Raw genomic sequence first — 57,671 nt, 5'->3', positions numbered from 1 at the left:
AACTTGTGCTCCTAAACTATGTGTAATTATGTGGTATTGTTTTGTGTCAATTTTAGATACTATTTTTCTTAAAGCATACCCAGTTTGTTTGGCATTTTGTTGAGCTTCCTTTTCATAAAGTTTTAGAATTTCTTTTAAAGGACTTTTTTCTTCTCCAAAAAAGGAATCAAACATTCCGTCCCAATAAATTTCTAGAAATTTGGTTTTGGTTGTGTCTTTTTGAACATTCAAAATACCTTTTTTTAAATACGCATAATCTTCTATGGAAGTTGTGCTTCTGGTTCTTTTTACAAATGATTTTCTAAACCCATGAATTAAAATAAAAAGGCTCGAATTTTCTTGAAATTTATTGATTTTTCTAATGTTTTTTACTGCGATAGAATCTTGAAAAACGCTAAAATTTTCATCAGAATATGTAATAAATTCTAAATTGTATTTTTTAGAAATTGCTAAAAATCTAGCAGGATTTTGTTTGTAAAATTCTTTTAAAGAAGATTTATGGGCAATTAAATCAGTTTTTTTAATAATATCATTAGAATAGATGTCGCCATTTTTATCAAAAAAAAGTCCAAATTCATTTTCTAAAGGTTGGTAATAGATTGCCTTTTCGCCATAAAGAACATGTTTGTTTTTTTGTGAAGCTAAATTTGTAGTGATAAAAAAAGTAAATAGTATTAAAATATTTTTAAGCATCATTATTTTAAAAGTCGTAAATTTTTACAAAGATACGTAGTAGAAAACACTTATTTTATTAGTATTATTATGTTTACAAAAGTTTGTTAAAGTATTATTGAAAACGAGTTTTAAAAGCATATTTTTTTTATATTTAAAATCTAATAAAAGTGAAGATGAGTTTAGAAAATTACAAAGTTTCTAAAAGTATAAAATTGAAAGATTTAAATACTAAAGAAGTGATTGCTACTGCAGAAAAAAAGCTAAAAAAAATAAGAAAAAAGCTGAGTAAAATTCAAGATACTATGTATGCAGAAGGTAAATATAGTATGTTAATTTGTTTGCAAGGAATGGACACTTCTGGTAAAGATAGCTTAATTAGAGAGGTTTTTAAGAATGTAAATGCACGTGGAGTAGAAGTACACAGTTTTAAAGTACCAACTGAGTTAGAATTAAAGCACGATTTTTTATGGCGACATTATATTGCATTGCCAGCAAAAGGAAAAATAGGTGTTTTTAACAGAACACACTATGAAAATGTTTTGGTAACAAGAGTTCATCCTAACTATATTTTTGGAGAAAATTTGCCAAATGTTAACAGTTTAGAAGATTTGAATGATGGTTTTTATCATGATAGAATGGACCGAATTAATCAATTTGAAAAACACCTTACAGAAAGTGGAACTATTGTTTTAAAATTCTTTTTAAATTTGTCTAAAGACGAACAAAAAAACAGATTATTAAGAAGATTGAATTTACCAGAAAAGAATTGGAAATTTTCTGCAGGCGATTTAAAAGAACGCAAATTGTGGGATAAATATCAATTTTGTTATGAAGATTTATTAAACAGAACTTCTAAAGAAAATGCACCTTGGTTTGTAATTCCTGCAGATGATAAACCTACAGCAAGATTTATTTTAGCAGCTATTGTATTAAAAGAATTAGAAAAATATAATTTTAAAGAACCTACACTTCCTGCAAAAATTCAGGATCAAGTAGAAGAATTTAAAGCACAGTTAAATAACGAATAAACTAAAAACTGTTCAAGATTTTGAATTTTGAATTCAAAGTTGAGCACAATCTAAAATATTAAATTTTGAATTTAAAACTAGAAAAACCCATCGTATTTTTTGATTTAGAAACGACAGGTGTTAATATTGCCACTGATAGAATTGTAGAAATTGCCATTTTAAAAGTTTTTCCTAACGGAAATAAAGAAAGCAAAACGTGGTTGGTAAATCCTGAAATGGAAATTCCTCAAGGCTCAATTGATGTTCATGGAATTACGAATGAAAAAGTAGCATCAGAACCCACTTTTAAAGAATTAGCACCCAAAGTAAATGAAATGATTGGCGATGCTGATTTGGCAGGTTTTAACTCCAATCGTTTTGATATTCCTTTGTTAGCAGAAGAGTTAATGAGAGCAGGTATTGATTTTGATATGAAAAATAGAAAAGCAATTGATGTGCAAGTTATTTTTCATAAAAAAGAACAAAGAACTTTAAGTGCTGGGTATCAATTTTATTGTGGTAAAGAGTTAGAAGGAGCTCATGGAGCAGAAGCAGACACCAATGCAACCTATGAAATTTTATTAGCTCAGGTAGATAAATATGAAGATATAGGCAATTCTGTAGCAGATTTAAGTGCGTATTCTACACATGGAGAAAGAGCCGATTTTGCAGGTTTTATTTTGATGAATGATAAAAACCAAGAAATTTTTTCTTTCGGAAAATATAGAGGTAGAACTGTAGAGGAAGTGTTTAAAGAAAACCCAGGTTATAATAATTGGATGCAAAATGCAGATTTTCCTTTGTATACAAAAAAGGTATTGAGAGAAATAAAAGAAAGAATGTCTGCACCAAAAAATGTACTTTCTGATGAAGAAAAGTTACAAGCTTTGCAACAGAAGTTTAATTTGAGGTAGTTGAGATAATTAGTATTTTAGATTTCTAGATAATTAGATTTTTTCATTTTGAAAAAATATATTAAATAATCTAAGAATCTAAAGTGCCAACAATCTAAAAATCTAGAAAAATATGTTTACAGAATATAAAAATTTACCCAATAATTCTCGTGTTTGGATTTACCAATCTGATAGAGAATTTACAGCAAAAGAAATAGCATTTATTTCTGAAAAAGCAGTTGATTTTATCAATCAATGGACGCGTCATGGAGACGATTTAAAAGGATCTTTTACTATAAAATACAATCAGTTTTTGGTGTTGGCAGTTGATGAAAGTTTTAACAATGTTTCTGGCTGTTCTATTGATAGTTCTGTTCGTTTTATTAAAGAATTAGAAAATGAATTGCAATTAGATTTAATGAATAAATTGAACGTTACTTTTAAAGATAACGAGAATGTTAATTTAGTAAAATTATCTGATTTTCAGAGGTTTGCTAAAGAGCAGAAAGTAACTTCAGAAACTATTGTTTTTAATAATATGGTAAATACTAAAGCAGATTTTGAAAACAATTGGGAAATTGCTGCAAAAGATAGTTGGCACAAACGTTTTTTGGTATAACTATTGTTTTTAGTTAAAAGGAATTCGTTTTTAAACAAGTTGCGTTAGGGATTGAAATGGCATCCTTTTTTGCTGTTTTTTCAGCAAAAAAGATACAATGGAAAGCCCGTTAAAACGCCCAAATAAATACACTAGAAATTTAGAATGAAAAATAAGTTACCCCTAATCTTTTTAATATGTTTTGTGTTTAATTTTACAGCACAAAGTGTAGATCCTTTAAGAACAGAAGATGCAGTTGCACAAACTAATTGGGTTGAGCACGTTTTAAAAAACATGACTTTAGATGAAAAAATTGGTCAGCTTTTTATGGTGCAAGCATACTCTAATAAAGATAAAAATCACGAGGATTTTATTACAGAAATGATTACAAAATATCATGTTGGTAATTTAATTTTTATGCAAGGAACTCCGCAAAAACAAGCTGTATTAAATAACAAATATCAAGCAGCTTCTAAAGTGCCTTTGTTAGTTGGTTTTGACGGAGAATGGGGTTTAGATATGCGATTAAAAAACACCTATAAGTTTCCTTGGAACATGACTTTAGGTGCCATTAAAAACGATTCTTTACTTACAGAATTTGGATCGCATTTAGGAAAACATTGCAAACGATTGGGGATTCATATAAATTTTGCACCTGTTGTAGATATTAATACAAATCCAGAGAATCCTATTATTGGGAATCGTTCTTTTGGTGAGAATAAAGAAAACGTAACTCAAAAAGCAATTGCATTTACAAAGGGAATGCAACGTGAAGGCGTTTTGGCAAATGCAAAACATTTTCCTGGTCATGGAGATACAGCAACAGACTCTCATCATACCTTACCTGTTTTAAATTTTGATATGAATCGTTTAGATTCTATTGAGTTATACCCTTACAGAAGTGTTTTTGATGCAGGTATTACAAGTGTAATGACAGCTCATTTAAGCATACCAAGCTTAGAACCTGATGCAAGTTTGCCAACTTCTTTGTCTAAAAATGTAGTAACTAATTTACTACAACAAAAATTAGGTTTTTTAGGATTGGTAATTACCGATGGTTTAAATATGAAAGGAGCTGCAAATTATGCAACTTCTGCAGAAATAAATTTAGCCGCTATTTTAGCAGGGAATGATTTGTTGTTAATACCACAAGATGTGCCTGCAACTATTAAAGCAATTAAAAATGCAATTGCCTTAAAAACCTTATCAGAAGAACGTATTAATTTATCTGTAAGAAAAATATTAAAAGCAAAATATTGGGCAGGTTTGTATAAGTATCAGCCTGTAGTTATTCATAACATTCAGCAAGATTTAAATACAGTAGCAGATGAATTGCTGCATAGAGAATTGGTTAAAAACTCTTTAACGGTTGTTAAAAATAATAACAATAACATCCCTGTAACCAATCTAGAAAAAAAGAAAATTGGCTATGTAGAATTAGGCGACGATTCTGGTAATAATTTTGTTGAAATGTTACAGAATTACGCAAAAGTAGATGTAATTTCTGATCAAAGTTTAAACGCTCTTCTTAGAAAATTAAAGCCTTATAATTTGGTAATTGTTGGTTTTCATAAATCGAATAAAAACCCTTGGAAAAGTTATAAATTTACTGACAAACAATTGGTTTGGCTTCAAGAAATTGCAAGACAAAATAATATAATTTTAGATGTTTTTGCAAGTCCTTACAGTTTGTTACAAGTAAAAACATTTGCAAATATAGAGGGTGTTATTGTTTCTTATCAAAATAGCAAAATTGCACAAGAACTCTCTGCACAACTTATTTTTGGTGCTTTTGAAGCAAAAGGAAAATTACCTGTTTCCATTCATAAAACGTTTTGTGAAGGAGAGGGTTTAAGCACTTATAAACTTAGTCGATTTGAGTATACCATACCAGAAGATGTAAAACTATCTTCTAAAAAGTTAGAGAAGATAGATTCTTTAGCAAACATTATTTTAAAGAAAAAAATGGCTCCAGGATTCCAAATTTTAGTGGCTAGAAAGGGGAAAGTTGTTTTGAATAAAAGTTATGGGTATCATACAGACAAAAAGATTAGAAAAGTAAAAAATTCTGATGTGTATGATTTGGCTTCTTTAACCAAAATACTAGCTTCTTTACCTTTAATAATGAAAGCAGAAGAAGAACACAGAATATCTTTAGATGAAAAGCTAGGAGATATGTTGCCAAGTTTTAAAAACACCAATAAAGCAGGGATTTCTGTTACAGAAATACTATCTCATTATGCAAAATTAAAAGCATGGATTCCTTTTTATTTAGCCACTCAAGATAGTGCAACACAAAAAAACTTACCCACTTTTTACAGTAAAACACAGTCAGAAAAATATGCCATTAAAGTGGCTAAAAATTTATACATCAAACAAAATTATAAAGATAGTATCTATAAATATATAAGAAATGCAGATCAAAGAGAAAAAGAAGGGTATAGATATAGCGATTTAGGCTATTATCTTTTTAAACAAGCTTTAGAAGATACTTATCATAAACCTTTAAATACTTTGGTAGATGAAGAGTTTTACCAATCTTTAGGAGCTAATAGAACAAGTTATTTACCGCTTCAAAAATTTGCCAAAAAAGAAATTATACCTACTGAAAAAGACACCTATTATAGAAATCAATTAATACAAGGTTATGTACATGATATGGGTGCAGCAATGTTAGGTGGAGTAGGAGGTCATGCAGGTTTGTTTGCCAATGCCAATGATGTTGCAAAAATTATGCAGATGTATTTGCAAAAAGGATATTATGGAGGAAAACGCTATTTAAAACCAGAAACGTTCGATAAATTTAACCATCGTTATTTTTCAGATAAAAAAGTACGTAGAGGTTTAGGGTTTGATAAACCCCAGTTAAATCCTAAAATTAAAGCCACTTGTGGTTGTGTTTCTGATGAAAGTTTTGGACATTCTGGTTTTACAGGCACCTATACTTGGGCAGATCCTAAAAGCGAAATTGTATATGTATTTTTATCAAACAGAGTTTATCCTACCATGGAAAATAAAAGTTTAATAAAAAGTAATATGCGTACAGAAATTCAGCAAGTTATACAAGATGCTATTTTAAATTAGTAGCTATTTCCAGCTTTCACTACTCGCTTTTTTTGCCTGAAAAAGGCAAAAAAGAGCTCAAATAGTTAGCTTGTCTTGAGCGAAGTCGAAAGATTCGATCTGGACTAAGATTGTTTGCCAACTTTTGATGTTAAGAAGTTTTTGTTTTAGTATTTGTTGGAAGCAAAGTTTGTTGAAACTTGACTATTTTGTTCTTCTTTTATGCGAAATTCTATCTGTTTTCCTAATATTGTAAAACGTGTTTGTACAAGATTAGTTGCGTGACTTAGCAATAAAGTTAATAAATAATTACTGACAAAGAAAATCAGCGAGGATTTTCGTAAGTGAGCTAAAAGCAAGCAATAAATTATATATGGTGTTGTAGGTAGTTATTTAATCCTTTCCTTAAATAATTCATATCTATTTAATGGTGCTAAATCGTCTTTTATTAAAATTTTACTATTCATAGTTTCTTTATATTTTTCAATTATTTGCACATAATTTTTGTGAGATAAATATTTAGCAGTAATGGTTTCGAGAATTAGAGAACTAATCCAAACAATGTTTTGTAATGATTTATGAAATTTTTCGGCATCTTCATCTGGTATACTTGAAAATATAAATGTGTCAGCATTTTCATAATTCGCTCTTATTCTTAAACGATAAAGACAGTCATAAATTGAAGTTGGTGGCGTGTTTCCAATAATAATTTTTTTCTGTTGTGGCGAAATTCGTTTTTTACTATTTTCCTTTTTCCATTCGCTGTATTTTCTTTCCAATTCTTTTTTTCTTGTAGTTTTTAGAAATTTAGAAAAATTGTCAATTGGGTTTTCTTTCGCCTTGTTTGATAATTGATGGTTATTCGTAAAATCAGAGTTTTTATTAATAAATAAATTATCATCAGGATTCTTTTCACACAATAAGCTCCAAGGTGAGGGAAACAAATCTCTTCGTTTGTCAAGTTCTTGAGAAAAGTGTTTTAATGTTGTTCTGTGCTTTGGATTAACTTCTTGTTTTTGACTTATTAAATATGCTCTTATTTGTAAATAACAAGAATAATAAGTATAAACTTGTGCCCAATGAAGAGAAAATCCTGCAAATTCAGTTGTCAACGTTAACTGGTTCATTTGAAATTCAGTATACCAAGCATTTCGTAAAATTTTAGAAATCTTTTTTATATCTAAATCTTTTTTTGTTTGAATTTTTTTAAATGCTCTATTCGCTGTTATCTGGTCAAGGAATGAATCTATTTCCTCAACACTATTTTCAACACATTCAGAAATTGATTTTAAATAACTGAAATATGTATCAAACACGACTTGTTCTTTGTCGTCAAAACGATTAGTAAATTGATTTGTATTGAGCATTTTTTTTAATTACCTACAACTTGTTACATCCACAACTCCCCTCAATTCTTAAAAGCAAACTCAATAATATTAGCCCCCATTTTCAAAGCTTTTTCTCTCACACTTTTAGGGTTATTATGGATGATTTGATCTTCCCAACCATCACTTAAATCGGTTTCATAATCGTAAAAAAGAATTAATCTACCCTCGTAAAATAAACCAAAACCTTGGGCTGCTTTTTTATCATGCTCATGAATTTTCGGAATTCCTTCAGGGAATTTAAACGTCTGATTATAAATTGGATGATTTGTTGGAATTTCTTTCAATTCTAAATCAGGAAACACTTTTTTCAACTCTTTTCTAATAAATTTATCTAAACCATAATTGTCAGAAATGTGTAAAAATCCGCCAGAAATTAAATAGTTTCTAAGGTTGTTTGCTTCATCATCAGAAAAAAGCACATTTCCATGACCTGTCATAAATAAAACAGGATAGTTAAAAATATCTTCACTATCAACCATCACACTTTGTGGGTTTTTAGAAATATTGGTTTGAATATTTTCGTTAGCAAAAGCCACTAAATTAGGCACAGCAGTTGGATTTGCATACCAATCTCCACCACCATTATATTTTAAAATAGCAATTTCTTGTGCGTTTATAGAAAGTGAAAGTATAAAAAGTAATAAGCAGATTTTTTTCATAAAAGTAAGAGTTTCGATACCATTTCTATGAAAAATAGAAATCACTCGAACTGACATTTTGTTATTTGTAAGCAAGATAGTAAAAACCTACTGATTTATAAAAGAAACAATATTTACAGCAACCAAACCAGCAGTTTCAGTTCTTAATCTACTTTCACCTAAAGAAATAGGAATCATGTTTTTTTCTAAACATTTTTTTATTTCTTCCGAAGAAAAATCACCTTCAGGACCAATTAAAAGGGTTGTTTTTTGAGCTGGTTTTACAACAGATTGTAGCAGATTTTTATTTGCTTGTGGTTCACAATGTGCAATACAAGCTTGTCCTTCAAAATCTTGATTGATAAAGTCTTTTAGTTTAATTGGGGCATTTAGTTTTGGCAAGGTAAATTTTAAAGACTGCTTCATTGCAGATTGAATAATTTTTTCAAAACGTTCTAATTTTACAATTCTACGTTCAGAATTACTACAAATAATGGGTGTAATTTCATCAATACCAATTTCTGTGGCTTTTTCTAAAAACCATTCAATTCTGTCGTTTAATTTTGTAGGTGCAATGGCAATATGAAGGTAATACTGCCAAGGTTTTGGTTTTTCTTCATATTTAATAACTTCTGCTAGACACTTTTTATCATTGGCAAAACTAATTTTTACATCAAATAAAAAACCCTTTCCGTTTGTAATTTTAAGAACATCGTTTTCTTTTTTACGTAAAACACGCACAATATGTTTACTCTCAATTTTATCAAAAGTAATTTGTTTGGTTTCTGTAGAAATTTCTGAATTGTAGAATAGTTGCACGTAAGGTTTAAAATTTAAAGTTTAAGATTCAAAGTTAGTTAGAAATAATGATTTTAGTCTTTAGTTTCAAAGTTTCAAAGTTTTTCTTGATTCAAAGGCACTGCTAACTGAAACTGCCTACTAAATATTCTTCCTATAAGTCCTACGTCTTTTATGAGTAACAGGATCAAAATTTTCCCATAATTTATTAATGGCAACATTGTCTTCTAGTTCAGGCGTTCTTATGCAATTATCTATGCCTAAAGGAGCAAAAGTTTTGGTATATTGATCAAAAATAATAGCATGTACCCCTTTGTTTTGATAGTCTGGATGCACACCAATCAAGTAAAAAGTTACGTCTTTAGCGTGTTTTCTTGCTTTTAATAAATGGAACAATCCAAAAGGAAATAGTTTTCCTTTTGCTTTTTGCAAGGCTTCAGAAAAAGAAGGCATTACAATGGCAAAAGCAACTAATTTATTGTCTTTATCAACCACAAATTTTATATATTCTGGGTTGATAAACGAAATGTATTTTTTCTTAAAGAAGGCTATTTGAGCATCAGAAATAGGCACAAATGTAGATAGTTTAGAATAGGCTGCATCAAAAACTTCAAACATCTCATCTACATAAGGCATAATGTCTTTTGTTTTTGTAAAATCTAGTGCTTTTAGTTTTAAGCGTTTTTTTAAGATATTACTAATTCTATCAAAATAAACACCATCAACATTTTTAAATTTAAACTTATTTTCTAAATATTCTTTTTCTTTGGTAAAGCCTAATTGCTCTAAATGCTCTTTGTAATAAGGATGATTGTACCAAGTAATCATGGTACCAATATGATCAAAACCTTCTACTAAAACACCCGTTTTGTCTAAGTTGTTAAAACCAATTGGTCCCTCAATATATTCAAGTTTGTTTTCTATGCCAATTTCTTTTACTTTTTCTAGTAAAATTTTACTCACTTCAATATCATCAATCACATCAAACCAACCAAAACGCATTTTTTTAATTTGTTGTTTTTCAACTTCAAACCAATTGATAATGGCAATAACTCTCCCAACAATTTCTCCATTTTTAATGGCTACAAAAAACTGAGCATCCGCATTTTCAAAAACAGGATTTTTTGTTGGGTCAAAATTATCAATTTCATCTTTTATAATAGGAGGAACCCAGTATTTATTGTTCTTATATAAAGAAAAAGGAAACATAACAAATTGTTTCATTTCCTTTTTTGAAGCTACTTTTTTTAGTGTTATCATGTAACTAAAATTAAAAATTCTGCTTGTTTTGTATATTACTTTCTTCGAAATAGATTCATAAGACGATTTAAAAAACTATTCTCTTTCTTGTAGTATGCATCCATTGCACTGTCTTTTCCTTTATATTTTTGTCCCTTTTGTTTTTTCTCTTTAGATTTTGAGTATCCATCGTCATGTTTATCAATTCTGTAAGATACACCAAAGCCTAGAACAAATCCAGGGTTTATGCCTTCTAAAATAAATCTTGCAGAAGTATTAATTTGAAAATCTTTACTAAAAAGATACGCCAAACCAGCACCTATATTTGCATTGTTTTGATGTTCTTGAAAAATGCCTTGATGCTCTAAAAAGCCAGACCATCTAGAACCAAAATTTTGAGTAGCTGTAATAATATATGAAATTTCCTCAAAATTAGTTCCTATTCTGTCATAAAAAACATTTGAAATCACATTAAAATCTCTAGATAAATTCTGTTGTAATAAAATACCAGCTTTTGGAGATAAACCTCCTTGTACATAAACTTCATTTACAAAACCGGTGTTTAAACCACCATAAATAGCAATAGAAGGCAGCAATCTTTTTTTATCAAAAGCATTTCGTCTTTTCCAACTTCTAACTTCTTTACTTTTATCTGTATAAGTGGGTTGATATAATAAGTATTTTGCCCCTAAAGAAAACTTGCTAACTCCAGAAGCAGATTGTTCAGATTTAAAAACGTTATCAAATGCAAATTGATCTCTTTGATAGATAAGTTGCCCATTAAATTCTAATTTTTCACGAAGAAAACTCGTTCTAAAAAGAAGGTCTGCTCCATAAGATTGTGGGTTAGAAAAAGTAGTTTTTGTATCTGTATTTCTTAGAAAAAAATTACTTTCAACTTGGTAAACACCCAAACCAACTGCATAAGGACTCTCAGATAAACCAGGTTTGTTAGAGTTGATGACATCTGTATATTGAGCTTGTATTGCCGTTATTTTTAGTAAAAAAAAGACAAAAAGTAGTTTTAAAAAAAAGGGTTTCATAAATTAAAAGACATTTTAAAAGTAATAACTGTCAATAAACACAAACATAGGTTAAAAATGCTGTTTTTAAAAAGCAAATGACACTTTTTTGAGTTTGTGAAACTTTTATAGTTTGTAAACGTTAAAATTGTGTTCAAATTGTTATTTTTGACTCATTTTACAGACAAAATTATGTTAGCAGGACTATTTAAAACATTACTTTATATTTTAATTTTTTACTATTCTTTTAAGTTTTTAGCGAAATTGTTTGCTCCCTTTTTAATGAAAAAAGCAGCAGAAACAATTAAAAAGAAAGCTGAACAACAATATGGAGGAGGACCACAACCAAAAAATACGGTTCCAGAAGGAGAAACAGTCATTGATAAAAAACCAAGAAACCAACAACAAAGTAAAAATTCTGTTGGCGAATATGTAGATTTTGAAGAATTAGAGTAACCTATTATTCTCAAAAAAATATTAAATTAGTATTTACAATATTAAAAATCAGTCATTTGAAAATTTCTAATAAAGTTATTCCTTATCTAATTGCAATCGCAATTTTTGCTTTAGCAGCGATTACTTATTTTTATCCTGTTTTAAAAGGGCAAAAATTAAACCAATCAGATATTACGCAATTTAGAGGTAGTGTTAAAGAAATTGCAGATTTTAGAGCAGCTAAAAAGACTGAACCTTATTGGACAGGGAGTTCTTTTAGTGGAATGCCAGCTTACCAAGTGAGTGCTTATTATCCGAATGATTTTGTAAGATCACTAGATAAATTATTACGTTTTTTACCAAGACCTGCAGATTATACCTTCTTATACTTTTTAAGCTTTTTTGTTTTGATGATGGCTTTAAAAGTCAATTGGAGATTGGCAATTTTAGGGTCTTTAGCCTTTGGTTTTTCTACCTATTTGATTATAATTTTTGGAGCAGGTCATAATGCAAAAGCTCATGCAATTGCTTATATGCCATTGGTTTTAGCAGGAGTTTTATGGGTTTTTCAAAAAAGATATTTGTTAGGTTTTTTAGTTACAGGAGTCGCCATGGCTTTAGAAATTTATACAAACCATCCTCAAATGACTTATTATTTAGGGTTTTGTTTGTTAATTTTAGGAATTGTTGAATTCATCCATGCTATTAAACAAAAAATAGTACCAACTTTTATTAAACAAGCTGTTGTAATTATTGCTGCTATATTGTTAGGAATAGGTGCCAATGCCTCTCGTTTAATGGCAATGAAAGAGTATGCAGAGTATAGCACCAGAGGAAAATCTGAATTAACCATCAATGTTGATGGAAGTAGCAAACAAGCAACTCAAGGATTAGACAAAGCCTATATTACAGAATATAGTTATGCAAAATTAGAGACGTTTAATTTGTTTATTCCACGTTTTATGGGTGGAGGAACTGTTGAGAAATTGGGAGAAAGTTCTAACTTTTATCAAACTATAGCAGCCAAAGCAGGTAAAAAAGCAGCCAAAGAATATGCAGAACAAGTACTCACTTATTGGGGAGATCAAAATATTGTAGAAGCACCAGCTTACATTGGTGCTGTTGTTTTCTTTCTGTTTTTCTTAGGATTTTTCTTAGTAAAAGGTCGTTTAAAACAATGGTTAGTTGCTGCAACTGTATTTTCAATATTAATGAGTTGGGGTAGAAATTTTGAGGTTTTAACTAACTTTTTTATTGATTATTTTCCTTTATATAATAAATTTAGAGCAGTTTCATCCATACAAGTTATTGCAGAATTGTGTGTGCCAATTTTAGCAATTTTAGGTGTAAAGGAGTTCTTTTCGTCAACTATTTCTTCGGATGAAAAAATACAAGCATTAAAAAAAGCAGTGTATGTTTTTGCAGGATTGATGATTGTTGGCTTTTTGTTAGCACATAGTTTTTCTACTTTTCAAGGATTAAGAGATGAACAATACAGTCAATTACCAGGTTTAATAGATGCTTTAATTGCTGATAGAAAATCGATGTTATTGATGGATGTTTTACGTTCTTTAGCGTTTACTGTTTTTTCTGCGGTTGTTTTATGGATGTTCTTAAAAAACAAATTAAGACAGGGTTTTGCAATTATGATATTGCTTGTTTTTGTTTTGGTTGATTTAATTTCTGTGGATAAAAAATATGTAAATAAAAACGATTTTAAAGCGGCAAGAAAAATAGAAAAGCCTTTTGTTGCCTCAAAAGCTGATCAATATATACTTCAAGATAAAAGCCATTTTAGAGTTGGTAATTTTTCTGTAAATCCTATGAGCGATGGTAGTACATCTTATTTTCATCAATCTATTGGTGGGTATCATGCAGCAAAAATGATGCGTTATCAAGAATTATTTGATTTTCAAATAGCCAAAAATAATAGGCAGGTTATCAACATGCTAAACACAAAGTATTTTATCATTCCCACTGAAAGTGGAGAAAAACAAGCACAATTAAATACAGAAGCAAATGGAAATGCTTGGTTTGTAAAAGAGTTAATTGCTGTACAAAATGCGAATCAGGAAATGCAAATGTTAGATTCTTTGGATACAAAAAATCAAGCTGTTTTTGATAATTTTAAGTATGGTAGTAGGTTTAAAGTAAGTGGTATTCCAAAATTCCAAAAAGATTCTACTGCAACTATCAAACTAATAAAGTATGATGTTACAACGTTAACTTATCAATCTAAAACCCAAAAAGAACAGTTTGCAGTTTTTTCTGAAATTTATTATAAAGATGGCTGGAATGCATACATTGATGGAACTTTAACGCCACATTTTAGAGTCAATTATGTTTTACGAGGAATGATTGTTCCTGCAGGAGAACATAAAATTGAATTTAAGTTTGAGCCAAAAGTAATTCAGCAAGGAAAAATAATTTCTTTAACTTCTTATGGATTATTATTCTTAATTGCAGTTGGCTGGTTTTTTTATGAAAAGAAGCAACTGAAAGAATGAAAATAGGAATGATTTTAGACGCTCCATTTCCACCAGATCCAAGGGTAGAAAATGAAGCCGTTTCTTTGGTAAAAGCAGGACATGAAGTTTTTCTATTCTGTTTAAAATATGGAAATGAAAAATCGTCTGAAAACATCAACGGAATTCAAGTTAAAAGATATGCATCCAATAAATTGGAATATAAATTATCTGCTTTAGCATACACAGTTCCTTTTTATACTTTTTTGATGCAAAAGAAGATGCATCAATTTATAAAAGAAACAAAAATACAAGCCTTACATATTCATGATATTAGAATAGCACAAGCTGTTTATAATGCAAATAAAAAATTTAGCTTACCTGTAGTTTTAGATTTGCATGATAATATGCCAGAAGTGATGAAGTTGTATCCTCATTTGCAGAAATTCCCTGGAAAGTATATGATTTCGCCATTAAAATGGAAACAAAAAGAAAAGGAGTTTATTGAAAAAGCGGACAAAGTAATTTCAGTTTCTCCAGAATTTTTAGAGAATTTAGTAGTAAGAATTCCTGCTGTAAAAGACAAATTAGTACTTGTGCCTAATACAATTAGAGCCTCTTTTTATACAGATTATAAGGTTGATGAAACGATTGTAAATAGATATAAAGGTAATTTTGTGCTTTTGTATTTGGGCGATACACATGTAAGAAGAGGTTTGCAAACTGCTATTGAATCTCTTGTTTTTTTAAAGGATAAAATTACAAATATTAAATTGGTAATTGTTGGTAAGAATACTACAGATGTTATTTTAAAACAACAAGTTGCCCACTTAAAATTAGAAAAGTACGTTGCTTTTGAAGGTTGGCAAAATGTATCTTTATTTCAGTCTTATATTTTAGCAAGCGAAATTTGTATTTCGCCATTGCATAGAAATTTACAACATGATGTAGCTTATGCTAATAAAATTTTTCAATATATGAGTTTAGGAAAACCACTTTTAGTAAGTGATGCAACTGCTCAAAAAAGGTTGGTTGAAAAAAATAATACAGGTTTGATTCATTTAGATAGAAATGTTAAAGATTTTTCAGAGAAAGTTCTAACACTATATAGAGACAAGGATTTAAGGCACCAATTAGGCGAAAACGGAAAACAGTTTATAGAAAATGAGTTTTCTTGGGAACAAACGTCTAAAAAATTAATCGATTTATACGATAACTTATCATTTTGAAAGTTTTAATAATTACATATTATTGGCCTCCTGCAGGAGGATCTGGAGTACAACGTTGGTTAAAATTTGTAAAATATTTACAAGATTTTGGCATAGAACCTATTGTGTATACTGTTGATAATGTCAATTACCCCAAAGAAGACACAACGTTACATAATGAAATTCCAAAAAACATTCAAGTTTTAAAACAGCCTATTTGGGAACCAACCCACTTGTTATTTTGGAAAAAAAAGAAACAAAAAACAGGTATTTCAAATGTTGCAAAAAATGGTTTGATGTCTTTTATTCGTGGAAACTTCTTTATTCCAGATCCAAAAATATTTTGGGTACAACCTTCTGTAAAATATCTTCAAAAATATATTTCAGAAAACAAAATTGATAGCATAATTTCTACAGGTCCACCTCACAGCATACATTTAATTGCACAAAAATTACATCAGCAAAACAATATAAAATGGATTGCAGATTTTAGAGATCCTTGGTCAGATTTGTACTATCATAAAGACTTTAAGCAATTACCTTTTGCAAAAAAGAAGAATTTAAAATTAGAAGCCGCTGTTTTAAAAAATGCAGATTGTGTCCTTACAGTGAGTAATTCATTAAAAACTGCATTTGCTAAAACAGCAAATAGAGTAGAAGTAGTTACCAATGGTTTTGATGATGAGGTTTTAGCTGAAAATGAGGTTGATTTAGATGCTAAATTTACAATTTCTTACATTGGTTTGTTGCCTAAACAGAGCAATCCTAAAATGTTTTTTAAAGTTTTAAAAGAGCTTTGTGAACTAAATATAGATTTTAAAAAAGATTTACAACTCAATTTTATTGGAGATATTTCTGAGGATGTAAAAACAGAAATACATAATAATCAACTAATAGATAATACTTGTTTTGTTGGTTATGTGCATCATCAAAAAGCTATTGAATATCAAAAAAAAGCACAGGTTTTGTTGTTGTTAATTCCGAATATTAAAAAATCTAAAGGAATTTTAACAGGAAAATTATTTGAGTATTTACAAGCAAAAAGACCCATTTTAGCAATTGGTCCAGAAAAAGGAGATTTATCAGAAATTTTAGAAAGCACAAATACAGGAGTAGTAATTGGTTTTGATAATGAAGACAAATTAGCATTAGAAATCAAAAAATTGTATCAGCAATATAAAAAAGGATCTTTAGCAGTAGCTTCTAAAAATTTAGAGCAATATCATAGAAAAGAGTTGACTAAAAAGTTAGCTTCTGTAATTAAAAGTTTACATTCGTAATATGGGAATTGTACTAAAACAATCTTTTAGAAATACGATTATTATTTATGCTGCTTTTTTAATTGGCGGTATCAATACAATTATTTTTTACCCAAGAATTTTAGAGTCTGAGTTTTATGGTATGGTTACTTTTTTGTTATCTGCCTCTAATTTAATTATGCCTTTAACAGCATTTGGAATTCAATATACAATTGTTAAGTTTTTTTCTTCTTATAAAACCAAACAAGAAAAAGATACATTTTTATCTTCAGTATTATTTTTACCTCTTATAATAGCTTTGCCTTTAGGTTTTCTGTGGGATTATGCTCATTTATGGATTATGAGTAAAGTTACAGAAGAAAATCAAATGATAGAAAATTACACCTTTTCTATTTACATAATTGCAGTTGCTTGTGCTTATTTTGAGCTTTTTTATTCTTGGACAAAAGTGCAATTAAATACTGTTTTTGGTAATATTTTAAAAGAACTTTGGAATAGAGTAGTGGTTATGATTCTTTTATTAGCTGTTTTTTTTGCTTTTATAACCAAAGAAGAATTTATCTTTTACTTAACCATAGCTTATGTATTAAGAGTATTTGTAATGATGTTTTATGCTTTTTATGTCTATTTACCAAAATTTCAGTTTAAGCTACCTAACAATACATCAGAAATTATAAAATATTCGTTATACATTATTTTAGCAGGTAGTGCTGGAGCAATTTTATTAGATATTGATAAAATTATGATACCAGGAAAAGACACTATAGAAAAAGCAGCCTACTATTCTGTGGCTGTTTTTATAGGTAGTTTTATAGAAGCACCAAGTAGAGCAATGACTCAGATTTTACAACCTTTAACTTCTAAATCTTTAAATGAGTTTGACCATAAAGAAGTAGAGAGTTTGTATAAAAAAAGTTCTATCAATCTTTTTTTGGTTGGTGGTTTGTTTTATGTGTTGGTTAATTGTGGTGTTACAGAACTTTTTAAAATAATGCCAGATAAAGGTTATGCAGGAGGAGAATGGGTAGTTTTTATGATTTCTACAGCCAAATTGTATACCATGTTTTTAGGCAGTAATGGTGCTATTATTAACAATTCTAAGTTTTATAAAATAGCATTACCAATTGCAATTGGTATGTCTGTTGGCGTTTATTTTTTAAATGACTTGTTCTATTTTAACTTAGGTATTGGTACAGATGGTTTGGCATTATCTACTCTAATTATTATAGTGGTATTTAATACTTTTAAGTTATGGTTTGTTCATCGTAAGTTTTCTATAACTCCATTTACCCCAAAATCTTTAAAAATGTTTACAATTATTATTATAATGATGGGCGTTTTTAATTTTTGGGATTTTCCAATCGATGATATTTACTTTTGGAAATTTCCAATTCATCCAATTATCAATATTGGCTTAAAAAGTATTTTAATAACTGTAGTGTATCTGTTTTTAATTTTTAAATTAAATATATCTACAGAGTTAGATAATTTACTTAAAAAATACTACAGATAGCAATCTATGAAATCTGTAAGCATGTGAAATAATAATGCAAAACAGAGTATTCTTGTTTTCTTAAAAAATACCCCAACAACATAAAAACCAATTGCTATATAAGAATGTAGTGGATGAAAGTTGATACTGCATCTGTTTTTATCAAAAATAGGATTTGCTAAAAGGTGGTCTAAATCTACCAACATAGAGCCAATAAATATTACATAAACAATTTTCCAATTATTTTTAAAGAAAATATAAGCAATAAAAAATGGAGCTATAAAATGCAATCCATAATGTATAAAGAATCCTAAAGTCATAAGTAACTTATGGCATTTGGTCCTTCCATAAAAAGTAAGTCTAAAATTGATAAATTAGGAATAAACCCATGTTTATCATCAAACATTTGAATGTACTTTTCTACTAATTTTTTAGGTTGATTTTTTACGTTAGACAATTCTCTAAAATCTTTTTCAGTGCTTTCTACTACATATTCTTCAGTTTTAGAATATTGTTGAGATATTTGTAAAGCATCAGAAATAAATAAAAACGTATCAATATTTACATCTTGTAAAAATGTATATTTTTTGTTGAAGATTGGTAATAAATCGTCTTCATAAAATTCATAAAAAGGAGAAGTTCTATATGCTGTTTGTAAAGATTTTAAATGATGATCTTGCCAAAGAGCATCATTATCTACCAATAAATCTTTGGTTTTTTTACGTTGATTATTTCCTTTGTTTTTATCTATTACAGGAATATTTAGTAATTGTTTTCCGTTAGAATTATAAATGTAACATCTATTTCTATAACTCTGTTTCTGAAAATTATCTTCCATTTCAAAAACTATGGAATCAGATTTTATAATTTCAGAATATTCAGAAATTGGTCCAAAGTAGGAAGGAATAAATAATGACATTTTTCTAAGTATTCAGTTTACAGTCCTAGTATTAAGTCTCAGTTTAAAGTTTGTTGTTACTGCAAACTGCTACTGAAAACTGAATACTATTTCTTAGATTTCTTTCTTCTTTTAAAAAAACTAAATCCAATATACAATGCTATCAAACCAAAAACTAAATATCTGTATGAAACAGGTTTTCCATTTCCATGAACAGTTGTAAAGAGTCTTTCCCATCGAATAGATTTTAAAAACGAAGCTCCATTTTTATCCCAACTAAACCAAACTAAAACTGGTTTTCCTAAAACATGATCAAAAGGAACATAACCCCAATAACGAGCGTCTAAAGAGTTGTGTCTGTTATCTCCAATTAAATAAAAATAATCTTGTTTAAACGTATAAGAATTTGCTTTTTCTCCGTTGATAAAAATATTTTCTCCAACAACTTGCAAATCGTTATTCTCATAGTTTTTTATAATTTGCTCATAAAAAGGCAATGATTTTGTATCTATTTTTACTGTTGCTCCAGCTTCAGGAATGTAGATAGGTCCAAAATTATCTTGACTCCAACCCAAACTTTCTATGTGAGGAAAAATAGCAGTATCTGCACCATAATTTACTTTATTTACAGAAACAGTAAGAGGGTATTTTTTTAATTCTTCAACTTCATCATCTGTTAAATTGATATTAATTTTGTTATCAACAGACACCATTTTTAATTTTCTAGCAAAATTAGGATTGATACCTCCAGCAACTTCTGTGTACAAAGAATCAGATCCTATTTTAGATAAGAATCCGTTTTCTTTTATGGCAGTTTGTACTTTTTCATTATTCCAATATTCACTTAAAATTTTGTAAACATTGGTTCTTTCTTTATCAATTAAAAATTTAGGATAGGTGTTTTGATCTATAGGTTTTTTAGATTCATACGTGTAATAAAACTGTATTTTACCTCTTTCTGGTAAGACATTCTTTTTTCCGTTGATGTAAAAACGACCATTTCTCATTTCTAAAGAATCACCTGCAATACCCACACAACGTTTTACGTAATTGGTTTTTTTATCTACAGGTTTATAAGTAAATTTTCCAGAAGTATCTCCCCACATTGTAGCTAATGTATCTGCAGGCCAATTAAAACAAACAATATCGTTGTTTTTAATTTTTTGTAAACCCGGTAAACGTGTGTAAGGTAGTTGTGGTTTTTTTAAATAAGACGCTTTAGAAGTAAAAGGGATAGAATCATGCACCATTGGAGCAGCAACTACTGTTGATGGAACTCTTGCTCCGTAATGAAATTTACTTACAAAAAGATAATCACCAACCAATAAAGATTTTTCTAAAGAAGAAGTTGGTATGGTAAAAGGCTGCATAAAATAGGTGTGTACTAAAGTTGCAGCAATAATTGCAAATGTTATAGAGCTAATCCATTCTCCTAATTCAGAACGTGGTTTTAAACTTCTATTTGCATTGTATGTTGCATTTGTTGCATAGTTGATATAAAAAATATATAATCCTAAAGTTATAATTACTAAAAAAGAATCTAATTTTTTGTAAAACCCAAAAGTTCTAATCGTTTCTATCCAAATAACAGGGAACATTAAAAGGTTTACAACGGGTATAAATAATAAAATAATCCACCATTTTGGGCGGTTTATAATTTGCATTAAAACAACTCCGTTATAAATTGGTATGGCTGCTTCCCAAACTTTTCTACCTGCTTTTACATAGAGTTTCCAAGTTCCTAAAAAGTGAAGTACCTGAATTACTAGAAAAAAGAGAAACCATTGTGTAAATGTCATAATTTTATACTTTATGCTTCTTTAACAAGAAGAGTTTATTTTTTTGTTATGCTAAAATGGAAATTTTTTTAGTTGTATTAATTAAGATTTAATACATCTTTCATAGAGAAAACACCTTTTTTTCCAATAATCCATTCTGCAGCAACCACTGCACCTAGAGCAAAACCTTTTCTGTTGTGAGCTGTATGTTTAATTTCTATAGAATCTACTTCAGAGTCGTACCAAACTGTATGTGTACCAGGAACTTCTGGTATTCTTTTAGCTACAATTGGTATGTTTTCTTCGGATGTTTTTTCGTCTAATTCCCAATTGTTTTTGTTAGAGTTTTCTATAATTCCTTCTGCCAATGTAATAGCTGTTCCACTTGGCGCATCTAATTTTTTGGTATGATGAATTTCTTCCATAGAAATGTTATAGTCTTTTAAAGAACTCATCATTTTTGCCAACTGTTTGTTTAGCTCAAAGAAAATATTTACTCCTAAACTATAATTAGATGCATATATAAAAGCACTATTTTTTTCTTTACAAAGAGCAACAGCATCGTCATATTTATCTAACCAACCTGTAGTTCCACAAATTACAGGAACATTGTTATTTATACAGTTGGTAATATTGTTAAAAGCAGAAGTTGGTACACTAAAATCTATGGCAACATCTGCTAAAGTAATATCTATAATATCACCTACATCTTTTCTAATTACAATTTCGTGTCCACGAGATAAAGCAATTTTTTCAATTTCTTTACCCATTCTTCCATATCCTAATAATGCAATTTTCATCTTAAAAATTATATTTAATTGTTAAACCTACTTTAGGAGCTTCCACATAAATTGGATCGTTAATAAAGGTGGGTTTAAATGTTAAGTTATCATCTGTATTAAATTGAAGTAAATGTGCATTTACACTAGCTTCTACAATCTGTAAAACATATAAAACTACTGTGGTTAGTAAAGACATATCTCTGTTTTCCTTTAATTGCTCTTGAGCCCTTTCTAAAGTTTGTTCAGAAAGTATTTCTTGCCCATCAACTGTAAATTCATCAGGTAAATTATTCTTTCTTAGTTTATATGCTGCTCTAAACCTATTATAATCTTTACTATTAATTGAATAGTAATAAAGGCTGGTTGCCAATGCACCCCAAACTATAGGCGTTTTCCAATATTTTTTATTGTAAACTTGTCCCATTCCAGGAAAAATAGCGGAGTAAAAAGCAGCTCTAGAAGGAGCTAAAGGATCATAAATACCCCCTTTTTCAATTTTAATATCTCCTTTAATTTTAATATCTTTTATATTTATAGAATCTTTCTGAGCAAATATAGTTGCAGAAAAAAATGCACAGAAAAAGACAAGTATAATTTTGTTGAAAAACACTTATTTTAATAAGTTTTTTATTCGGTTTAAATCTTCTTCAGAATTGAAAGGAATAGAGATTTTTCCTTTACCATTAGAATTTACACTAACACTAACTTTGTGGCCAAAATATTCGCTAATATCTTTTACACTTTCTTTTATAAAACTCGGTACCTGTTTTTTCTTAGGTTTTACAATTGCACCTGTTTTTAAGTTTTTTACAAAGTCTTCTGTTTGTCTTACAGATAATTTGTCGCGTAATATTTTTTCATAAATCGCTAGTTGATCCTCAGTATTTTCAACATTAATCATTGCACGACCATGTCCCATAGAAATAAAACCATCTCTCATACCAGTTTGTAAAATAGGGTCTAATTTTAACAAACGTAAATAATTAGTTACAGTAGATCTTTTTTTACCAACTCTAATACTTAATTCTTCTTGTGTCAATTTAATTTCATCAATTAAACGTTGGTAAGAAAGTGCCACTTCAATGGGGTCTAAGTTTTTACGCTGAATATTTTCTACCAATGCCATTTCTAGCATTTCTTGGTCGTTGGCAAGTCTAATATAAGCTGGTGCTGTTTTGTTTCCTATTAATTTTGAGGCTCTAAACCGTCTTTCACCAGAAACCAATTGAAATTTATTACCTTCTAACTTTCTAACTGTAATTGGCTGAATTACACCTAGTTCTTTAATAGAACCAGCTAATTCTTTTAAGGCTTCTTCATCAAAATAAGTTCTTGGTTGGTAAGGGTTTACTTCAATTAAATCTAAATCTAACTCAATAATATTTCCAACAAGCTTGTCTGCATTTTTATCAGTTGCAGAAATTACGCTCGAAGATTCTTTTAACAAAGCAGAAAGTCCTCGTCCTAAAGCTTGTTTTTTTGTTGCTTTTGCCATTTTACGAATTCTTTTTTAATAATTCTTGGGCTAAATTAATGTAATTTACTGCACCTTTACTAGTTGCATCATAAGCTATAATACTTTCTCCATAACTTGGTGCTTCTCCTAAACGTGTATTTCTTCTTATAATTGTTTCAAAAACCATCGAAGCAAAATGTTTTCTAACTTCATCAACTACTTGGTTAGATAGTCTTAATCTAGAATCAAACATTGTTAACAGTAAACCTTCAATTTCTAAATCTGGGTTATGAATATTTTGAACACTTTTAACAGTATTTAATAACTTGCCTAATCCTTCTAAAGCAAAATATTCACATTGAATAGGTATAATTACAGCATCTGCTGCTACTAAAGAATTTAAAGTAATTAAACCTAAAGAAGGAGCACAGTCAATTAATATAAAATCATAATCATCTTTAATATCTATCAAAGATTTTTTTAACATATATTCTCTATCTTCCTTGTCTACCAACTCTATTTCGATGGCAACTAAATCAATATGAGCAGGAATTAAATCTACATTAGGTGATCCTGTTTTTACGATAGCATCTTTGGCAGAAACTGAATGTTCTAAAACTTCGTATGTACCAATTTCTACAGTTTCTACATCAATACCTAAACCAGAGGAAGCATTTGCTTGAGGATCTGCATCAATTAATAATACTTTTTTTTCTAGAACGCCTAAAGAAGCCGCTAAATTTATGGTTGTAGTGGTTTTACCAACCCCTCCTTTTTGATTTGCAATAGCAATTATTTTCCCCATTAGAAACAGATAATTTTAACTGTAAATTTACAAATATTTATGAATTTAGGAAATGAAAGATGTTAACAAAAATATAAAAAGTTAATTTACTTAATATCAGAATTTTATAAATATTCTTTTGACTCTTTTAAACAAGTTTGATAAAATAAAAAAAAGCTTATTTTTTAGGTATGTTTTTTAATATTTCTACTAAAAAGGTCCAAAATTTCTGAGTAGATTTAATAGAAGCTCTTTCATCTGGAGAGTGTGCTCCTTTGATGGTTGGGCCAAAAGAAACCATGTCCATTTTAGGATAATTTTGACCTAAAATTCCACATTCTAAACCTGCGTGGCAAGCTGCAACGTTTGCTTTTTCGCCGTGTAAATTTTGATATAAGTTAGATACTACTTCCAAAATTTCTGAATTTATATTCGGTTGCCAACCAGGATATTCTCCTGATATTTCAACTTCAAAACCTGCTAATTCAAATGCAGATTTTAATGAGTTTCCTAAATCATATTTGTTGCTTTCTGATGATGAACGCGTTAAACAACCAATTTTTATATGTCCTTCTTTTACAATAACACGTGCAATATTGTTAGAGGTTTCTACCAAATCAGTAATAGTAGCACTCATTCTATACACACCATTTAAAGCAGCATACATAGATTTTAAAAAACCTTCTTGAACACCTAATTCCATAAACTTTTTTGGTAAACCTACTTCTTGAATATCAATAATTAAATTAGGTTCTAATGTTAAGAACTCTAATTTTATATTGTTTATAAGTAGGTTTGTTTCTAAATAAAAAGCTTCTTCAGATATTGTATCAATTGTAATCAAAGCAGTGCTTTCTCGTGGAATTGCATTGCGTAAACTACCACCATTTATTTCAGAAATTCGCAAACCAAAATTTGTAAAACCGTCATATAATAAACGATTCATAATTTTGTTGGCATTTCCTAACCCTTTATGAATATCCATTCCAGAATGTCCGCCATTTAAACCTTTAACTGTAATAGAAAAAGCGGTAGAGTTTGTAGAAACACTTTCTTCTGCATAGTTTCTGGTTGCAGTTATGTCAATGCCTCCTGCACAACCCATGCCTATTTCATCATCTTCTTCAGTGTCTAAATTTAAAAGAATCTCTCCTTTTAAAATACCAGCTTCTAAACCCATGGCACCAGTCATGCCAGTTTCTTCATCAATGGTAAAAAGAGCTTCAATAGTTGGGTGTTGAAGATCTGTAGAAGATAAAACGGACATAATTGCAGCAACTCCTAAACCATTATCTGCCCCAAGAGTTGTACCACTTGCAGTTACCCAATCTCCATCAATCAACATTTTGATTCCTTCTTTGTCAAAGTCAAAAATAGTGTCTGAGTTTTTTTGATGAACCATATCTAAATGGCTCTGTAAAACTACTGTTTTTCTATCTTCAAATCCTTTTGTAGCAGGTTTTGTAATGATAACGTTGCCAACCTTATCAACTATAGTTGTAAAGTTTAATTTTTTACCAAAATCAACCATAAATTGAATTACACGTTCTTCTTTTTTAGAAGGACGAGGAATTGCATTTAAATCTGCAAAGTGATTCCAAACAATTTTAGGAGCTAAATTTCTGACTGCTTCGTTCATTTTATCAATTTTTAGTACCTTAATTTAGCTAATTTCCACTACAATTTCTTGTAGTTTTTTCCTCACTTTTGCTTGGTCTTTCATGTAACAATCTTCAGCTCTAAAACCAACAGGTAAAACTAAAACAGATTTTAAATTTTGTGATTTTAAATTCAGAATTTCATTATATTTTTCAGGCATAAAACCTTCCATTGGGCAAGCATCAATTTTTTCTACTGCACAAACAGTCATTAAATTACCTAAGGCAATATATGCTTGGTTTTTATTCCATAAAGCCAATTCTTCCTGCGTTTTTTTATCAACATCTGCAGTTAAAAAATCTTTAAAAGGTTTGATGACTTCATCTGGAGTATTTCTTAATTTTTGCACTAAATCAAAATAATTTGTTACTTCTTCTTTTGTGTAATTATCTGTAATACAAATAACTAAAACATGAGAAGCTTCTAGTATTTGATTTTGATTAAAAGAATGAGGAACTAATTTTTTTTGGATTTCTTTATTTTGAATCACAACCAATTTAATGGGTTGTAACCCATAAGAAGTTGCTGTTAGGTTAAAAGCTTCTTTTAAAGTATTTATTTGCTTTTCTGAAAGTTGTTTTTTTGAATCAAATTTTTTAACGGCATATCGCCATTTTAAGCTATCTATAATGTTCATTTATCTTAATTATATTGCAAAAATAAGATATTAAAGTTGATGAGTATAATTAGGACTATTATAAATATTGATAAAGTTATAAATGTTTTTTGTACCTTGAAAACAAAAAAGCTATGAATGAAGATTTTCTTCATTATGTATGGAAGTACCAGTTATTTTCTATTCATAATTTAAAAACGACTCATAAAGAATCGATTACAATTTTAAAACCTGGGACACATAATCACAATGCTGGGCCTGATTTTTTAAATACTCAATTAAAGATTAATGATCAACTTTGGGTTGGGAATTTAGAAATTCATTTAAAATCTTCTGATTGGTATGCTCACAACCATGAAATTGATGAAAATTATGATGCTGTAATTTTACATGTTGTTTGGGAAGATGATGCTAGTATTTTTATGAAGAATAACAAACCTTTGCCTGTTTTAGTTTTAAAGGATTTTGTGCTAAAATCTGCTTTAAATAATTACACAAATTTATTTGCTTCCAAACAAGTTTGGATTCCCTGTGAAACTGAAATTGGTTCTATTGATAATTTTACATTCGAAAATTGGAAAGAACGTTTGTTTTTTGAAAGATTAGAGCAAAAATCTGATGCAATGAATGCTCTTTTAGGCGTCAATAATAATGATTTTGAAGCTGTTTTGTTTCAGGTATTAGCTAAGAATTTTGGTTTAAAAGTAAATGGAGAAGCTTTTTTAGATTTGGCATGCTCTTTTGATTTTTTGATTTTAAGAAAAGTAAGTTTCAATGAGCAACAATTAGCTGCTTTGTTATTTGGTCAGGCAGGTTTTTTAGAGGAAACAATTGAAAACGAATATCATCAAAAATTAAAGTTAGAATATCAATATTTAAAACATAAGTACAACTTGCATCCCATTGCAAATGGGCAATTTTCTTTTTTTAGAATGCGACCACCAAATTTTCCAACCATTAGAATTGCACAATTGGTTGGGTTGTATCATTTACATCAAAACTTATTTTCTAAAATATTAAAAATAGAAACGTTAAAAGGTTTTTATGAATTGTTTGAAGTTACAATAAATCCGTTTTGGAAAACGCATTATACATTTGATAAAACTTCTAAAGCATCCCCTAAAAAATTAACCAAATCATTTGTAGATTTATTATTAATCAACACGATTATTCCTTTAAAATTTTTATACAAAAAGAGTAGGAGTGAAGTAAATGAAATTGAGTTTTTAGAAATTATTCAAAAAATAAAACCAGAAAAAAATAGTATTATTTCTAAGTTTGATGAAATTAAAATTACTTCTAAAAATGCCTATGAAACACAAGCCTTGTTAGAGCTTAAAAACAATTATTGTGCTAAGAAATTGTGTTTGCAGTGTGCAGTTGGAGTAAGGTTATTAGGAAGAAAATAGTTTTGTGAAGTAGTTTCTTTGAATTTGAAAACGTGTTTGTATAAGATTAGTTGCGTGTTTTAAGCACTAAATTTAGCAAATAAAAACTACATTTAAAGCTTGCGAAAAATTTATTAAGTACTTAATATTCAAGAAATTAACTATACACTGTGTGTGTTGTAGCTAGTTATTTTTAATATTCGTTTATTATTACTTTATCTCCATTAGCATCGGAATCAATTTCGTATGCGTAAGATTCAGTAGTCCATCCTAAACCAGTCGTGTATATTACAAAAAGTCTATTGTCTTTGGTTTTGAATTCTGACCATTCAAGTATTGATTTTTCATCAAAATCACAAGGCCAAGACAATGATGGAAAGAAGTATGAATCTTCGTTCAGCCAATATTTTAAATGAACATCTTTTACTTTTTTAAATGCTTCATCAGAATCAATCTTGTTTTCATTGTGAAGCTTGTTTACCACTAATTTTTCTTTATGAAACTCTTTAATTCGACTAACATTGTTTTGACTTTCCAAAATTTGAATATGATTTTTTGGTTCAATCACTTTAATTTCCTTTTCCTCCTTAAAAATTCTAATATCTAAAAGAGAGTAATAAATTATTGCATTATCTTGACGTTTGTTGTCAAATCCATTAGCATCAATTTGAAAACTAAACAATGAGAGAAGGTTTTTAATAAAATCTGTATCTGATTTGAATTTGTTTTTCTGATATTTCTTTGGTAAAGTTTCTCTGAATGAGTTTACTTTATCATTTAGTTTGTCATTAATTGAAGGGTTTTTGTCAGACCATAAAAATGTTTTGTCGTCAAGATTGAATGTCCCTAGAATTTTTGGTTTTACAATTACTTCATATCCATTTTCCTCAACGATATACTTGACTTCTCCTTTAGTTTGGTCAAACAAATACTCGTTTGTAGGTTGCATATTCCAAACTATTCTTTGATACATATTTCTTAAACTCATATCAGAGTTTGCTTCTGAAAATCTTGTTTCCAAGTCGGTTTGACCTTTAGAAAAGAATGAAAACATAATTAATATTATTGTTAAGGTTGATTTTTGCATTTCGCTTAATTAGCTAAAACTCCTTTTAATACAAACTAGGATATTCCTCAGGATTTCCTTCATGCATTATTTCATAAATTTTTTCAAAAATATCTTCAGCAGAAGGTTTAGAAAAATAATCTCCATCGGTTCCATAAGCAGTTCTGTGTGCTTTTGCAGTTAGGGTAGCAGGTTTGCTATCTAAATATAAATACCCATCTTGATTTTCTAAAATTTCTTGTAGAATATAGGCAGAAGCTCCTCCAGGAACATCTTCATCAATAATTAATAACTTGTTTGTTTTTTCTAGGCTTTTTACACAATCGTGGTTTAAATCAAAAGGCAATAAACTTTGTGCATCTATAATTTCTATATCAATGCCAACTTGTTGTAATTCAATCGCTACAGCTTCCACAATTCTTAAAGTAGAACCATAAGAAACAACGGTTATATCTGTACCTTCTTTAATGGTTTCTACAATACCAATTGGTGTTTTGTAGTCACCTAAATTAGTAGGCAATTCTTCTTTTAAACGATAGCCGTTTAAAGATTCTATAACCAAAGCAGTATCATCACCTTCTAGCAACGTATTATAGAATCCTGCAGCTTGGGTCATGTTTCTAGGTACTAAAACGTAAATTCCTCTAATGTTGTTGATAATTCCTCCCATTGGAGAACCTGCATGCCAAATACCTTCTAGTCTGTGGCCTCGAGTTCTTATAATTAAAGGTGCTTTTTGTTTGCCAAAAGTTCTGTAATGCAATGTTGCTAAATCATCACTCATAATTTGCAAAGCATAAAGTAAATAATCTAAATACTGAATTTCTGCAATGGGTCTTAAACCACGCAAAGCCAAACCAATGCCTTGCCCAATAATGGTTGCTTCTCTAATACCAGTATCTGCAACTCTAATATCGCCATATTTTTCTTGAAGCCCCTCTAAACCTTGGTTTACATCACCAATTAAACCAGCATCTTCTCCAAAAATTACTACTTCTGGGTATTTTTTTAGCAATGCATCAAAATTATCTCTCATAATAATTCTGGCATCTACTAAAGTTTTGTTTTTAGCATACGCAGGTTTTTTTTCAGAAATAGCTATGGCATTAAATTCAGATTCGCTGTGTAATCTTGATGAAAACTTTTCATGTCCATCAACAATAAAACCCTTTACATAATTTTGGAGTACTATTTTTTCTGCAAAATTTTCGTCTCTAATATAACGAAGTACTTTTCTAGCAGTAGATAAAATATCTTTTCTTGTTGGCTCTACAATAGCCATTAAATCATTTTTATACTTATTAATAAAAGTGCTATTTTTACTTTTATCGGCAACTTTGTCTAGTAAGTTGCAAAGGTTGTTAACTTCTAATTTTAGTTCACTAATAAAAGTATTCCAAGCATTTCTTTTAGCACTTACAACTTCTTTTTTTGCTGCTTTTTCTAAAATGATAATTTCTTCTTCAGAATCTACAAAACGTAAAATTTCTCCAGATTCAGTTTCTAGTTCAAAATCTAGAATCCAGTTTCGCATTTTCTTAATACAATCGTACTCTTTTTCCCAAGCTAATCTTTCTTTAGATTTATATCTTTCATGAGAGCCAGAGGTAGAGTGTCCTTGAGGTTGAGTTAATTCTTTTACGTGAATTAAAACAGGAATATGATGTTCTCTTGCAATATTACCAGCTTTGTTATATACATCAACAAGTTGCACATAATCCCAGCCATTCACTTTAAAAATTTCTATACCATCTTGGTTATCATCTTTTTGAAAACCCTTTAAAACTTCAGAAATATCTTCTTTTGTAGTTTGATGTTTTGCATGTACAGAAATACCATATTCATCATCCCAAATACTTGTAACCATTGGTACTTGTAAAACGCCAGCAGCATTTATAGTTTCAAAAAACACACCTTCACTAGTACTTGCATTACCAATGGTACCCCAAGCTACTTCGTTTCCATTTACAGAAAAGTTAGTTTGATGTTGCATACTTTTTTCGGTTCTATAAATTTTTGATGCTTGTGCTAAGCCCAATAAACGTGGCATTTGAGCAGCAGTAGGAGAAATATCTGAGCTAGAGTTGTATTGTTTTGTTAAGTCTTTCCAAGTGCCATCTTCATGTAAACTGTGTGTTGTAAAATGCCCACCCATTTGTCTACCTGCAGACATGGGTTCTTCTTTAATATCTGTGTGAGCATACAAGCCAGCAAAAAATTGTTGAGGAGTTAGTTCTCCAAGAGCCATCATAAAAGTTTGGTCTCTGTAATAACCAGATCTAAAATCACCTATTCTAAAAGCTTTTGCCATGGCCAATTGTGGCACTTCTTTTCCGTCTCCAAAAATCCCAAATTTTGCCTTACCAGTCAAAACTTCTCTTCTACCTAATAAGCTACATTCTCTACTAATTTTAGCAATTCTATAATCATTTAAAACTTCTGTTTTAAAATCTTCAAAAGAAAGTTTTTGGGTACTTTTAGTAGGTGTTTCCTTTAGCATTGGTAGTGGTTTTAGACGTGTGCAAAGGTAGTTTTTTTAGTTGATATTTAAAAATCGATTTATTTTTTGAGGATTTCTCAACTTTCGAAAGATTTTTACTGATTTAATCAAGTAAATCTATAAAAAACCCCGTTTAAAAAAATTGTAAACAGCTCCAATATCTGCTGTTAAAGTAAAACGTATTTTTTCTGGATATGCGTTTTGAGCAATTTCCCAACCATTGTTTGAGTACATAGGAAAATATACTTCGAAAATTTCATGCACAAAGTTAAAACGGATGCCGTTTTCGTAAGCAAAATAAACGGGTGCGTTTCTGTTTTTTAAAAATGCAACACTATTATAGAATTCTACCCAACGCCATAAACCAATGCTAGAGTTGTTAGAAACCATAAATTGGTTTGCAAACCTTGTAGGAAGTACAGATTTAAAACCTCCTTCTGTAATAATAAATTGTTGCCTAAAAAAACCAGTACTTTCAGATCTTCCTAAATAATTTAATTGAAATAAGTAATCATTACTAATATCTAATCCAAAACTAAAATAATCATCTTGTGTTTGGTTGTGTAAAAATACACCAGCAAATAGCCTAAAATCTAATTGAGTATCTGAACTTGTTAAAGATCTAAATCGAAGATCTAAAGCAGCTTTAGAAAAATTTTGAGCAAATTCTGTACTAAAATTATATCTAAATTCTTTAATGATATCAGGGTTTGAATAATTGTAACTTAAACTAAGAACACTATAATTATCCCTTTCTGATTTAGGTTCATTTAAAGCAATTTCTTTATCGATATGTATTAATTTTGCTCTTAAAGATTCTGTTGTTGCGTCTCTTAACGATTTTCTTTTAAATGTTACATTAACATAAGGAACAAGCGATTTATAAGATAGGTTAGGGGCATAATCAGAAGTGCCACCAGATATACCATAAGCAATGTTATAGATTTTAGTTTTTTCGAAAAACTGATTGTATTTAAAAGAAAAATTACCAATTAAAGATTGACTTTTAGTTGCATAAGAAGGTAAAATTTTAAATTCAAAATTCCTTTTTATTAAAGGTTTGTTGTTTAATTTTAGTCCTAAAATTAACCCATTATAAAAATTATAACTAGCCTCTGGCTGATAAAACAATTGATTATAATTTGGATCTGTTACATCCTGTAAGAAAGTAAACTTAAACGGTTTGTTAAATATTTTTTTATTAATTTTTTGCCAGTTATCTAGTGTATTTAATTCTGGGTAAAGATTTTCATAGTTTAAAACAAAGTTGTCATAATTTTCTTTTTTAAATTTTACCGTTTTTGAACTGTCAATATCAGATACCCATTTTTTTAGCTTAATTTCTTTGTCTTTTATAGCATAAACAGCAACAGGTGTAGTGATGTTTCGTTTATTTTTTATAGTAACTGCAAAACTATCTTTTTCTATTTTTATCTGTTCAATGGTATGATCTATTTTTTTATTTGTTTTTATAAAATCATTAAAAAACCAATCTAATTTTTTAGGTGTTTTTGAAACAAGTAAATCATTAAATTTAGTGCTAGAAATAATTTTTAATTGGTTTTGCTGATAAAACTCTTTTATTGTTTGGTTAACAACGCTATCACCTAAATATCCTTTTAAAAATCGAAAACCTAAGCCAGCTTTGTATTTGCTAACAATTTTTCTATTAAAATTAGATAAAGAATCTGCAGAAGTGTTTAATGCTTGGTCTAAAAAATTACGTGCTGTAAATTGATACACAAAAGGATACTTGTCATTAAAACTTAATTTAGAGAAATTAAAAGTTTTTACAAACCAGTAATTAGAAACTTTACCTAAAAGTTTAATTTCTGGGTAAAATTCTTCTATATATTCAATCATTAAATAATTTTGAATACCATCTATTAACCAATAATCTTTTCTTTTATTAATAAGAATTGTATTTTCTAGATATCTTTTGGTTAATGCTTTAAACATGGCAATATCCCATTTAAAAGTATCAGAAAACGGACGTAAAAAATTAGGTAATTGATTTAAGCCATAAATGGGATTTTTACTTTGTGTGGCCTTATCAATGTATATTTCTAAATGCGGATATTTACCTAAGTATTTTTTGATAAATAAAAGTTCTCTATTTAAAATACTTCTTGTTAGATTGTCATCTATTTCATCAGAAAAAACATCGGTATAAACAGTAATTGATTCTGTTTTAAAAGTTTTTAATTTTTTTGATTTATTGATGCCTAAAATAATATCGGTTTTGTTTTTTCCAACTAAATAATAACTAATTTTATTTTGTTTGATGGTTTCATATTGATATAAGTTAGATTCAACAACAAACTCTTTAGGTACATCAATTTCAATTTTAAAGTCTGTACCTTTTTCATATAAATCATCTAAACTTAAGTTGCTCATTAATTGCCAACCATTATCATAAATAGCAGGTGTTATATACCAGTTTCTAAGATGATATCCTGTTTTTGTTTTGCCATAATTTGTAAAACGATTACTAGGTGTTTTTACAACATAAGTTACAGAAATATTAATTTTTGAATTTGGTTTTAGAGGCTTTTTTAATTGAATTTCTAAAATATCTGACTGATCTTTTAACTCACTAAAAGTTACGTTTTCAAAATTTACAGAAAGGCTTTTTATAGTTGATGCCCCTAAATCTTTTTCTTTTGCATAATACAAATCTTTTCTAAAATCTTTTATAAATCTCTTAGATAAAGGTGTTTTACGATCTCTGTAAGCATTTGCCCAATTATGAAGATAAATATTGGTTAAAATAGCATTTGACGTGTTGTGAAAAATAATTTCTTGTTGAATTTTTAATTCATCTTTCTCAATATCTATACTCGCTTTTATGTTGATAGCATTCTGTTGTGCAAACATAAAGGTAGAAGCTAAAAAACAGCATAGTAATATGTAATAATGATTTTTCAATTAAATTTCAATAATTTTAAAAGGTGCTATATGATTGCTGATTTTAGTAATTAAACTGTTTTAATAGATAAAAAAAAGGATTTATTTTTAAAAATTTGGTTTCATTTGATATTTAGCATAAAACTTATTTAAATGCTCTAATGCTTCATCAGCAGTGTCTACCAATCTAAAAAGGTTTAAATCTTTTTCACTGATGTTTCCTTCTTCTAATAATGTGTTTTTAATCCAATCTAATAAACCTCCCCAGAATTTTTTACCCACTAAAACAATTGGGAAACGACCAATTTTATGCGTTTGAATTAAAGTGATTGCTTCAAAAAGTTCATCCATAGTACCAAAACCTCCAGGCATTACAACAAAGCCTTGAGAGTATTTTACAAACATTACTTTTCTAACAAAAAAGTAATCGAAATCTAAACTTTTTCCTGGATCAATCCAAGGGTTGTCATGTTGTTCAAAAGGCAAATCAATATTTAAACCTACAGAGGTTCCTTTTCCTCTATTTGCACCTTTATTACCAGCTTCCATAATTCCTGGTCCACCTCCAGTAATTACACCATAACCATTTTGTGTTAATTTAAAAGCTACCTCTTCTGCTAATTTGTAATATGGATGATCTGGTTTTGTTCTTGCCGATCCAAAAATAGAAACACAAGGGCCAATTTTACTTAGACGTTCATAACCCTCTACAAACTCTGCCATTATTTTAAAAATTGCCCAAGAATCGTTTGTTTTAATCTCGTTCCAAGTTTTTGGTTGTAGTTTTTCTTTTATTTTTCTGTCGTTATTTGTCATATTTTAGGTGTTTTTAAAACTGTTTTTTAATGATTTGCAATAATTCGATTCTTACTCTAAATTGTTATTAAGATTAAAACCATAGAAAAAGTCATGGATTCATTAATTTTTTCTTTTTTTAAGGTAACTAATAGTACCATTTTTTTGTGAAAATTATATCTTAATAGAATGTATATTTTATTCGTGAATTTGTGGTAAAAATAATTCTAAATTTAAAAGTAAAGTTTTCTTCATATTACAATTTTACTTTAATTCTTTCTTTAAAAATTTAGCAGTATAGCTCGTTTTATGTTTTGCTATTTGTTCTGGAGTTCCTTTGCATAAAATTTTCCCTCCGTTTTTTCCACCTTCCATTCCTACATCAATAATATAATCTGCCAATTTTACAACGTCTAAATTATGTTCAATAATTAAAACAGTATTTCCTTTGTCGGCAAGTTTGTTTAAAACTTCCATTAAAACTCTAATATCTTCAAAATGCAAACCAGTTGTGGGTTCATCTAAAATATAAAAGGTGTTACCAGTATCTCTTTTAGATAATTCTGAAGCTAATTTTATACGTTGAGCTTCTCCGCCAGAAAGTGTAGTAGATTGTTGCCCAAGTGTAATATATCCTAAACCAACATCTTTAATTGTTTTTAATTTTCTATGGATTTTAGGGATGCTTTCAAAAAAGTTGGTCGCATCTTCAATTGTCATATTTAAAACATCAGAAATAGATTTTCCTTTGTATCTAATTTCTAATGTTTCTCTATTAAAACGTTTTCCTTGGCACGTTTCACATTCTACATGTACATCTGGTAAAAAGTTCATTTCTATTACTCTAACACCACCTCCTTGGCAAGTTTCACAACGACCTCCTTTTACATTAAAAGAAAACCGACCAGGTTTGTAACCTCTAATTGCAGCTTCTGGTGTTTTAGCAAACAAACTTCTTACCTCTCCAAAAGTACCTGTATAAGTTGCAGGATTAGAACGTGGAGTTCTACCAATAGGAGATTGATCGATGTCTATCACTTTGTCTATGTGCTCTAAACCTTCAATTTTTTTATAGGGCATTGGTTTTTTTACACCTCTATATATATGAGCGTTTAAAATTGGGTACAACGTTTCGTTTATTAAAGTAGATTTTCCACTTCCTGAAACTCCTGTAACGCAAATCATTTTTCCTAAAGGAAATTCTACGGATACATTTTTTAAATTATTACCAGTTGCACCTTTTAGCTTGATAAATTTTCCATTTCCTTCTCTACGTTTTTTAGGAACTTCAATTTCTTTTCTACCTGTTAAATAATCAGATGTTAATGTTTTTTGTTTTTTAAGTTCTTTAAAAGTTCCAGAACTTACAATTTCTCCTCCATGTTTTCCTGCTCCTGGTCCAATATCGAAGACAAAATCTGCATGTTCCATCATGTCTTTATCATGTTCAACTACTAAAACAGAGTTGCCAATATCTCTTAATTTTACTAAAGAATCTATTAACTTTTGATTGTCTCTTTGGTGTAAACCAATACTTGGTTCATCTAAAATGTATAAAACACCCACTAATTGTGATCCAATTTGTGTTGCCAAACGAATTCTTTGTGCTTCACCACCAGAAAGTGATTTTGAGGTTCTGTCTAATGCCAAATAATCTAACCCAACATCTAATAAAAACTGAATTCTAGTTTTAATTTCTTTTAAAATTTCACTGGCAATTGTCAATTGTTTTTCTGATAAATTTTCTTCAATAGTTAAAAACCATTTTGCCAATTCAGTCACATCCATTTGTGCTAAATCGCTAATGTTTTTATCAATAATTTTAAAATGAAGTGCTTCTTTTTTTAACCTTTTTCCAGCACAAGTTCCGCAAGAAACTTCATCCATAAAACCTTTTGCCCATCGTTTTATAGAGGTGCTTTCTGCATTTGTATATTGATTTTCTATGAAAGATATAATACCTTCAAAATCAATTTTATAATTTCTAGTAACACCAACCGTTTTAGACTCAATTTTAAAAGATTCATTACCACCATTTAAAATAATGTCTAAAGCTTCTTTAGGAATTTCTTTGATAGTATCTGTTAATTTGAATTTGTAACGTTCTGCAATATTTTGAATTTGTTTAAAAATCCAACTACTTTTTTGTTCGCCTAAAGGAATAATTCCACCTTTTTGTATAGAAATGTTATCATCTGGAATTACTTTTTTAAGGTTAATTTCATTGGTAATACCTAAACCATTGCATGTATCACAAGCACCTTTTGGCGAGTTAAAAGAAAAGTTATTTGGTTCTGGATTTGGATATGCAATTCCACTTGTTGGGCACATCAATTCTCTACTAAAATATCTAGGATTATTATCATCAATATCAATAACCATCATAATATTATTTCCAGAATACAAAGCTGTTTTTATAGTTTCTTCTAAGCGTTTTTCTGAAGCTTCATTAATTAATAATCTATCAATAACCACTTCAATATCATGCGTTTTATATCGGTCTAAACGCATTCCTTTTTCTATTTCTTTGATTTCTCCATCAACTCTAACACGTAAAAAACCCTGTTTAGAAATTTGTTCAAAAAGTTCACGATAATGTCCTTTTCTAGATTTTACCAAAGGAGCTAAAACGGCTATTTTTTTATCAGCAAAATCACTTAAAATTAGTTGCTTAATTTGTTCATCAGAATAACTAACCATTTTTTCTCCGGTGTTATAAGAATAAGCATCAGCAGCTCTGGCAAATAATAATCTTAAAAAATCATAAATTTCTGTAATTGTGCCTACTGTAGAACGTGGACTTTTATTGGTTGTCTTTTGTTCAATTGAAATTACTGGCGAAAGTCCATCAATTTTATCAACATCAGGTCTTTCTAATCCCCCTAAAAACTGACGAGCATAAGCAGAAAATGTTTCTATATAACGTCTTTGTCCTTCAGCATAAATAGTGTCAAAAGCTAATGAAGATTTTCCACTACCACTTAAACCAGTAATTACTACTAGTTTTTCTCGGGGAATTTTAACATCAATATTTTTTAAATTATGAGCTCTTGCTCCGTAAACTTCAATATATTCTTGGTCTTTCAAACGTGCCTAATTTTTGTAAAAAAGCAAAGTTAATCAATACTAATTTAAAAAAAGGAGAAATTTAAAACGTATTATGTTAAGGTTATCTAGGTTTTTATTTGAGAATTACCTTTGTTATTTTTGCAATATTCAGCACATAAAATAGTACCTTGCATTTAAAATGAAAACAAAAAACACCATACATATTATTCGCCATTTTTTTGAAAGACATGGTTTTGGCTTTTTTCAAAGATTAGCAGATAGGCTTGGTATGCAGGCACAAAATGTACGTATTTATTTTATTTATGTTACTTTTTTTACTGTAGGTCTTTCGTTTGGTTTTTATTTAACAATGGTTTTTGCAATGAAGTTAAAAGATTTAATATACACCAAAAGAAGTTCGGTTTTCGATTTATAACACATGGCATTTTTAAAATCTAAAATAAATAAAATTGCAGGATTAGTTATTTTAATTTTTGCAATAGGTACAATTGGTTATATGGTGCTTTCTAACTATAATTTAGTTGATGCATTATACATGACTGTTATAACCGTAACAACAGTTGGTTTTGGAGAGTTAAGACCATTTTCTCCTGAAGAAAAAATTTTTACAATATTTTTAATTTTAACAAGTATTACTGTTTTTGGTTATGCAGTTTCTGCATTTTCTGAATATTTAGTAAGTGGCAGATTTTTTGAACATTTTAAACATAGAAAAGTGGAAAAACAAATTGGTAATTTAAAAGATCATACTATTGTTTGTGGTTTTGGTAGAAACGGAAAACAAGCTATTTTAAAATTAGGAAACTACAATAAAAAATTTGTTGTAGTTGAAAAAAATAAAGAAATGATTGAAGGTTTAGATTTTGAAGGTATTCTAAATATAGAAGGAGATGCAACTTTAGATGAAACTTTATTAAAGGCAGGAATAGAAAATGCGTCTTTTTTAATTACGGCTTTACCTTCTGATGCAGACAATTTATTTGTAGTTTTAACTGCAAGCCAACTTAATAAAAATTGTACAATAATTAGTAGAGCAGGTAACGAATCTTCTTATAAAAAACTAAAGTTTGCAGGAGCAAGCAATGTAATTATGCCAGATAAATTAGGTGGAGATCACATGGCATCTTTAGTTACAACTCCAGATGTTATAGAATTTGTAGACAGATTAACCATTGAAGGAGAAACCACTGCAAATTTAGAGGAAATTTCTGTAAACGATTTACCATCAAAATTTATAAATATGACTATTTTAGATTTAGATTTAAGGCGTCAGACTGGTTGTACAGTAATAGGTTTTAGAAATCCTAATAAAGAATATATTATAAACCCTGAGGCAGATATTAAATTAGTCGCCAATTCTCAGTTAATTGTTTTAGGAAGACCAGAACAGATTATAAAATTGAGAGAAATTTTTTAAGAATGATTTTTTTTAGAAACATCAATTATCTATTTCTTTTAATCAGTAGTGAAAAATAAAAATGAATAAAGTAATTATTACAGGAAGTAACGGTTTATTGGGGCAATCATTATTAAACCTATTACTTCAAGAAAAAGATACCTACCAAGTTTTTGGTTTTTCAAGAGGACAAAACAGAAGTGGTAGAAACGATTTTGAATATGTTTCTATTGATATTACGGATGAAGAAAATCTAAAAAAATCGATTTTAGAAATTCAGCCAAATTTTATTATTAACACAGCAGCAATGACACAGGTTGATGATTGTGAAGGCAATAAAGAAGCCTGTGACTTATTAAATGTAACTGTTGTTAAGTGGTTGGCAGAAGTTTCAGCAACCATAAATGTACATTTAATTCATATTTCTACAGATTTTATTTTTGATGGAATAAAAGGAAATTATAAAGAAACAGATACTCCAAATCCATTAAGTTACTACGGAGTATCCAAATTAAAATCAGAACAGATTTTAACAAATTCAAAAATAGATTATACTATTTTAAGAACTATTTTAGTTTTTGGAAAAGTGTTTGACATGAGTAGAGGCAATATTGTACTTTGGGTTAAAAGTATGCTAGAAAAAGGGAAAGAAATAACAATTGTTGATGACCAGTATAGAAGCCCTACTTATGTAGAAGATTTAGCAATGGCTTGTAAGATTTCTATGGATAAAAAAGCAAAAGGTATTTTTAATATTTCATCTAATGAGGTATTAAGTGTTTATGAAATTACACAACAAATTGCAGATGCTTTTCATTTAAACAAAAGTTTGATAAAACCAATTTCCACATCAACTTTAAACCAAACTGCACCAAGACCTGCAAAAACAGGTTTCGATTTATCTAAAACAAATAGTATTTTAGAATTTTACCCAAAAAGTTTCAAAGAAGATTTGCAAAAATTTAAGAAAACAATTGTCTAAAAATTACTTTTATCAATCTAAAGTTGTTAAAAGAACATTTTTTTATCATATTGCAATAACTTATAACAACTAATTAAAATACATTATGAATAAAAAACTGCTTTCATTGCTATTTTCAGCAGTACCATTTTTAACATTTGCACAAGAATTATCAATGGATGAAAAAATAGAAGCAAAATTTAAGCCTTTTGCAGATGCTGTGAGTTCAGTAGTTTTTTATCCAATTTCAATTGTTGGTATTCCTGTTCCTATTGTAATTATTGTGCTATTATTAGGAGCGTTATTTTTTACAATTTATTTTAAGTTTGCTAACATCACTTTATTAGGTGTTGCTATAAAAGCAACTAAAGGAACTTATGATGAAATTGATCATCATTCTGTAGAAGAAGTTGCAGGTGATCCAACTCCTGGAGGTAACATTTTTGAAACTGTAAAAGCAGAAGGTGTTATTGGAGAAGTTACCCATTTTCAGGCACTAACAGCTGCATTGTCTGCAACTGTTGGTTTAGGTAATATTGCAGGTGTTGCAGTTGCCATTGCAATTGGAGGCCCAGGTGCTACAATTTGGATGATAGTTGCTGGTTTTTTAGGAATGTCTACAAAATTAGTAGAAGCTACCTTAGGGGTTAAATACAGAGAAGTTGGGTCTGATGGTAAAATATATGGAGGGCCAATGTACTACCTGAGAAAAGGTTTAAAAGAAAAGAATTTAGGAGGGATAGGTAAAGTTTTAGCAGGTTTATATGCTGTGTTTGTAGTTGGTGGTTCTTTTGGTGGTGGAAACATGTTTCAGTCTAACCAAGCTACAGCTCAATTCAAACAACTTTTTGGTCTTGATTCTGGTTTTTTATTTGGAGTTTTAATGGCAGTTTTGGTGGGTGTTGTAATTATTGGGGGTATAAAAAGAATTGGGCAAGTAACTGAAAAAATAGTTCCTTTTATGGGCATTATGTTTGTAGGTGCTTCCTTAATAATTATTGCAATGAATTTTACCATAATTCCAGATGCTTTAGTGCAAATTTGGAATGGAGCTTTCAATCAAACCTCAATTGTTGGTGGTTTAATAGGGGTAATGATTGTTGGTTTTCAAAGAGCCGCTTTTTCTAATGAAGCAGGTGTAGGTTCTGCATCTATTGCTCATGCAGCAGTGAAAACAAAATTTCCTGCAAGTGAGGGTATTGTAGCTTCAATAGGACCTTTTGTAGACACTGTAGTAATTTGTACAATGACAGCCTTGGTAATTGTAGTGACTAATTTAAAAAGTAACTTATTTAATTATGCAAATTTAGATGAAGGTAAAAATGTAATTATGAATGCAACAGGAGAGCATTTAGGTGGTGTAGATTTAACCTCTGTAGCCTTTGATTCTGCAATACCTAATTTTTCTATTTTGCTAACAATTGCAGTAATTCTATTTGCTTTTTCTACCATGCTTTCTTGGTCTTATTACGGAATTCAAGGATGGAAATATTTATTCGGAAAAAGTAAAATTTCAGATATTTCTTACAAAGCATTATTTTTAATTTTTGTTGTAATTGGTGCATCCTCTAGTTTAGGCTCTGTAATCGAATTTTCTGATGCAATGATATTTGCAATGGTGTTTCCTAATATTATTGGTTTGCTATTACTAGCACCTAAGGTAAAGCAAGAGTTAGTTAGGTATTTAAAAGCTATAGGTCATAAAAGTTAAAAATAAATTCTAAAAAATGAACATATTCAAATCTCATTTCTGGTACAACAAAAGCCAAAGAAATGGGATTTTATTTTTAGCAATTCTTATAATCATTTTACAAGCAATGATTGTTTTTGTTAATTTTTCTTCGGATAATGAAATAGATTTAAACTCTAAAGAAGTTTTAGCATTTCATCAACAGATAGACAGTTTAAAAGCTATTGAAATAGAAAACAAAAAACCTAAAATATACCCTTTTAACCCCAATTATATAACAGATTATAAAGCAGAGCAATTAGGCATGTCTTTATTAGAGATAGATAAATTACTCGCTTTTAGAAAAACAAATAAATTTGTCAATTCAACATCAGAATTTCAAAAAGTAACAAATGTTTCAGATTTTTTACTCAATAAAATCTCTCCATATTTTAAATTTCCAGATTGGGTTGTAAATCAGAATAAAAAATCGTCATTGTTAGGTACAAAGCAATCTGAGATTCAAAATTCTTACACAAAAAAACGAAGTACAACAACAGACATTAACAAAGCAACTGCTAAAGATTTTCAAACAATTAGCGGAATCGGAAAGGTATTTTCAGAACGTATTATTAAGTATCGTTCTAAATTACAAGGTTTTTCATTTAAAAGACAACTTTTAGAAGTTTGGGGTTTAGAAAAACAAGTTGCAGATAAAGTACTTTCAACCTTTAAAATTATAGAAAAACCAAGCATCAAAAAAGTAAATGTAAATACTGTAACATTCAAACAGTTATTGAAAAATCCTTACATTGATTATCAACTTTGTAAAAAGATTTTTGATTATCGTGATCAAGTTGCAGAACTTCAAAATATATCAGAATTAAAAAATATCAAAGATTTTCCTTTGGACTTGTATGATAGAATAGTCTTATATTTGTATGCTCAATAACACAACAAATTTTCTATCATAATGAACAGTATGTATTTTACTGAAGAGCACGAAGCTTTTCGTGCTAGTTTTAAAGATTTTTTGCAAAAAGAAGTAGTTCCTCACATTAATAAATGGGAGAAAGATGGAAAAATAGAACGTTTTATTTGGAAGAAATTCGGAGAAATGGGCTACTTTGGGTTAAGCACTCCAGAAGAATTTGGTGGTTTAGATTTAGATTTATTTTATACTATTGTTTTTTTAGAAGAAATGCAAAAAATCAATTCAGGTGGTTTTGCAGCTGCAATGTGGGCACATGAATATTTGGCGATGACTCATTTAAACAAAGAAGGAAATCAATTTCAAAAAAATAAATATTTAGCACCAAGTGTAACAGGAGAAATGATTGGTTGTTTATGTATCACAGAACCTTCAGGAGGCTCAGATGTTGCAGGTATGTTATCTACCGCAGTTAAAAAAGGAGATACCTATATTTTAAATGGTTCAAAAACATTTATTACAAACGGAGTCTATTCAGATTATTTAATCGTTTCAGCAAAAACTGACACTACAGATAAGTATAACGGAATTAGTATTTTTATTGTAGACAGAAACTCCAAAGGACTTTCTGCAACTAAATTAGATAAATTAGGATGGAAAGCTTCTGATACAGGAGAAATTGCATTTGATAATGTAGAAATTCCAGCAGAAAATTTACTGGGAGAAGAAGGCAAGGGTTTTGGATATATTATGCAACATTTTGCACTAGAACGCTTACTAATGGGTGTAAATGCACATGCAAGAGCAGAATTTGCTTTAGATTATGCCTTAGACTATATGAAAGAAAGAGTTTCTTTTGGCAAATCTTTAGATAAATTTCAAGCACTAAGACACAAAATTGCAGAAATGGCTAGTAAAATAGACATGTGTAAGGAGTATAATTATTCAATAACACATCGTTTAGAAAGAGGTTTTTACGTTGTAAAAGAAGCCAGTATGTCAAAATTGTTTTCTACAAAAATGGCAGATGAGGTAATTTACGATGCATTACAAATGTTAGGCGGTTATGGTTATATGGAAGAATATCCAATGGCACGTTTACTTAGAGATAGTAGGTTAGGGCCAATAGGAGGAGGGACTTCAGAAATCTTAAAAGAGATTATCGCTAAAATGGTTATTGATAAAAAAGAGTACAAACCAGTTACCTAAATTAAAAGGCTTCAGAGTTTTAAAGTTTGAGAATTGCAAAGTAGCAAAAGGTACAAAGTTTTAAATTTAAAATTAGTTTTTTAGGTTAAAAATTTAATTTTGCTAATTGCTAATTGCTAATTGCTAATTGCTAATTGCTAACTTGGGCGTTCCCTAAAAAGGTCGGGCTTTCATTACTCGCTTCACGCTAAAAAGCGTGAGAGCTCAAACAGACCATTCAATCCCTAACGCAAAATCCGTCTTCAAAAATTAAATCGATAAAAAATTTGTAATTCATAATTAATAATTACATTTGCAGTCCAAAAAATAAAACCAATAGTTTAAATACTATTCAAAATATAAAAGAGACTATGAAGGGAGGTGCCAACTCATGTTAATTATACCAATCAAAGAAGGAGAGAATATCGATAGAGCGTTAAAACGTTATAAGAGAAAATTCGACAGAACCAAGACAAAGAGAAGCTTACAAAACAGAAAAACGTTTACAAAGCCATCAGTAGCTAAAAGAGCTCAAAGAATTAAAGCGTCTTACGTTCAAAAATTAAGAACACAAGAAGAAGTAGGTTAATGAAACTCAAATTTATCGAGTCCAAAGGACGAAAATAAATTTGTAAGTTGAATTAATCCCGCTTTTTAGCGGGATCTCTACTAAATTTTTAAGAATATCAAACTCGTAATGCATTTATAAGTATTACGAGTTTTTTTTATGATGTAATTCAAGATAAACCATTAAGAATCAATAAAATTTGTAAGTTGAATTAATCCCGCTTTTTAGCGGGATCTCTACTAAATTTTTAAGAATATCAAACTCGTAATGCATTTATAAGTATTACGAGTTTTTTTTATGTCCTAAAATTTGTAGCTTTACAAATAACCTACAACTAAAAATAATTTGATTGATTCTTTTTTAGAATACCTAGCATTAGAGAAAAAATATTCTGTACATACAGTTACTGCCTACAAAAACGATTTAATATCTTTTAAAGCTTTTTTAGTTACAGAATATGAACAAGAAAATATTTTAAAAGTTCATTATCCCCAAATTAGAAGTTGGATTGTTACTTTGGTGGATGCTAAAATATCAAACAGAACGATCAATAGAAAAGTAAGTTCCTTAAAATCGTTTTATAAGTTTTTGCAGAAATCACATCAAATAGATGGTAATCCATTATCAAAACACAAAGCTTTAAAAACTGAAAAAAAAGTACAAGTGCCTTTTTCTTCAAAAGAAATAAATAATGTAATCAATCATATTGAAAGTAATGATGATTTTATTTCTATAAGAAACAAGTTAATTGTAGAGCTGTTTTACTCAACAGGTATAAGAAGAGCAGAACTTATAAATTTAAAAGAACGAGACGTTAGTTTATCAAACAATACAATAAAAGTGTTAGGCAAAAGAAACAAAGAACGTTTCATTCCTTTGTTAAGTTCTGTAAGTCAAACAGTAAAAAAATATTTAGTATTAAAACAAGAATTTGAAATTGGTTTAGATGAACTTTTCATTACAGAAAAAGGAAATAAAATTTATGAAACCCTTGTTTACAGAATTATAAATTCTTACTTTAGTCAGGTCTCTACAAAGCAGAAAAAAAGTCCACATATTTTAAGGCATTCTTTCGCTACACATTTATTAAATGAAGGGGCAGATTTAAATTCCGTTAAAGAGTTGTTAGGGCATTCTTCTTTAGCATCAACTCAAGTCTACACACAAAATAGCCTTGATGTTTTAAAAAAAGTATATAATCAGGCTCACCCTAGAAGCCATAAAAAGCAATAGCGTATGAAAGTATTCACACAATCGGTAAATTTTAATGCAGATAACAAGTTAATTGAATTAGTAGAAACAAAAGTTTCATCATTAACAAAATTTCATGATAAGATAGTAGATGCAGAAGTTTTTCTAAAAGTTCAAAATACAAGTGATAAAGAAAATAAAATAACTGAAATAAAAGTAAATATTCCGGGAAGTGAATTAATCGTAAAAAGAGAAACAAAAACCTTTGAAGAAGGCGTTAATGCTGCTGTTGATAACTTAAAAAGACAGTTAAAAAGATCTAAAGAAAAACACCGAGATTCCTTAATTTCATAAATATTGAAAAAAAAGCAAAAAAATAATTACAAAATGTTTTAGAATTTAAAAAAACTTTATACATTTGCAATCCGTTAGAAATAGCGGGTTGTTTTTTTATAACAAAAGCCGATGTAGCTCAGCTGGCTAGAGCAGCTGATTTGTAATCAGCAGGTCGGGGGTTCGAGTCCCTTCATCGGCTCAAAAGTAACAAATCTTGAAAGTGATTTGTGTTCATTGAAATAGTAAATTAAAGGGGAGATACTCAAGCGGCCAACGAGGACGGACTGTAACTCCGTTGACTACGTCTTCGCAGGTTCGAATCCTGCTCTCCCCACAATTTACAATTTATTGCGAAAGTAGCTCAGTTGGTAGAGCGTCAGCCTTCCAAGCTGAATGTCGCCGGTTCGAACCCGGTCTTTCGCTCAATATTATCAACAAGCCGGTGTAGCTCAGTTGGTAGAGCGCATCCTTGGTAGGGATGAGGTCGTGGGTTCAAATCCCATCGCTGGCTCATTTAAAACGATTAGTACACATTAACATATTTAACCTAGAATAAAAATTAATAATTATGGCAAAAGGAACTTTTGACCGTTCGAAACCACACTTAAACATTGGTACTATCGGACACGTAGATCACGGTAAAACAACTTTAACTGCGGCTATTACTAAAGTATTAGCTGATGCAGGTTTCTCAGAAGCTAGATCTTTTGATCAGATTGATAATGCTCCAGAAGAAAAAGAAAGAGGTATCACAATTAATACTTCTCATGTAGAGTATCAAACAGCTAAACGTCACTACGCTCACGTTGACTGTCCAGGTCACGCGGATTACGTAAAGAACATGGTTACTGGTGCTGCTCAAATGGATGGTGCTATTTTAGTGGTTGCTGCGACTGATGGTCCGATGCCACAAACAAGAGAGCATATTTTATTAGGACGTCAGGTTGGTATTCCTCGTATTGTTGTATTCATGAATAAAGTGGATATGGTTGATGATGAAGAGTTAATCGAATTAGTAGATATGGAGGTAAGAGAATTACTTTCTTTCTATGAGTATGATGGAGACAATGGGCCAGTTGTTGCTGGTTCTGCTTTAGGTGCCTTAAATGGTGAGCAAAAATGGGTTGATACTGTTTTAGAGTTAATGGAACAAGTTGATGCTTGGGTTGAAGAGCCTTTAAGAGAAGTTGATAAAGATTTCTTAATGCCAGTTGAAGATGTATTTTCTATTACTGGACGTGGTACTGTAGCAACAGGTCGTATTGAGACTGGTATTGCAAATACAGGAGACGCAGTTGATATTATTGGTATGGGAGCTGAGAAAATGGTTTCTACTATTACAGGTATTGAAATGTTCCGTCAAATATTAGATAGAGGTGAGGCTGGTGATAACGCAGGTATCTTATTAAGAGGTATTGCAAAAGAAGATATTAAAAGAGGAATGGTAATCTGTAAGCCAGGTTCTGTAACTCCACATGCTAAGTTTAAAGCAGAAGTATATGTTCTTAAAAAAGAAGAAGGTGGACGTCACACACCATTCCATAACAACTATCGTCCTCAGTTCTATGTTAGAACAACGGATGTAACAGGTACTATTAACTTGCCTTCAGGAGTTGAAATGGTAATGCCAGGTGATAACTTAACTATAACTGTAGATTTACATCAACCAATTGCATTAAACGTAGGTTTGCGTTTTGCAATTCGTGAAGGAGGTAGAACTGTAGGTGCAGGTCAGGTAACTGAGTTATTAGATTAATATTTATATTAATTTACTGATTAATAAATTATAAGGGTGTTCCGTTTTTAACGGGACGCCTTTATCAATGAAAATAAGAAACGGGCGTAGTTCAGCGGTAGAGCACTGGTCTCCAAAACCAGCTGTCGGGAGTTCGAATCTCTCCGCCCGTGCAACAAAATATAAAAGTAAAATGAAATTCATACAATATATCAAAGATTCTTTTGAGGAATTAAGTAACCATATGACTTGGGTTACTAAAGAAGAAGCTCAAAAAACAACGGTTACTGTAGCTGTTTTTACAATTGCATTTGCATTAGCTGTAGCTGGTATAGATTATGTTTTTCAAACAGGATTAGATAACTTTTTTAAAATATTCGCTAACTAATTATGGCAACAGATTCAGTGATGAAATGGTATGTTGTAAGAGCCATAGGAGGACAAGAGAATAAAGTGAAAACTTATATAGAAACTGAAATTTCTAGAGTAGGTTTGTCTGATTATGTAAGTCAGGTAATTGTTCCTACTGAAAAAGTTATCCAAATTAGAAATGGTAAAAAAGTAAATAGAGAAAGAGCTTTTTTTCCAGGTTATATAATGGTTGAAGCAAACCTTTCAGGAGAAGTACCTCACGTTATTAAAGGAATTACAGGTGTTATTGGGTTTTTAGGAGAAACAAAAGGTGGTGAACCTGTCCCTATGAGAAAATCTGAAGTTAACAGAATGTTAGGTAAAGTTGACGAGCTTTCAATTCAGGACGAAAATATTGCAATTCCTTTCGATACAGGAGAAACAGTAAAAGTAGTTGATGGTCCTTTTAACGGATTTGATGGTGTTATTGAAAAAGTAAACGAAGAAAAACGTAAACTTGAAGTAATGGTGAAAATTTTTGGTAGAAAAACACCATTAGAATTAAGTTACATGCAAGTAGAAAAAATATAATTGTTACACAAGTATATATAATACCGATTTATTTTTTGGCTTCCAACAATTAATAAATCATTAAACATTTTAAAATGGCAAAAGAAGTTAGTAAAGTAGTTAAGTTACAAGTAAGGGGAGGCGCAGCGAATCCATCGCCGCCGGTTGGACCCGCTTTAGGAGCTGCTGGTGTTAACATTATGGAGTTCTGTAAACAGTTTAATGCAAGAACGCAAGACAAACAAGGTAAAGTTTTACCGGTTGTTATTACTGTTTTCAAAGATAAATCATTTGATTTTCTTGTAAAAACTCCTCCTGCAGCAGTTCAGTTACTAGAAGCGGCCAAAATTAAAAAGGGTTCAGGAGAACCAAACAGGAAAAAAGTAGCATCAGTTACTTGGGATCAAATTAAAGTAATTGCAGAAGACAAAATGGTAGATTTAAATGCCTTTGAAGTTTCTTCAGCAATGCGTATGATTGCAGGTACAGCACGTTCTATGGGATTAACAGTAAAAGGTAATGCACCAGCATAAACTTTATAAAAAGTAGTAAAATGGCAAAATTAACAAAAAAGCAAAAAGAAGCTTACGCAAAAGTAGATAGCTCTAAATCTTATGATTTAGCAGCAGCTTCAGCGCTAGTCAAAGACATTACTAACGTAAAGTTTGATGCATCAGTAGATTTAGCGATACGTTTAGGAGTAGATCCTCGTAAAGCAAATCAAATGGTTCGTGGTGTTGTTACATTACCACATGGAACAGGTAAAGATGTAAAAGTTTTAGCATTAGTAACACCAGATAAAGAAGCAGAAGCTACAGCAGCAGGTGCAGATTATGTTGGGTTAGATGAGTACCTTCAAAAAATTAAAGGAGGATGGACAGATGTTGATGTAATTATTACCATGCCAAGTGTAATGGGAAAACTAGGTCCTTTAGGTAGAGTATTAGGGCCAAGAGGTTTAATGCCTAACCCAAAGACAGGTACTGTAACTATGGATGTTGCAAAAGCTGTTTCAGATGTAAAAGCTGGTAAAATTGACTTTAAAGTTGATAAAACTGGTATTGTTCATGCTGCAATTGGAAAAGTGTCTTTTGATGCTCAAAAAATTGAAGAAAATGCAAACGAATTAATACAAACAATTATTAAATTGAAGCCAACAACATCAAAAGGAACGTATGTAAAAAGCGTTTTTATGTCTAGTACAATGAGTCCTAGTATTGCTGTTGATATGAAAGCTGTTTAATACGTTAAAACTTATAATCATGACTAGAGAAGATAAATCAGAAGTAATACAAGATTTAACAGCAGTATTAGCAGACACTAACACTTTATATTTAGCAGATATTTCTGGACTAGATGCTCAAACTACCTCTAATTTACGTAGAGCTTGTTTTAAAGCGGGTGTTCAGTTATCAGTTGTTAAAAATACATTACTTGCAAAGGCAATGGAAGCATCAGATAAAGATTTTGGTGAGCTTCCAACAACATTAAAAGGTAATACATCAATGTTAATTTCTGAAGCAGCAAACGCTCCAGCAAAATTAATAAAAGAATTCAGAAAAAAATCTAAGAAACCTTTATTAAAGGGAGCTTTTGCTGAAGAGTCTATATATATTGGAGATGATCAATTAGATGCTTTAGTAGATATTAAATCTAGAGAAGAGCTTATTGGAGAAATCATTGGATTATTACAATCACCAGCTAAGAATGTTATTTCAGCATTACAATCAGGTGGTCAAACACTTTCAGGTATCATTAAAACCTTATCTGAAAAATAAGTACGCGCACAAATAAACAATAATAAACAAAATTTTTAAAAACAATTAAAATGGCAGAATTAAAAGATTTCGCAGAGCAATTAGTTAACTTATCAGTAAAAGAAGTTAATGAATTAGCTACTATTTTAAAAGATGAGTATGGTATTGAGCCAGCAGCAGCAGCTGTAGCAGTAGCAGGTCCAGCAGCAGGTGGAGACGCAGGTGGTGCAGATGAGCAAACTGAATTTGATGTAATCTTAAAAGCAGCAGGTGGTTCTAAATTAGCAGTTGTAAAATTAGTTAAAGAATTAACTGGTTTAGGATTAAAAGAAGCTAAAGGTATCGTTGATAGCGCACCAGCACCAGTTAAAGAAGGTGTAACTAAAGAAGAGGCTGAAGGTCTTAAAAAATCTTTAGAAGAAGCTGGAGCTGAAGTAGAGCTTAAGTAAATTATTACTCCCGTTTAAAACGGGAAAACAAATTTAGGTTTAGGTACTAAAAACTATTGTTTTTAGGCCTAAACCATTTTGTGTATATATTCGTTTTTTATTTTAATCAAAAAAATATTCTCTTTTGGCAACGAAAAACACTACTGAAAGAATCAACTTCGCTACTTCTCAAATGATAAAAGAGTATCCAGATTTCTTGGATATTCAGGTAAAATCTTTTCAAGATTTTTTCCAACTTCAAACGAAAGCAGAAGAAAGAGGTGAAGAAGGTTTGTACAAAACCTTTATGGATAACTTTCCTATTACTGATACAAGAAATCAATTTGTATTAGAATTTTTAGATTACTTTGTAGATCCACCAAGATATTCTATTCAAGAATGTATTGAAAGAGGTCTTACACATAGTGTGCCTTTAAAAGCACGTCTAAAACTATACTGTACAGATCCAGAACACGAAGATTTCGAAACTATTGTACAAGATGTTTATCTTGGTACAATTCCTTATATGACCAATTCTGGTACTTTTGTAATAAATGGAGCAGAACGTGTTGTGGTTTCTCAATTACACAGATCACCAGGTGTATTCTTTGGACAATCATTCCATGCAAATGGTACAAAATTATATTCAGCAAGAGTAATTCCTTTTAAAGGTTCTTGGATAGAATTTGCAACTGATATCAATCAAGTAATGTATGCTTATATTGATAGAAAGAAAAAATTACCTGTAACAACATTATTCAGAGCTATTGGTTTTGAAAGAGATAAAGACATTTTAGAAATTTTTGATCTTGCAGAGGAAGTGAAAGTTTCTAAAGCTGGATTAAAAAAAGTATTAGGTCGTAAATTAGCTGCAAGAGTTTTAAAAACTTGGCATGAAGATTTTGTTGATGAAGATACTGGAGAAGTTGTATCCATAGAAAGAAATGAAATTATTTTTGATCGTGATACAATTTTAGAAAAAGAACATATTGATGAAATAATAGAAGCAGGTGCTAAAACAGTTTTACTTCATAAAGAAGATACTGACATGGCAGATTATGCTATTATTCATAATACATTACAAAAAGATCCTACCAATTCTGAAAAAGAAGCAGTAGAACATATCTATAGACAATTACGTAATGCTGAGCCGCCAGATGAAGAGACAGCAAGAGGTATTATTGACAAGTTATTCTTTTCTGAACAGAGATATAATTTAGGTGAAGTTGGTCGTTTTAGAATGAACACGAAGCTTCAGTTAAATGAACCAATTGATCAAAAAGTATTAACTAAGTTAGATATTATAACGATTATTAAATATTTAATCGAATTAATTAACTCTAAAGCAGAAGTTGATGATATTGATCACTTATCTAATAGACGTGTTAGAACTGTTGGTGAGCAATTAGCAGGTCAGTTTGGTGTTGGTTTAGCTCGTATGGCAAGAACAATTCGTGAGCGTATGAATGTACGTGATAACGAGGTGTTTACACCTATCGATTTGATTAATGCTAAAACATTATCATCTGTTATTAACTCATTCTTTGGGACAAATCAATTGTCTCAATTTATGGATCAAACCAATCCATTAGCAGAGATTACGCACAAGCGTAGATTATCTGCACTTGGACCAGGTGGTTTATCAAGAGAAAGAGCTGGATTTGAGGTGCGTGATGTTCACTATACTCATTATGGACGTTTATGTCCTATTGAAACTCCAGAGGGACCAAATATTGGTTTAATTTCATCTTTGGCAGTTTTTGCAAAAGTGAATAACTTAGGTTTTATTGAGACTCCATATAGAAAAGTAGATAAAGGAGTTGTATCAACAGAGGATCCTATTTATTTAAGTGCTGAAGAAGAAGAAGGTATGAAAACTGCCCAATCTAATTTAGAGTTAAATAAAGATGGTAGTATTGTTCTTGATAGAGTTATTGCTCGTGAAGAAGGAGATTTCCCTGTAGTTACACCAGATGATATTAATTTGATGGATGTTGCTCCAAACCAGATTGCTTCTATATCTGCATCTTTAATTCCTTTCTTAGAACATGATGATGCCAATAGAGCTTTGATGGGATCTAACATGATGCGTCAAGCAGTACCATTATTAAGACCAGAATCTCCAATTGTTGGAACAGGTTTAGAACGTAGAGTCGCTAAAGATTCTCGTATCTTAATCAATGCAGAAGGAGCAGGAGAGGTAACTTATGTAGATGCTAATAAAATTACAATTAAGTACGATAGGACTGAAGAAGAAAAACAAGTAAGTTTTGATTCTGATGAAGTTTCTTACAACTTAATTAAATTTAGAAAAACCAATCAAGGAACAAACATCAACTTAAAACCGATTGTAGAAAAAGGAGATAGAGTTGAAGAAGGACAAGTTCTTTGTGAAGGGTATGCAACACAAAAAGGAGAACTTGCTTTAGGTAGAAATATGAAAGTAGCCTTTATGCCTTGGAAAGGGTATAACTTTGAGGATGCAATTGTTATTTCAGAAAAAGTTGTTCGTGAAGATATATTTACATCTATTCATATTGATGAGTATTCTTTAGACGTAAGAGATACAAAATTAGGAACTGAAGAGTTAACTAATGATATTCCTAACGTTTCTGAAGAAGCCACTAAAGATTTAGATGAAAATGGAATGATTAGAATTGGTGCAGAAGTAAATCCTGGTGATATCTTAATTGGTAAGATTACACCTAAAGGAGAATCTGATCCAACGCCAGAAGAAAAATTATTACGTGCCATTTTTGGTGATAAAGCAGGTGATGTTAAAGATGCATCATTAAAAGCTTCTCCATCATTAAGAGGTGTAGTAATTGATAAAAAATTATTTAAAAGAGCTGTTAAAGATAAGAACAAGAGATTAAGAGATAAAGAAGCTATTGTTGCTTTAGAATCTTCTTTTGTTTCTAAGTTTGAAAGTTTAAAAGATGTATTAATTGAAAAATTATTTACATTAATAAGCGGTAAAACATCACAAGGAGTATTTAATGATTTAGGGGAGGAAGTATTACCTAAAGGTAAAAAATATACTCAAAAAATGTTAAACTCTGTTGATGATTATGTTCATTTAACAGGTTCTTGGACAACTGATAAAGACTTAAATAATTCTGTAGGTGAGTTAGTACACAACTATAAAATTAAAGTAAACGATTTACAAGGTTCTTTACGTCGTCAAAAATTTACAATCTCTGTAGGTGATGAATTACCAGCAGGAATTTTAAAACTTGCAAAGGTTTACATCGCTAAAAAGCGTAAATTAAAAGTAGGTGATAAAATGGCAGGTCGTCATGGTAACAAGGGTATTGTTGCTCGTATTGTAAGAGCAGAAGACATGCCTTTCTTAGAAGACGGAACACCAGTTGATATTGTATTAAATCCATTAGGTGTACCTTCTCGTATGAACATTGGTCAGATTTATGAAACTGTTCTTGGTTGGGCAGGTCAAAAATTAGGAACTAAATATGCAACACCAATTTTCGATGGAGCTTCTTTAGACCAAATCAATGGAATAACAGATGAAGCAGGTGTGCCAAGATTTGGACATACGTATTTATATGATGGTGGAACTGGAAAACGTTTTGATCAGCCAGCAACAGTTGGTATCATTTATATGATTAAGTTAGGACATATGATTGAAGACAAAATGCACGCACGTTCTATTGGTCCTTATTCATTAATTACACAACAACCATTAGGTGGTAAAGCACAATTTGGTGGTCAGCGTTTTGGAGAGATGGAAGTTTGGGCATTAGAAGCATATGGAGCATCAAGTATTTTAAGAGAAATCTTAACTGTAAAATCTGATGATGTTATGGGTAGAGCTAAAACATACGAAAGTATTGTGAAAGGTGAAACAATGCCAGAACCAGGTTTACCAGAATCATTTAACGTATTAATGCATGAACTGAAAGGTTTAGGTTTAGACGTTAGATTAGAAGAATAAATTTAGTAAACAGTCTCAGTATTTTTAAGCAATTCGCTTTTGAATACTGAGAACTGAATACTGCCAACTGAATACTGAATACTTATTTAAAGACATGGCAAGAAAAGAAGAGAAGTACACTGTAAAAAAGTTTAGTAAAATCTCAATTGGTTTATCATCACCAGAAGCTATTTTAGAAATTTCTAAAGGTGAAGTTTTAAAACCAGAAACAATAAATTATCGTACGCACAAACCAGAAAGAGATGGTTTATTTTGTGAGCGTATTTTTGGTCCTGTAAAGGATTATGAATGTGCTTGTGGAAAGTACAAAAGAATTCGCTACAAAGGGATTGTTTGTGATCGTTGTGGTGTAGAAGTGACAGAAAAGAAAGTACGAAGAGATAGAGTAGGGCATATCAATTTAGTAGTGCCTGTTGCTCATATTTGGTATTTTAGATCATTACCTAACAAAATGGGATACCTTTTAGGTTTACCATCTAAAAAGTTAGATATGATTATTTACTACGAACGTTACGTAGTAATCCAACCAGGTATTGCAAAAAATGTGGAAGGAGAACCATTACAAAAAATGGATTTCTTAACAGAAGAAGAATATTTAGATATTGCTGATGAGTTACCACAAGATAATCAATATTTAGATGATGAAGACCCTAATAAGTTTATCGCTAAAATGGGGGCTGAATGTTTAATTGATTTATTAGCTCGTATTGATTTAGAAAAATTATCTTTTGAATTAAGACACAAAGCAAATACTGAAACATCTAAACAACGTAAAACAGAGGCATTAAAACGTTTAAATGTTGTTGAAGCGTTTAGAGATTCTCAAAAAAATAGAGAAAATCATCCAGAATGGATGATTATGAAAGCTGTTCCAGTAATTCCACCAGAATTAAGACCTTTAGTTCCTTTAGATGGTGGACGTTTTGCTACTTCAGATTTAAATGATTTATATAGAAGAGTTATTATTAGAAACAATCGTTTAAAAAGATTGGTTGAGATAAAAGCTCCAGAAGTTATTTTACGTAATGAGAAGCGTATGTTACAAGAATCTGTAGATTCTTTATTTGACAACACGCGTAAATCATCAGCTGTAAAAACTGAATCTAACAGACCTTTAAAATCTCTATCAGATTCATTAAAAGGTAAACAAGGACGTTTCCGTCAGAATTTATTAGGAAAGCGTGTTGATTATTCTGCACGTTCTGTAATTGTCGTTGGACCAGAAATGAAATTGTCTGAATGTGGATTGCCAAAAGATATGGCAGCTGAACTTTACAAACCTTTTGTAATTAGAAAATTAATAGAAAGAGGAATTGTAAAAACAGTTAAATCTGCAAAGAAAATAATAGATAGAAAAGAACCAGTTGTTTGGGATATCTTAGAAAACGTAATTAAAGGACATCCTGTTTTATTAAACAGAGCACCTACTTTACACAGACTTGGTATACAAGCATTTCAACCAAAATTAATTGAAGGTAAAGCAATACAGTTACACCCATTAGCGTGTTCTGCATTTAATGCCGATTTTGATGGAGATCAAATGGCGGTTCACTTACCATTAGGACCAGAGGCTATTTTAGAAGCACAAATATTAATGTTGGCTTCTCATAATATCTTAAATCCTGCAAATGGTGCACCAGTTACTGTACCTTCTCAAGATATGGTACTTGGTTTGTATTATATGACAAAAGAGCGAATTTCTACTCCAGAAGTACCAATTAAAGGAGAAGGAATCACTTTTTACTCACCAGAAGAAGTAACTATTGCTTTTAATGAAGAAAAGGTTGACTTAAATGCTGGGATTAAAGTAAGAACTCAGGATATTGATGAGAATGGTGAGCAAATAACTAGAATTATAAAAACTACTGTTGGTAGGGTTTTATTTAATGAAAAAGTTCCTGCTGCTGCTGGTTATATCAATGAGGTATTAACTAAGAAAAATTTACGTGGAATTATTGGTGGTATTTTAAAAGCTACAGATATTCCTACTACAGGAGATTTCTTAGATGAGATAAAAAATATGGGATATAAATTTGCCTTCCAAGGTGGTTTATCATTCTCTTTAGGGGATATTATTATACCTAAAGAAAAACAAGGTATGATTGATGAAGCCAATAAAGAGGTGGATGTAATTGTAGCGAATTATAACATGGGTATGTTAACGCAAAAAGAGCGTTACAATCAGGTAATTGATATTTGGGGTAGAACCAATAACGATTTAACTGAGTTATCTATGAAACGTTTACGTGAAGATCAACAAGGTTTCAACTCAGTTTATATGATGCTTGATTCTGGTGCAAGGGGTTCTAAAGAACAAATTCGTCAGTTAACAGGTATGCGTGGATTGATGGCAAAACCTAAAAAATCTACAGCTGGAGGTGGAGAAATTATTGAGAACCCGATTCTTTCAAATTTTAAAGAAGGTTTATCAATTTTAGAATATTTCATTTCTACTCACGGTGCTCGTAAAGGTTTGGCAGATACCGCTTTAAAAACGGCTGATGCAGGTTATTTAACTCGTAGATTGGTTGATGTATCTCAAGATGTTATTGTAAACGAAGAAGATTGTGGTACGTTAAGAGGATTAGAAGTTGAGCCATTAAAGAAAAATGATGAGATTGTAGAATCTTTAACAGATAGAATTGAAGGTCGTGTTTCTTTACAAAACGTTTATCATCCAATAACAGATGAACTTCTTTTAGAAGCTAATGAACCTATTACTTGGAAATTAGCTAATGCTGTTGAAAAATCTGGAAT

The 57,671-nt window shown here is 30.1% G+C and carries 48 protein-coding genes and 5 tRNA genes (2 of these 53 cut by a window edge); 33 read left to right on the top strand and 20 right to left on the bottom strand.

What is annotated here, in order from left to right; genetic code table 11:
- Positions 1-696, bottom strand: the 5' portion of a protein-coding gene (locus Q0731_RS06685) for an alpha/beta hydrolase (RefSeq protein ID WP_299061666.1). The gene continues 444 nt to the left of window position 1, outside the view; the window shows 696 of its 1,140 coding nt (coding positions 1-696); it begins with the start codon at positions 694-696; its stop codon lies beyond the left edge, outside the window.
- A 152-nt stretch (positions 697-848) separates the two neighbouring features.
- Between Q0731_RS06685 and Q0731_RS06680 the strand changes: the two genes are divergently transcribed.
- From Q0731_RS06680 to Q0731_RS06665, 4 genes are all read left to right on the top strand, one after another.
- The gene (locus Q0731_RS06680) at positions 849-1,703 is read left to right on the top strand and encodes a PPK2 family polyphosphate kinase (RefSeq protein WP_299061663.1); all 855 of its coding nucleotides are present in this window, start codon (positions 849-851) and stop codon (positions 1,701-1,703) included.
- Positions 1,704-1,768: 65 nt separating this feature from the next.
- A complete protein-coding gene (locus Q0731_RS06675; protein WP_299061659.1) occupies positions 1,769-2,596 on the top strand; it encodes a 3'-5' exonuclease in 828 nt (275 codons plus the stop codon).
- 112 nt (positions 2,597-2,708) lie between these two features.
- Positions 2,709-3,194: an ABC transporter ATPase gene (locus tag Q0731_RS06670; RefSeq protein ID WP_299061656.1), complete on the top strand. Its 486-nt coding sequence runs from the start codon at positions 2,709-2,711 to the stop codon at positions 3,192-3,194.
- 144 nt (positions 3,195-3,338) lie between these two features.
- Positions 3,339-6,257: a glycoside hydrolase family 3 N-terminal domain-containing protein gene (locus tag Q0731_RS06665; RefSeq protein WP_299061653.1), complete on the top strand. Its 2,919-nt coding sequence runs from the start codon at positions 3,339-3,341 to the stop codon at positions 6,255-6,257.
- 368 nt (positions 6,258-6,625) lie between these two features.
- On the opposite strand, the gene Q0731_RS06660 is transcribed toward Q0731_RS06665, so the two are convergent.
- From Q0731_RS06660 to Q0731_RS06640, 5 genes are all read right to left on the bottom strand, one after another.
- Positions 6,626-7,603, bottom strand: coding sequence for a hypothetical protein (locus Q0731_RS06660; RefSeq protein WP_299061650.1), 978 nt, complete (start codon positions 7,601-7,603; stop codon positions 6,626-6,628).
- 41 nt (positions 7,604-7,644) lie between these two features.
- Positions 7,645-8,283: a DUF4159 domain-containing protein gene (locus Q0731_RS06655; RefSeq protein ID WP_299061647.1), complete on the bottom strand. Its 639-nt coding sequence runs from the start codon at positions 8,281-8,283 to the stop codon at positions 7,645-7,647.
- An 87-nt stretch (positions 8,284-8,370) separates the two neighbouring features.
- Complete coding sequence (locus Q0731_RS06650) at positions 8,371-9,081, bottom strand: 16S rRNA (uracil(1498)-N(3))-methyltransferase (protein WP_299061644.1); 711 nt, start codon at positions 9,079-9,081, stop codon at positions 8,371-8,373.
- Positions 9,082-9,201: 120 nt separating this feature from the next.
- A complete protein-coding gene (locus Q0731_RS06645) occupies positions 9,202-10,320 on the bottom strand; it encodes a GTP cyclohydrolase (RefSeq protein ID WP_299061641.1) in 1,119 nt (372 codons plus the stop codon).
- Positions 10,321-10,355: 35 nt separating this feature from the next.
- Positions 10,356-11,342: a transporter gene (locus Q0731_RS06640; RefSeq protein ID WP_299061638.1), complete on the bottom strand. Its 987-nt coding sequence runs from the start codon at positions 11,340-11,342 to the stop codon at positions 10,356-10,358.
- A gap of 261 nt (positions 11,343-11,603) precedes the next feature.
- Between Q0731_RS06640 and Q0731_RS06635 the strand changes: the two genes are divergently transcribed.
- From Q0731_RS06635 to Q0731_RS06615, 5 genes are read left to right on the top strand one after another with little or no spacing between them, the layout of a single operon-like run.
- Positions 11,604-11,777 carry a hypothetical protein gene (locus tag Q0731_RS06635; RefSeq protein WP_299061636.1) on the top strand — a complete coding sequence of 58 codons (174 nt, stop codon included), beginning with the start codon at positions 11,604-11,606 and terminating at the stop codon, positions 11,775-11,777.
- 47 nt (positions 11,778-11,824) lie between these two features.
- Positions 11,825-14,263, top strand: coding sequence for a YfhO family protein (locus Q0731_RS06630; protein ID WP_299061889.1), 2,439 nt, complete (start codon positions 11,825-11,827; stop codon positions 14,261-14,263).
- Complete coding sequence (locus tag Q0731_RS06625) at positions 14,260-15,450, top strand: glycosyltransferase family 4 protein (protein WP_299061633.1); 1,191 nt, start codon at positions 14,260-14,262, stop codon at positions 15,448-15,450. Before Q0731_RS06630 ends, Q0731_RS06625 begins: the two co-directional genes overlap by 4 nt.
- Complete coding sequence (locus tag Q0731_RS06620) at positions 15,447-16,709, top strand: glycosyltransferase family 4 protein (protein WP_299061630.1); 1,263 nt, start codon at positions 15,447-15,449, stop codon at positions 16,707-16,709. Before Q0731_RS06625 ends, Q0731_RS06620 begins: the two co-directional genes overlap by 4 nt.
- A 1-nt stretch (position 16,710) precedes the next feature.
- Complete coding sequence (locus Q0731_RS06615; RefSeq protein ID WP_299061627.1) at positions 16,711-18,201, top strand: lipopolysaccharide biosynthesis protein; 1,491 nt, start codon at positions 16,711-16,713, stop codon at positions 18,199-18,201.
- Here Q0731_RS06615 and Q0731_RS06610 read toward each other — a convergent pair.
- From Q0731_RS06610 to Q0731_RS06570, 9 genes are all read right to left on the bottom strand, one after another.
- Entirely contained in the window at positions 18,192-18,500 is a 309-nt protein-coding gene (locus Q0731_RS06610; protein ID WP_299061624.1) for a DUF6122 family protein, read from the bottom strand. The genes Q0731_RS06615 and Q0731_RS06610 overlap by 10 nt on opposite strands.
- Positions 18,497-19,099, bottom strand: coding sequence for a WbqC family protein (locus Q0731_RS06605; protein WP_299061621.1), 603 nt, complete (start codon positions 19,097-19,099; stop codon positions 18,497-18,499). Before Q0731_RS06605 ends, Q0731_RS06610 begins: the two co-directional genes overlap by 4 nt.
- Positions 19,100-19,185: 86 nt before the next feature.
- Complete coding sequence (lepB, locus tag Q0731_RS06600) at positions 19,186-20,877, bottom strand: signal peptidase I (protein WP_299061618.1); 1,692 nt, start codon at positions 20,875-20,877, stop codon at positions 19,186-19,188.
- A 77-nt stretch (positions 20,878-20,954) separates the two neighbouring features.
- Complete coding sequence (gene dapB / locus Q0731_RS06595) at positions 20,955-21,656, bottom strand: 4-hydroxy-tetrahydrodipicolinate reductase (protein ID WP_299061615.1); 702 nt, start codon at positions 21,654-21,656, stop codon at positions 20,955-20,957.
- A gap of 1 nt (position 21,657) precedes the next feature.
- The gene (locus tag Q0731_RS06590; RefSeq protein WP_299061611.1) at positions 21,658-22,248 is read right to left on the bottom strand and encodes a DUF5683 domain-containing protein; all 591 of its coding nucleotides are present in this window, start codon (positions 22,246-22,248) and stop codon (positions 21,658-21,660) included.
- A complete protein-coding gene (locus Q0731_RS06585) occupies positions 22,249-23,133 on the bottom strand; it encodes a ParB/RepB/Spo0J family partition protein (RefSeq protein WP_299061608.1) in 885 nt (294 codons plus the stop codon).
- 1 nt (position 23,134) lies between these two features.
- Positions 23,135-23,899 (bottom strand): AAA family ATPase, encoded by a 765-nt coding sequence (locus Q0731_RS06580; protein WP_299061605.1) that lies wholly within the window; start codon positions 23,897-23,899, stop codon positions 23,135-23,137.
- Between the two features lie 157 nt (positions 23,900-24,056).
- The gene (locus Q0731_RS06575; protein ID WP_299061603.1) at positions 24,057-25,517 is read right to left on the bottom strand and encodes an aminoacyl-histidine dipeptidase; all 1,461 of its coding nucleotides are present in this window, start codon (positions 25,515-25,517) and stop codon (positions 24,057-24,059) included.
- A 24-nt stretch (positions 25,518-25,541) separates the two neighbouring features.
- Positions 25,542-26,174, bottom strand: coding sequence for an NAD(P)H-dependent oxidoreductase (locus Q0731_RS06570; RefSeq protein ID WP_299061600.1), 633 nt, complete (start codon positions 26,172-26,174; stop codon positions 25,542-25,544).
- 113 nt (positions 26,175-26,287) lie between these two features.
- Here Q0731_RS06570 and Q0731_RS06565 point away from each other — a divergent pair, with 113 nt between their 5' ends.
- Positions 26,288-27,562 (top strand): DUF2851 family protein, encoded by a 1,275-nt coding sequence (locus Q0731_RS06565; protein WP_299061597.1) that lies wholly within the window; start codon positions 26,288-26,290, stop codon positions 27,560-27,562.
- Positions 27,563-27,734: 172 nt separating this feature from the next.
- On the opposite strand, the gene Q0731_RS06560 is transcribed toward Q0731_RS06565, so the two are convergent.
- The 5 genes from Q0731_RS06560 to uvrA form a co-directional block, all read right to left on the bottom strand.
- Positions 27,735-28,628, bottom strand: a complete 894-nt coding sequence (locus tag Q0731_RS06560; RefSeq protein ID WP_299061594.1) for a DUF6882 domain-containing protein — start codon at positions 28,626-28,628, stop codon at positions 27,735-27,737.
- Positions 28,629-28,653: 25 nt separating this feature from the next.
- Entirely contained in the window at positions 28,654-31,107 is a 2,454-nt protein-coding gene (locus tag Q0731_RS06555) for a thiamine pyrophosphate-dependent enzyme (RefSeq protein WP_299061591.1), read from the bottom strand.
- A 117-nt stretch (positions 31,108-31,224) separates the two neighbouring features.
- Positions 31,225-34,035, bottom strand: a complete 2,811-nt coding sequence (locus Q0731_RS06550; protein WP_299061588.1) for an aminopeptidase — start codon at positions 34,033-34,035, stop codon at positions 31,225-31,227.
- A gap of 87 nt (positions 34,036-34,122) precedes the next feature.
- A complete protein-coding gene (locus Q0731_RS06545) occupies positions 34,123-34,830 on the bottom strand; it encodes a TIGR00730 family Rossman fold protein (RefSeq protein WP_299061585.1) in 708 nt (235 codons plus the stop codon).
- Between the two features lie 243 nt (positions 34,831-35,073).
- Positions 35,074-37,896, bottom strand: a complete 2,823-nt coding sequence (uvrA, locus tag Q0731_RS06540; RefSeq protein WP_299061582.1) for an excinuclease ABC subunit UvrA — start codon at positions 37,894-37,896, stop codon at positions 35,074-35,076.
- Between the two features lie 160 nt (positions 37,897-38,056).
- Here uvrA and Q0731_RS06535 point away from each other — a divergent pair, with 160 nt between their 5' ends.
- The 23 genes from Q0731_RS06535 to rpoC all read left to right on the top strand — a co-directional run.
- Positions 38,057-38,293 carry a PspC domain-containing protein gene (locus Q0731_RS06535; RefSeq protein WP_299061579.1) on the top strand — a complete coding sequence of 79 codons (237 nt, stop codon included), beginning with the start codon at positions 38,057-38,059 and terminating at the stop codon, positions 38,291-38,293.
- Between the two features lie 3 nt (positions 38,294-38,296).
- Entirely contained in the window at positions 38,297-39,295 is a 999-nt protein-coding gene (locus Q0731_RS06530; RefSeq protein WP_299061576.1) for a TrkA family potassium uptake protein, read from the top strand.
- Between the two features lie 61 nt (positions 39,296-39,356).
- Positions 39,357-40,256, top strand: coding sequence for an SDR family oxidoreductase (locus Q0731_RS06525; protein WP_299061573.1), 900 nt, complete (start codon positions 39,357-39,359; stop codon positions 40,254-40,256).
- A gap of 85 nt (positions 40,257-40,341) precedes the next feature.
- Complete coding sequence (locus Q0731_RS06520) at positions 40,342-41,946, top strand: alanine/glycine:cation symporter family protein (protein ID WP_299061570.1); 1,605 nt, start codon at positions 40,342-40,344, stop codon at positions 41,944-41,946.
- A gap of 16 nt (positions 41,947-41,962) precedes the next feature.
- Complete coding sequence (locus Q0731_RS06515) at positions 41,963-42,856, top strand: helix-hairpin-helix domain-containing protein (protein ID WP_299061567.1); 894 nt, start codon at positions 41,963-41,965, stop codon at positions 42,854-42,856.
- Positions 42,857-42,877: 21 nt separating this feature from the next.
- The gene (locus Q0731_RS06510) at positions 42,878-44,044 is read left to right on the top strand and encodes an acyl-CoA dehydrogenase family protein (protein ID WP_299061564.1); all 1,167 of its coding nucleotides are present in this window, start codon (positions 42,878-42,880) and stop codon (positions 44,042-44,044) included.
- Positions 44,045-44,414: 370 nt separating this feature from the next.
- Positions 44,415-44,612, top strand: a complete 198-nt coding sequence (rpsU, locus tag Q0731_RS06505) for a 30S ribosomal protein S21 (protein WP_299061561.1) — start codon at positions 44,415-44,417, stop codon at positions 44,610-44,612.
- A 324-nt stretch (positions 44,613-44,936) separates the two neighbouring features.
- Positions 44,937-45,824 carry a tyrosine-type recombinase/integrase gene (locus Q0731_RS06500; protein ID WP_299061556.1) on the top strand — a complete coding sequence of 296 codons (888 nt, stop codon included), beginning with the start codon at positions 44,937-44,939 and terminating at the stop codon, positions 45,822-45,824.
- Positions 45,825-45,827: 3 nt separating this feature from the next.
- A complete protein-coding gene (gene raiA, locus Q0731_RS06495; RefSeq protein ID WP_299061553.1) occupies positions 45,828-46,136 on the top strand; it encodes a ribosome-associated translation inhibitor RaiA in 309 nt (102 codons plus the stop codon).
- Between the two features lie 107 nt (positions 46,137-46,243).
- Positions 46,244-46,317 (top strand) — tRNA-Thr (locus Q0731_RS06490).
- A gap of 53 nt (positions 46,318-46,370) precedes the next feature.
- Positions 46,371-46,452, top strand: a tRNA-Tyr gene (locus tag Q0731_RS06485).
- 16 nt (positions 46,453-46,468) lie between these two features.
- Positions 46,469-46,541 (top strand) — tRNA-Gly (locus tag Q0731_RS06480).
- A 15-nt stretch (positions 46,542-46,556) separates the two neighbouring features.
- A tRNA-Thr gene (locus Q0731_RS06475) sits at positions 46,557-46,629 on the top strand.
- Positions 46,630-46,686: 57 nt separating this feature from the next.
- Positions 46,687-47,874 carry an elongation factor Tu gene (gene tuf, locus Q0731_RS06470; RefSeq protein ID WP_299061550.1) on the top strand — a complete coding sequence of 396 codons (1,188 nt, stop codon included), beginning with the start codon at positions 46,687-46,689 and terminating at the stop codon, positions 47,872-47,874.
- Between the two features lie 80 nt (positions 47,875-47,954).
- A tRNA-Trp gene (locus tag Q0731_RS06465) sits at positions 47,955-48,026 on the top strand.
- A 20-nt stretch (positions 48,027-48,046) separates the two neighbouring features.
- Positions 48,047-48,241 (top strand): preprotein translocase subunit SecE, encoded by a 195-nt coding sequence (secE, locus tag Q0731_RS06460; RefSeq protein ID WP_299061547.1) that lies wholly within the window; start codon positions 48,047-48,049, stop codon positions 48,239-48,241.
- Between the two features lie 2 nt (positions 48,242-48,243).
- Complete coding sequence (gene nusG / locus Q0731_RS06455) at positions 48,244-48,795, top strand: transcription termination/antitermination protein NusG (protein ID WP_299061544.1); 552 nt, start codon at positions 48,244-48,246, stop codon at positions 48,793-48,795.
- 74 nt (positions 48,796-48,869) lie between these two features.
- Complete coding sequence (gene rplK / locus Q0731_RS06450) at positions 48,870-49,307, top strand: 50S ribosomal protein L11 (RefSeq protein WP_138534159.1); 438 nt, start codon at positions 48,870-48,872, stop codon at positions 49,305-49,307.
- A 20-nt stretch (positions 49,308-49,327) separates the two neighbouring features.
- Positions 49,328-50,017: a 50S ribosomal protein L1 gene (gene rplA / locus Q0731_RS06445; RefSeq protein WP_299061504.1), complete on the top strand. Its 690-nt coding sequence runs from the start codon at positions 49,328-49,330 to the stop codon at positions 50,015-50,017.
- 19 nt (positions 50,018-50,036) lie between these two features.
- On the top strand, positions 50,037-50,552 hold the full coding sequence (gene rplJ, locus Q0731_RS06440; protein WP_299061501.1) for a 50S ribosomal protein L10: 516 nt from the start codon (positions 50,037-50,039) through the stop codon (positions 50,550-50,552).
- A 50-nt stretch (positions 50,553-50,602) separates the two neighbouring features.
- Entirely contained in the window at positions 50,603-50,980 is a 378-nt protein-coding gene (gene rplL / locus Q0731_RS06435) for a 50S ribosomal protein L7/L12 (RefSeq protein ID WP_299061498.1), read from the top strand.
- Positions 50,981-51,104: 124 nt separating this feature from the next.
- Positions 51,105-54,914, top strand: coding sequence for a DNA-directed RNA polymerase subunit beta (rpoB, locus tag Q0731_RS06430; RefSeq protein WP_299061495.1), 3,810 nt, complete (start codon positions 51,105-51,107; stop codon positions 54,912-54,914).
- 94 nt (positions 54,915-55,008) lie between these two features.
- Positions 55,009-57,671: the 5' portion of a DNA-directed RNA polymerase subunit beta' gene (gene rpoC / locus Q0731_RS06425; RefSeq protein ID WP_299061491.1), read on the top strand. Its footprint extends 1,612 nt past the window's final position; 2,663 of the gene's 4,275 nt are visible here — the first part of the coding sequence; the start codon lies at positions 55,009-55,011; the stop codon falls past the right edge of the window.

The sequence above is a fragment of the uncultured Polaribacter sp. genome (assembly GCF_947497695.1).
GTDB lineage: Bacteria > Bacteroidota > Bacteroidia > Flavobacteriales > Flavobacteriaceae > Polaribacter.
Note: the sequence above shows the minus strand (reverse complement) of the source record. Positions and strands in the feature narration are given on the sequence as shown.

Coding starts and splice junctions, on each gene's coding strand:
- Q0731_RS06680 (WP_299061663.1), top strand. CDS start 849: ATGAGTTTAGAAAATTACAAAGTTTCTAAAAGTATAAAATTGAAAGAT.
- Q0731_RS06670 (WP_299061656.1), top strand. CDS start 2,709: ATGTTTACAGAATATAAAAATTTACCCAATAATTCTCGTGTTTGGATT.
- Q0731_RS06665 (WP_299061653.1), top strand. CDS start 3,339: ATGAAAAATAAGTTACCCCTAATCTTTTTAATATGTTTTGTGTTTAAT.
- Q0731_RS06660 (WP_299061650.1), bottom strand. CDS start 7,603: ATGCTCAATACAAATCAATTTACTAATCGTTTTGACGACAAAGAACAA.
- Q0731_RS06655 (WP_299061647.1), bottom strand. CDS start 8,283: ATGAAAAAAATCTGCTTATTACTTTTTATACTTTCACTTTCTATAAAC.
- Q0731_RS06645 (WP_299061641.1), bottom strand. CDS start 10,320: ATGATAACACTAAAAAAAGTAGCTTCAAAAAAGGAAATGAAACAATTT.
- Q0731_RS06640 (WP_299061638.1), bottom strand. CDS start 11,342: ATGAAACCCTTTTTTTTAAAACTACTTTTTGTCTTTTTTTTACTAAAA.
- Q0731_RS06635 (WP_299061636.1), top strand. CDS start 11,604: ATGAAAAAAGCAGCAGAAACAATTAAAAAGAAAGCTGAACAACAATAT.
- Q0731_RS06625 (WP_299061633.1), top strand. CDS start 14,260: ATGAAAATAGGAATGATTTTAGACGCTCCATTTCCACCAGATCCAAGG.
- Q0731_RS06615 (WP_299061627.1), top strand. CDS start 16,711: ATGGGAATTGTACTAAAACAATCTTTTAGAAATACGATTATTATTTAT.
- Q0731_RS06610 (WP_299061624.1), bottom strand. CDS start 18,500: ATGACTTTAGGATTCTTTATACATTATGGATTGCATTTTATAGCTCCA.
- Q0731_RS06605 (WP_299061621.1), bottom strand. CDS start 19,099: ATGTCATTATTTATTCCTTCCTACTTTGGACCAATTTCTGAATATTCT.
- lepB (WP_299061618.1), bottom strand. CDS start 20,877: ATGACATTTACACAATGGTTTCTCTTTTTTCTAGTAATTCAGGTACTT.
- dapB (WP_299061615.1), bottom strand. CDS start 21,656: ATGAAAATTGCATTATTAGGATATGGAAGAATGGGTAAAGAAATTGAA.
- Q0731_RS06585 (WP_299061608.1), bottom strand. CDS start 23,133: ATGGCAAAAGCAACAAAAAAACAAGCTTTAGGACGAGGACTTTCTGCT.
- Q0731_RS06580 (WP_299061605.1), bottom strand. CDS start 23,899: ATGGGGAAAATAATTGCTATTGCAAATCAAAAAGGAGGGGTTGGTAAA.
- Q0731_RS06575 (WP_299061603.1), bottom strand. CDS start 25,517: ATGAACGAAGCAGTCAGAAATTTAGCTCCTAAAATTGTTTGGAATCAC.
- Q0731_RS06570 (WP_299061600.1), bottom strand. CDS start 26,174: ATGAACATTATAGATAGCTTAAAATGGCGATATGCCGTTAAAAAATTT.
- Q0731_RS06565 (WP_299061597.1), top strand. CDS start 26,288: ATGAATGAAGATTTTCTTCATTATGTATGGAAGTACCAGTTATTTTCT.
- Q0731_RS06560 (WP_299061594.1), bottom strand. CDS start 28,628: ATGCAAAAATCAACCTTAACAATAATATTAATTATGTTTTCATTCTTT.
- Q0731_RS06555 (WP_299061591.1), bottom strand. CDS start 31,107: ATGCTAAAGGAAACACCTACTAAAAGTACCCAAAAACTTTCTTTTGAA.
- Q0731_RS06545 (WP_299061585.1), bottom strand. CDS start 34,830: ATGACAAATAACGACAGAAAAATAAAAGAAAAACTACAACCAAAAACT.
- Q0731_RS06535 (WP_299061579.1), top strand. CDS start 38,057: ATGAAAACAAAAAACACCATACATATTATTCGCCATTTTTTTGAAAGA.
- Q0731_RS06530 (WP_299061576.1), top strand. CDS start 38,297: ATGGCATTTTTAAAATCTAAAATAAATAAAATTGCAGGATTAGTTATT.
- Q0731_RS06525 (WP_299061573.1), top strand. CDS start 39,357: ATGAATAAAGTAATTATTACAGGAAGTAACGGTTTATTGGGGCAATCA.
- Q0731_RS06520 (WP_299061570.1), top strand. CDS start 40,342: ATGAATAAAAAACTGCTTTCATTGCTATTTTCAGCAGTACCATTTTTA.
- Q0731_RS06515 (WP_299061567.1), top strand. CDS start 41,963: ATGAACATATTCAAATCTCATTTCTGGTACAACAAAAGCCAAAGAAAT.
- Q0731_RS06510 (WP_299061564.1), top strand. CDS start 42,878: ATGAACAGTATGTATTTTACTGAAGAGCACGAAGCTTTTCGTGCTAGT.
- rpsU (WP_299061561.1), top strand. CDS start 44,415: ATGTTAATTATACCAATCAAAGAAGGAGAGAATATCGATAGAGCGTTA.
- raiA (WP_299061553.1), top strand. CDS start 45,828: ATGAAAGTATTCACACAATCGGTAAATTTTAATGCAGATAACAAGTTA.
- tuf (WP_299061550.1), top strand. CDS start 46,687: ATGGCAAAAGGAACTTTTGACCGTTCGAAACCACACTTAAACATTGGT.
- secE (WP_299061547.1), top strand. CDS start 48,047: ATGAAATTCATACAATATATCAAAGATTCTTTTGAGGAATTAAGTAAC.
- nusG (WP_299061544.1), top strand. CDS start 48,244: ATGGCAACAGATTCAGTGATGAAATGGTATGTTGTAAGAGCCATAGGA.
- rplK (WP_138534159.1), top strand. CDS start 48,870: ATGGCAAAAGAAGTTAGTAAAGTAGTTAAGTTACAAGTAAGGGGAGGC.
- rplA (WP_299061504.1), top strand. CDS start 49,328: ATGGCAAAATTAACAAAAAAGCAAAAAGAAGCTTACGCAAAAGTAGAT.
- rplJ (WP_299061501.1), top strand. CDS start 50,037: ATGACTAGAGAAGATAAATCAGAAGTAATACAAGATTTAACAGCAGTA.
- rplL (WP_299061498.1), top strand. CDS start 50,603: ATGGCAGAATTAAAAGATTTCGCAGAGCAATTAGTTAACTTATCAGTA.